This is a genomic window from Brevibacillus dissolubilis (assembly GCF_006170445.1).
In the GTDB taxonomy this organism is placed as follows: Bacteria; Bacillota; Bacilli; order Brevibacillales; family Brevibacillaceae; genus Brevibacillus_B; species Brevibacillus_B dissolubilis.
The window spans coordinates 57,672-115,342 of sequence record NZ_VCNA01000009.1 but is presented as its reverse complement, the minus strand read 5'-3'; the positions used below and the strand labels follow the sequence as shown (position 1 = coordinate 115,342).

The window sequence follows — 57,671 nt, the reverse complement described above, 5'->3', positions numbered from 1 at the left end:
GGTGAATTCGCTGAAATACTCGCTGTAGTACGCATTACCGAGCTTTATGCCATTCCGGTAGACTTCATAAGAAGTGGCTCCGGTGACTTGATCCCAGTCAAGGGCGATCGATGTTTCGTTCTCGGTTTTTCTGATGTTGGTCGGTGGAGCAAGGACAGGAGCCAGTGTTCTGGTGGTGATCATGGCTGGTTCACTTGCACCTGCGGTATTACTCGCTGTGACCTTGTAGGTGTAGCTGGTGGACGGTTGCAGCTTGGTATCGGTGAAGGTGGCTGCAGGGCCGTTGTAGACTGCCGCATCTCCACGGTAGACGGAGTAGGTGACCGTCGCATCTTGGCTTGCATCCCATGTGAGTGTGACTGTATCTTGCGAAGGTACAGCCTTCAGGTTCGTTGGTGCAGCTGGAATGACGACTGGTGCCGGCAGAGTTTTCACGATGACGGTTGCTGGTGCGCTGCTCAGTGTGTCTTTCTTCGCGTAGACGGAGTAGGTGTACTCGGTCTCAGCAGTCAGGCCAGAATCGGTGAAGCTGTTGGCATCGCCTGTATAGATCAGTGCATCGTTGCGGTATACCGCATAGGTGACGCTTGGATCTGTAGAGTCATCCCATGTGAGGCTGACGGTATCATGAGTCGGTACGCCTGCCAGAGAGGTTGGTACAGGCAGTGTTGCTTGATCTGTTTTCGCGGTCACGATGAATGGTGCGCTCTCGCCCAACAGATCCTTGGCGATGAGGGTGTAGGTGTATTCTTTGTTGGCTTCGAGATTGGTGTCCTGGAAGGTAGTTGCATCGCCTTCATAGACCAGTGCACCGTCGCGTTTCAATTGATACGAGATCGGTTGAGTCGTCGCAACCTTTTGCCATTGGAGTGTAATGTTCGCCGCGTCTTTAGAAGCTACGGTTGGATTGATGGCTGGTTGGGCAAAACCTTTGGCGATGCCATGGTTGCGGCCGCTTTGGTCATACACGAGACCTGTGGAAATCGGGTCTGGATTCCAGGAGCCGATCAGCCCGGTTGCAGACGTGATGATGTCATTATTCATGCTCATCTGAATCTCAGATTGGGTGCGGGCTTGGTTCCAGATGCGGAGGTTGGCGATTTTGCCGCCGAACTTGTAGCCTGTGGAGCGGCCCCAGCCGGAGAGATAAGCACCTGGTGTTGCGCTTTTGGTGTAGCGGGCAACAGGACCGATGGCTTGTTGCAGAACTTGTTTTTGACCGTTGATATAAAGCTCAAGGTTATCGAGGGTCGGTACGCCGTTGTAGAAGACAGCGGCTACGTGTACCCATCTGTTTTTCAGACTGGAAGAAGAGATCCCGATGACATTGTTTTCGGAGGAGTTGAACCCGAAGAAACCGTTGACGAACTCCAAGTCATAGCCGGAATCCCAGCCGAATGGCATCATCGCGGCGGTTGCACCATTCCAGTTCATCCAGAATTCTACGGTGTTTCTGCCGCCTGCTGCTGTATTGACCGCCAGATTGGTGAGACGGTATTCATCGTCCTTGGCATCCATCACGATGGAATTGGACGGTTCTGTCAGGGTCAGGCTGTTGGTGCGCACGGAGATGGTGGCTGGCTGGCTTTCTGCATCGGTCGCAGTTGCAAAGATGGTGTATTCATAGTCAGTAGCAGCCAGTAATTTGAGATCGGTGTAGCTGGATTGTGCGCCTGTGTAGATCACTTCGCCGTTGCGTTTGAGCACGTAGCCGGTGGCATTGGTGACAGGGTCCCACTTGAGATCCACTTGGTTCGTGCCTGGCGTACCGGTGAAATTAGTCGGAATGGTGAGAGAGGCTGCGCGGGTCGTCACGCTGTAAGGGACGGGCCTGCTTTCACCAAAGCTGTTCTTGGCGATGACGCCGTATTGGTAAGCGGTGGATGGGGTGAGCTGGCTGTCAGCAAAAACCGCATCGGTCCCCGAATAGATTTCCTTACCGTCCCGCATAAGTGTGTAGCTTGTCGCTTGAGAGAGGGGACTCCATTCAAGTGTCGCTGTGGTATCTGTCAGAGAGGTCGTGTTCGGGAACAGCTGTGGAGCAGGGAAGCCGCTGCTGACCCCCGGATTAGGATTGTTCGCGCTGGCAGAATAGACTTTGCCTGTCGCGATGGAATGTAATTTGTAGTAACCAATAAGTCCTTGTTCATCACCTGAGAGGACAGCATAAGGGTCTGCCTGAATCTCTTCAGGGGTGCGGGCATAATTCCAGATGCGGACATCTGCGAGGCTTCCGGAGAATTTGTAGCCAGTCGAGCGGCCCCAGCCGGATATGAAGGCTGTCGTGCTGGCCGAACGTGATGTAGCGTTGGTGCTCAAATAACGGACGAGTGTCTGTTTTACCCCGTTAATATAAAGTTCATTGGTGTCCGGCATGCCGTTCGTGAAGATGGCGGTGACGTGTACCCATTGGTTTTTCAGGCTGGCAGATGAAATTCCATAGACTTCACCAAAACCTGTATTAAAACCAAAGTAACCGCTGGCAAACTCCAGATCATAAGAGCCTGCCCAGCCAAAAGGCATGACAGGGTTCACACCATTCCAGTTCATCCAAAATTGAACAGTGTTTTTACCGCCAGCTGCCGTATTGACGGCGAGTCCAGACAGAGCGACCGTATCATCTGCCCCGTCAAAACTGAGGTAGTTGGCATACGGTGACGCAGCGGAGGCTGCGTTGACGAACGGTTGAGTTATCATGGTTAACAACATGGCAAACAGAGTAATGATCCGCAGTACCACTAATCCATGTTTTCTCATACCTAACCCTCCTTTTTGCTTCATTTATCTATATAATTTAAAAAATGATGCCGAGATAATAATATGTTAATGCTGTGTTAAAAGTCCTATGTACAAGGTGTTGATAATAAGCACTTAGTCCTATATCCTTTATTATAATATACTATGTCAGATAATTCTACCTATGTCTGGGAAAAACAAAAGGTAGAAACACTTTCGTTTCTACCTTATTTTTTCATTTCTATTAAATTGGTATAAAGAGTAAGCGTATCGTCTGCCATCTGCTGGATGGTAAAGCTGCGTGTGGTTTTGGTGAGAGCTTCCTGGACAAGCTTCTCTTGCAAGGAGAGGTCTATAGAGAGATGACGCATTGCATCAGCCAGCAGATCAGGCTTGGCAGGGGGTGTAAGCAGTCCATCCTGCTGATGTGTCACCATTTCCTTGACACCGCCGACATCGGATGCGATCACCGGAATGCCGGAAGCCATCGCCTCGATAATCGTATAGCCAAGCCCCTCATAGATCGAAGAATGGACGAACAGATCAAATGCTCGCATGCAATCCGGGATATCCTGACGAAAGCCCGGAAAATGAACTCGGTCAGACACTCCGAGGCTGGCAGAGAGCGCCTCTAGGGACGCCCGCTCCGGTCCGTCACCGACGAGCACCAGATGATTGGGACGGGTGCCCGTGGCAGGGTCGAGTTGGGCGAATGCTTCTATCATATAGGAAAGACCTTTTACCTGAACGAACCGTGCTACCGTGCCAAAGACGAAAGCCTCAACAGGTACCCCCCATTCTTGGTATAAGGCCGCCTTGCGCTCGTCTGCATCAGCGGGACGCTCAAGAAACGGTGCGAGATCCATGCCATTGTATATAACCGAGATCTTCTTGGATGAAACACCCTCTTTGACAAGGATGTCACGCAATGCTGCACTGACTGCTATGTAATGGTGATTCCACCCGCGGGTGACACGCTCCATCATGGAGGCCACCGTATAGGCGAGCGGGTTCACGTAGTCATAACGAAGATTGCTGTGCACGGTGGTGGCAAGCACTGTACCTGTTCCCCGTGCGGCGAGTCGGCCGACAAAATTGGCCTTCACCCCGTGTGTATGGATCAGATCTGGTGAAAAATCGCGGAATTCCTGCTTCAGCCCCTGATAAAGCCGCCAGTCAAAACGCCCGTATTGGTGCAGGGCCGACACCGCAATTCCTGCCTCGCGCAGCTTCTGGGCAAACAAGGAGTCATAGAAGCACACGACTTTGGCGTCTACCCGGTCCTTGGGCAGATTCGAAAGTAGATTTAAGATATGCTGTTCTGCTCCGCCAAATTCTCCGCCACCGATCACGTGGAGGACTCGTAATTTTCTATTCATTAGATTCCACCCGTACCTTTCCAAACAAGCCATTTCCAATATATCAGATGAGGGATGGATTCGCAATAAGACCACACTTATGGTATGGTTAACAAAGACATTTTTCATCGGATAAGGAAGAGGTATCATCGATTATGAAACAAAAACGTACTGTGCTGATCATCAGCTATATCTTTCCCCCAATCGGCGGTGGAGGAGTACCCCGCCCGCTGAAAATGGCGAAATACTTAGGGAACTTCGGCTGGGACGTCCATGTCCTCACCGCTGACCCGACCTATCACGCGACACTGGACCCGACGCTGCTGACCCAACTGCCTGACGATGTGCAGATCCATCGTGCGAAGGAACTGAGTGCGATGCTGCGTAAACCGCCTGTATCTGCGGCAAAACCGCAGGGTGGAATTGCTGTCACTCCGCCACCCGCCCCAGCACGCCCATCCATGCTCAGCCAGGTGAAGCAGAACGTCTTCTCTCTATTAAAAAAGGTAAAACCATATATGCTCATCCCAGACGATCAAATCCTCTGGTACCCTGATGCTGTCAAGGTAGGGCGAGAAGTACTGCGCCAGCACAAAATCGACGCCATCTTCTCCACCTCCGGCCCGGTGACCAACCACCTCATCGCCCAGAAGCTGGCTTCTGAATTCGGTTGCAAATGGATCGCTGACTTCCGCGACCCGTGGACACAGAATATGCACACCTCCGGCATCCCATGGCGTGAGCGCTTGGAAGAGAGGATGGAGGCACAGGTGATGCTGCAGGCTGACGCGATCACCACGGTGACAGCCACATTCGCCGAAAACTTCCGGAAAAAATACAGCTCCCAAATCAAACGCATCGAGCTGATCTACAACGGCTTTGACCGCGCTGACTTTCAAGGGCTGGAGCCAAGCCGCACCGCTTCAGACAAATTCCACGCCGTCTATGCTGGGATCCTGTATCAAAAACGCAATCCGCGCCTGCTCCTGCGTGCGATCAAGGAACTGATCGACGAGGGATTGGTGGACCGTCGCGATCTCCTGCTTTCATTTGCCGGGGTGTTCGACTATCCGGGTTATACGGAGAATCAGGATTGTGTCAATGAACTGGGCTTGGACGATATCGTCAATGTCATCGGCAATCTCCCGCACAAAGAAGCCCTCCGCCTGATGAAAAGCGGCGATGTCCTGCTGCTCATCGGGGACGTCTCCCCAGACGCGGGTGCCTACATCCCCGGCAAGCTGTACGAGTACATGGGGATGGGCAAGCTGACACTGGCGCTCAACATGCCAGGTGAGGCGACCGAGATCATCCAACGCTTCGGACTGGGTGAAGTGGCTGACCCGTCGGATAAGGATGCGATCAAGCAGGCGTATCTGCGGTTGTATCAGCAGTGGAAGGCGAAGCAGGGGGCGGCAGATGTTGCTTCAAAAGCTGGCGATCAGGGCATCAGCGAAGGACTGGAGCAACAGCAATTCGCATCTGAATCGGCCACTTCTTCTGCACAGAATGACCGTGCCCGTGAAGAAGCTGACTTTTTCGAGCGTGTCAAGCTGTACGAGCGCCGCGAGCAGGCTGGGCAGCTGGCACGGTTGATGGATGAACTGTTGGAAGGAAAGCAAGTGAAAGATGAATAAATGGAAGCATTCGTAGGGAATTTTTCTACGGATGCTTTTCTTTTTGTCATGAATGAATATTGCACTCAGGTATTGTCATTACCGCTCGTGACAGAGAGAGACAGAGTTCAGCGTACAGACGGGAGGTAAGGTTTGAGAAGTTTGCTGTGAGGGGGATCAAGCATGAGGGTAGAGGTTTTACGACGGATTATCGAGAGAATGCTCCAGATTCATAAGCATAGAAAGGGGCTTGGTGGCCCCTTCGGTGTATTACATCTCTATTCTAAACATGTGCCAGAGTCGTACGGTTAACTGCATGAGGCGGTTCTTCCATCCAACCGTTTTCGATCAAGATGTTGATCCCATCCTCACCATACTGTGCAAACTCTGCTGCAAGACGAGTGTAATGTGCTGAAATATCATGTCTCATGGCTGTAGCTATACCAGTTCCGTAGTTGCCTACTCCAGCCATGCTCAAGACCCTTGTATGGTACAACATGAGTTTATCTGAAAAGGGTGCAACCGTAGAATCCATGACTTCTGAATCCCAAGTTTGGGGTAAAGAAAGGTCATTTTCACGAAAAAGTGAAGTGAACACATCAATATGTTTGTCAGCTATGTTTTTACCTCTTACCATATACTCACGAACTGCTTGTGATTTAGCCACTTGACTATAACCCATTATCAAAACCTTACCAAACACATTTGTGAGTAGGCATAAGAAAAGTTGAGTGATTTCCATCGCTTCCAGTGGTCTACGATTTCCAAGCCAACCAGTCAGAAAACTTTGCTTTTTGACAAAATCCACCTTTTCAGGAATGGAAATGTACGGTGGTCTGGTGAATATTCCTTTAGATAGTAAAACCTTTGTTACTTTATTAGATAGTTCCGCTGATGAAGAAAGACATTCATTGTAAAAATCACGGACGTCTGAACGTACCATGACGGGTAAAGCTAAACTGTAAGCAATCAACCCAATTCTAGACATATTTTGGAGATAGATGAGGAAGTACGTATCCGAATACAACCGTGGGGCATCTAGGTTCACATCTTCATCCGTAAAGCCTTGAGGAATGGGATAGTTTTCATTGGTTAAGATTTCTTTAATCTTTTGAAGGTGCTTTTCTGATAAACTCAAAGCGTATTCGATGACGGGACGAACTTCTGTATCCTCAACTTTGTTCACAAAGTATGTAAGGACACAAACGGCCAAGCTGTCATTCATATACTGATTCCAAAGATTTCCGACTTCAGCCGTGGTTAATCTAATGTTATGAGCTGTTTCCAATGCCTTGGCCTCCTAAAGTAAATGTAATTGTTAGGTATCATCCCCAAGTATCTATGTCATTATGTCGATAAGCCACCCTATCTTGGTTCAGTGACCCATTCAGATGATGTGCTTTTACGTTAGATAAACTCAGGATAAGAAAACCTCTTCTTGGTTAACACTAACCAAAAAAGGAGGGCTGCCGCATGACACGCATCATGACCAGTTTGCTTGCTTGTATGCTGTTTTTCTCCACGACCACCTATGCTCACCCGCAACAACCTGAGACACCATCCTACGCGAAGTATGGGAAGCTCGCCATGGAGGAAACCAAAAAGCACTATCCAAACGCCGAAATCACCGATTACCGCCACGTTGGCCGCAACAAGGTGAATGCGACCACGGCGAAAGAAACCTTCAAGCTTAGGCTCAAGCAAAATCAAAAAGAGTGGGGCGTGCTGGTCAACATCATCTTTGAGACCCAGACAGGGAAGACTCTTTCTATTAAATTAAACCGAGTTAACAACTAGATGATTGTACTTGGAAAGTAACCAACCAACTACGGTTGTTACTCCAATCTATCTAACCAAAAAGCATCATCAAACAAGCCACACTACGCTTACACAGTAGTTGTGGCTTGTTTTTGTTTCTATGTCGACAGTAACCGAACGACTATTAAAACGAGCGTGTCACCCCACCCCACCCGTGCCGTGTCAGATCCGGTTGTTATCTCTGTAAAACTCTACTTCCTATACACCCCGCGCAAAAACTCCCCAATCTCCTCAACCACCCGCTCCGGCTTTTCCACCATGCCCATATGCCCCACGCCTTCCAGCTTGGCCTTGGTCACATTCGGACGCTCCACGGCAAACGCCTTTTCCAGCGGGATGATTTGATCTTCAGCCCCCGCGAGCAAGAACACAGGCAGATCCGTACTCGTCAACACATGATTGCGATCCACCCGATCCCGCATCCCGCGCAAGGTATGGATCGCCCCATCTGGCTTCGTGCCAAGACCGATGACCTCTACCTCGCCGACCTCCTCCGGCATCCCGCTCAGATTGCCTGGGGCAAACAGCTTCGGAATCAAGGCACGGATGAACGCCTCCATGCCGTACTTTTGGATGCTTTCGGCGCCTTTGTCCCGGTTCGCCTTGGCCTCGTCGGAATCGGGATACGCTGTAGAGTGGACAAGCCCGAAGCCGTGCAGCTTATCAGCGTGCTTTTCGGCAAAAGTGAGCGTGATATAGCCGCCGAGCGAGTGACCGAGCATCACGGTTTTTTCGATCCCGAGCGCATCGAGCAGAGCGGCGATCTCATCGGCGAAGACCTCCATCGTATAAGGCCCGTCTGGAGCAGAGCTTTCGCCATGTCCGCGCAGGTCAGGAGCTATGACACGATAGTAGGCGGAGAGGGACGGGATCACGTGACGCCAGTAGGCAGAGCTGCCGCAGAAGCCATGCAGGAGGACGAGCGTGTCACCTGTGCCCTGATCGATATAGGAGAGGGTCGTATTCCCCAGTTGAATTGGTTGTTTCATGAAATCTCCACTTCCTTCCAATATGTCTGTATCTCTATCTTACCCGAAAAAGGGAGCTTTGACGCCAGCAGGAGTGGAGCCCGTTCCAAACTTCCACTGATCCAAAACGTTTTAAGATATCATATAATCTTTCCACGGCTTAATAATTTTTTATATTCTGGGAGGAATTATTCACTACATAGCGAATATAGGTAGAAAAGTGAAAACGTTTGCACAATCATTCGAAAAAATGAGAGACAAACATCTATGAATGCAAGGGGCAACCAGAACGGATTTAGTGCAAACGCTTTCACCAAACAACCTTTACAATCAAAAGGGGAGGGAATTTTTTGAGCACCAAGATGATTCGTATGTTTCTCGTGATGGCTCTTATTCTCACTTCATTTCCTGCGGCGCTCTTTGCAGCCGACTTCCCGGCGGATCAGCCTCGGATTGCAGGCAATTTTCAAAAGGCGCTGGGTGAGGCGGACGACTGGAGTCCGTCGGGATCGCAGCTGTTCCTCACTGATGCAGATGGGGATGGCATCTATGACATCTCGTTTACGCTCGACAAAGGCTCTGACTACCAGTTCAAGGTGATCGAGGGCAACGACTGGTCCATGCCAAACCATGGGAACGCAGACGGCAGCAACAAGACATTTACCGTCGAGAAGAACCAGTCCGATGTCAAAATCAGCTTCAACAAAAGCACCAAAGCGATTGATGTCGTGGTAACAGGCGGCACGTCCGAAGACGACGGCCAACCCAAGCCTAATGACATCGCGTGGGACGAACTGCTCCACGACAGCCAGCAGAACCTGTTCCGCAAGCCTTTTGGCGCTATCAAAGCAGGCGAGCCTGTGACACTGCGCATCCAGACCAAAGCAGATGATGTGCAGACCGCAGTCCTTTCCTACTGGGATGAGAAGGCCAAGAACCGCCAAACCGCTGAGATGAAAAAAGCGGGCTTCGCGACACTCGGCGACAACATCAAGGTGGACTACTGGGAAGCGACGATCACCATCGACAAGCCGACCATCATCCGCTACCACTTTGAACTCAAAGACGGCACCAAAACCGTGACCTACTATGACACCCAAGACGGCAACGGCGGCCTGGGTGCTCCTTCCAACGGTGACGGCACCGAGTACCAGCTGACCATCCACGATCCGAGCTTCAAGACTCCGGACTGGATGAAAAACAGTGTCACCTATCAGATCTTCGCCGACCGTTTTTATAATGGAAAAAAAGCAAACGATACCGCAGTCGACAACCGTGGCAGCCGTGGTGCTATGCCAATCGAGCATAAAGCGTGGAATGATATTCCAATCGACAACCCACGCCCGCTGGAGACCAAATACGGCCGCGCTGTGATGGATGACCGTAACAACGACGGTTCTCCAGACTATGACGGCAACCGCGACGGCAAGCCTGACTTTACGTTCCAAGACCTCGATGGCGATGGAGTCGCGCAAGAGGTGGATATCAACGACAACGGCACCTTTGAAAAGTTCGTCGACTACAAAGGGGACGCACTCTGGCACAACGATTTCTACGGCGGGGACATCGCCGGTGTGACCCAGAAGCTCGATTACCTGCAGAAGCTCGGTATTACCACGATTTACCTCAACCCGATTTTTGAAGCTTCCAGCGCTCACAAGTACGACACCTCTGACTATGAGCAGCTGGACCGGATGTTTGGTACCAATGCGGAGTTCCAACAGTTTGCCAAGGAAGCGAAAAAGCGCGGCATCCACCTGATCCTCGACGGTGTATTCAACCACGTAGGGGATGATTCCCGCTATTTTGACCGCTATGGCAAATACTACAACGACCTCGGCTACTGGCAAGCCAACGGCAAGGACCGCAACCAAAACATCGGGGCGTACCAAGCTTGGCGTATGAAGCAAAAAGCGGCCGGCAAGCTGGATGACCCGAATGTACCGGCATGGGATGCAAGCGTACACTTCAGCCCATATGAAGAATGGTTTACCATCAATGAAGACGGCACATACGAATCCTGGTGGGGCTTCGACAGTCTCCCGGTGATTAAAGCACCAGAAGGCAGCGAGCTGAATCTTGATTCTTTTGCTGACTATATCATCCGCAATGACGACTCAATCGCACGCCGCTGGATCGAAGCAGGCTCAAGCGGCTGGCGCCTCGACGTGGCTCCAGAGGTGTCCCATGAGTTCTGGCAAGCCTTCCGCGACTACACCAAGGGCGCGCAAAAAGGCGATCTGAAGACACCGAACGGAGAGCCGATCATCCTGACGGAAAACTGGGGCGATGCCACGGTTGACCTGTTGGGGGATACCTTTGACACGACGATGAACTACCGTTTCCGCAATGCCTTGATCGACTTCATCCTCGACGAAGGCTTCAATGACACCGATATCATGCACAACCCAATCGATGCCAAAGGGCTTGATGCACGACTCAAAGAAATCCAGGAAGACTACCCAGACGAGGCCTTCTACGCCATGATGAACCTGCTCGGCTCCCATGACACGATGCGCATCCAACGCGTATTCGGCGAGATGGAACCACAGTTCATGTCAGACGAAGAGCGCTCCAAGGTAACCGATGAACAAGTGAAGCAAGCCGACGAACGCGCGAAAAAACGCCTCCAGCTCGCAGCTGTCCTGATGATGGGCTACCCAGGCTCTCCTACCATCTACTATGGTGACGAATCAGGGGTAACGGGCTGGGACGATCCAGACAACCGCCGTCCGTACGACTGGAACCAAGAAGACAAGAACCTGCAAGCGTATTTCACCCAGCTTGCTAACATCCGCAACCAGCACCAAGTACTCAAGACAGGTACAGTAGAAACCCTGTACGCAGAAGGCCACACCTATGCCTACGGACGCAAAATCGTCAATGGGGTAGACGCGCTCGGCAACCGTTCCTACAAAACAGAAAAAGGCAACGACCCGTTCAAAGACGAGCTGGCCATCGTAGTCGCATCCAAAGAGGGCGGCTCCATCCAAGTGCCTGTCACTGGTTTTGTCCGCAACGGTGCAGTCTTCTACGATGCGCAGAACCCTGTTAGGAAATACGCGGTCAAAAACGGCACCATCACTGTCGATGTAAAAGCACTGGAAGGGAAAATCCTCATCGCAGACAGCAAAATCACGCCACCTGTAACTGTCCAAGGTGTAACCGCCGCCTCTACCAAAGAGACTGGCGTATCCGGTGAAGTGAAGCTGACATGGAAACGTACAAAAGATGCCCGCTCCTACGTAATCTACCGCAGCACCATCGCAGACGGTCACTACACCAAGGTCGGCGAAGTGAGCACCACCAGCTACACCGACAAAGATGTAGCCAACGGAACGCGCTACTACTATGCCGTCACCGCTGTTGATAAATACGGCAACGAAAGCAGCAAAGGCGACGCCGCACAAGCTCTGCCATACCTGCCAATCGACCGCGTCGGCGAGCAGACCAGCAGTGCACAAGACGGCACACATGTGATCGGTACTGACAAATCTGTTACCGTATCCGCCGCTGTCCAAGTAGGCGAAGCAACCCAGAGTACGACTGCCCTGCCATATCTGCAAGGCAAGCTGACCGTCACCACAGCAGCAGGCGACAAGCTGGTCATTCCGGCTTCCTTCGCCCAGAGCAAAGACGGCGTACACATCTATCGTGCAAGCTTCACCCCGGACGCGCTCGGCGCATGGAGCTTCGCGATGTCCTTCTCCACCAACCAAGGTGAAGAATGGATCAGCGTCTCTGCCGACAAGGTCAATGTCATCGCAGATGCAAGCGACACGACAGCTCCACAAGCACCAGAGCTGGCACAGCCAGGTGTCGAATCCAACCGCGTCGAGCTTAACTGGACGACCGCAGTAGATGCAGATGTCGTCTACTACGAAATCTACCGCGACGACCAGCTGATCGCCCGCCAGACCAAAGCACAAGGTACCCGCTACGTAGATACCTCCGTAGCCAACAAGACCGAGTACAGCTACAAGGTAGCCGCTGTGGACAGTGCGTTCAACCGTGGCTATTCCAACGATGTTGTTATTACCCCAGACCTCGTGGTGGTCGAAGTGACGTTCAAGGTGACAGCGCCGGACTACACGCCAAAAACCAATATCAACATCGCAGGCTCCTTCCAAAGCTGGAACCCAAGCAGTGCAGATCACCTGCTTACTTGGAATGAAGCAGAGCAAGCTTTTATGGCGACGTTCGAATTCCAAGTCGGCACCAAGATCGAGTACAAGTATGCACGAGGCGATTGGTCCCGTGTGGAAAAAGGATCAACAGGCGAAGAAATCAACAACCGCGTCCTCACTGTCGTAAACCAAGGTGGCAATAAAATGCTCGTGGAGAACACAGTGGAGAAGTGGGCGGATATGTTGGACCGCTAAATCAATGCACTAAGATGTTGGCTCTGGTCTAGGCGTCCACTTAACCGAAACAATAGCATGACATGAAAAAAGGTGTGCCCGTAATCAATAGGGCGCACCTTTTCCATTTTGACCGGACATGTCACTGAATCGTCTTGCAGTTGATAGAGTAGAAACGGCGATACTACTGTAAACAAAAGACCAAAGAGTAACGTGATGACCGAATACGCCACGGCTTTTGCCATGGCACCATCACGATTGGTATGGATGAGGCGAACAAATCCATAGTTCACACTGCATAAGACAAGCAAGTAGAGCAGCAGTGTGAATCCACCTGTGTAGGGCTGGAGCCACTCAGGATACTCCGCTGTGTGAGCATCACCGAAACCGAGCAACCTCATCACACTGACGAGAACGATATAGGGAAAAATCAAAATCATGCAAAGCGAATAGACAATCAAGCCGACTCGGAACAGTATCGTCATAAGAGATCACCATACTCTGTGGAGGATGATGATTAACTTCGGTGATCAGCTATCCAAGTCCTTCCAGCCTTTTTTATGAGAGCGAAAGTGCCTGCTCCAAATCCGCTATGATATCCTCGACATCCTCAATCCCCACACTCAACCGGATCAATCCGTCACTGATGCCCATCTTCGCCCGCTCATCCGCAGGGACAACCGAATGCGTCATGGAGGCCGGATGCTGAATCAGCGTCTCAGCATCACCTAGACTAACCGCCCGCTGGCAGAGCTTCACCGCGTTCATCATGCGGATGCCCGCCTCCAGACCGCCTTTTACCTCGAAGCTGATGAGACCACCGAAGCCGTCCATCTGCCTTTTTGCAAGCTCATATTGTGGATAACTGGGCAGACCCGGATAGTAGACGCGATCCACCTGCGGATGTGCTTCTAAATATTCGGCCACTTTTTGTGCGTTTTCACAGTGACGATCCATGCGTACCACCAGCGTCTTTAGCCCGCGGATCAGGAGATAGGAGTCAAACGGTGAGAGCACGCCGCCGATGTCTTTTAGCGTGGTCATCCGGATTTCATCCATGATCGCTTTTGGCCCCACTGCGACACCCGCGATGACATCACCGTGGCCGCAGATGTATTTGGTGGCACTGTGGATGACGATGTCACAGCCGTGCTCGATCGGGCGTTGCAGATAAGGGGAGAGGAAGGTGTTGTCGACCACGACATAGGCACCTGTTTCCTTGGCGATGCGGGAGACCAGAGCGAGATCGACGAGCAGCATGGTTGGATTCATCGGGGTTTCGAGGTAGATGACCTTCGTCTCGGGTGTGATCGCTGAACGGATGCTCATCTCATCGGAAAGGTCAGCCAGCGTGTAGGTGATGCCGAAGCGCTCCTGCAACAGGTTGAGGAAGCCGTAGGAGCAGCCATACAGATTTTTGGCACAGAGGATGTTGTCACCTGTCTTGACCAGAGCCATCAGCACCGCCGAGATCGCCGCCATACCGGAGGCAAAAGCAAGCCCTGCTTCCGCGCCCTCCAGTTCGGCTATTTTGTCTTCAAAGACGGTGACAGTGGGGTTGCCCAGGCGGGAGTAGATATAGCCGGGAGCATGACCTGCGAAGCGTTGACCGCCCTCTTCGGTGGTGGGGAAGACGAAGGTGGCTGTTTGGTAAATGGGTGTAGTTAGAGAGCCGGTGTGGGGGTCGGGTTGGTGTCCGGCATGAATGGCTTTGGTCGAGAGACCTGGTCCCTTTTTTCCAGGCTGTGGGTTCGGGTTTGCTTGTCTATTTTGTGAATAGTCCATACATATCCCCTCGTTTCGTAGCATTCACTATCAATATATATGTAAGCGTATACAATTTAGTGATTTTTCGAAAGAGGGAAAAGTCGGGAGAAGAGAGTGAGGAGCGAGTAACTGTTTTCCAGTCGCCTTTCCCTCACTACGTTCAGCCGGTCTCCTTACAAACAGTTACTCGCCCCTCACTCTCTTCTCCGAAGGGAAGGGGAAGATGGAAGAAAGCTGGGGCAGGATGTAGGGATGGAAAGAAACAGGCTTATTGGAGCAATGAGGTGGGGTAGAGAGCGATAAAGGTAGTGATGGTTAGGCATATGTAGATGGGGAGCATGATTGGATAATCGGAGGCACTTTTATAAGTAGTGCAAGAATAAGTTATCCGATGCAGCTCGGATGGAGCGCAAAAAGTTTGAGCCCCACTTTTTTTCAAGAAGGCACCCGGCTATTGCATAGAGCATGAGGAGCATCTGTTTGTAAGGAGACCGGCTGAACGTAGTGAGGGAAAGGCGACTGGAAAACAGATGCTCCTCATGCTCCTGCCGGAGCCACAACCTATAACCAAAAAAGGCCACCGATTATTGATCGGCAGCCTAATGCTTAATCCAACAAATACTTCTCCACTTCTGCCACATCCGGCAGGGCAATCGACTCATCCGTGAACTTGAACATGCGGAAGTTCACTTCCTGATCCATATAACCAGCACCCGGAATCGGTACGATAATCCACGTCTGATACTGGTGGATCAGTCCGTCGGTGCCGATCCAGAAGGTCATTTTTACAGTGGTCTCTTTCAGGATGCTCTGTAGATCACTGCGTCCAGCGAGTTCTTGGCGGAGTGGCTCGAACAGCGGACTTGTGGAGTTGGCGAGCCAATCAGTACCGGAGATCTTGATCTGATACGGGGTACAGATGGTGCCGATCACCTTTTCCTCAGGCAGTACTGAGGCCTGATCGAGGAACGGCAGCCAGTCTTCGAAGCCGCGGGTGACGTCCAGCTCCAGCGGTTCTTCTTTGGCGGTGATCCAGTAGTCACCTTTGCGGACGTAACGCTTGTCCTTGTTGCGGTAGTATTGATAATCCTGGGTGGCGATGCGGCCGTTGACCAGATAGCCGTCCGGGTTGACCACGACGCCGTTGAACATGCTGGTCGTGGTGCGGGAGAGGATCGTGTTTTTCACATAGCCGTCATACCAGAACTTTTGGTGTTTCGGATTGGTTTTGTGATCCTTGATCGCTTTGATCAGGGCTTCTTTGGCCTCACCGGGAGCGGCTGGCTGGAGATTCTCTTCGGGGCTTGTGACCTCTTGAGCCTCTTTGGTATCACTGGCAAAAAGCTTTGGACCCGATTCGTAGGTGCAGCCGCCGAGCAGGGTGGCCAGGCTGATCACCAGACCGAGGACGAGTGGCTTTTTCAGGTTAGACATAGCGGAACCTCCTTACGACACCGTACACGAGCAACCCGACGGAGAGGACGACCGCGATCGGGAGCACCGGGATATTGTGACGCTTGAACACATAGATGCGGTGAGTGTTGTAGACTGAGGCGACGATTTCATTTTCCTTGTCGCCGTCCACATCGCCTACCTGGACGTTGATCAGTGGGAGATACATTTTCCATGTCTGTTCAAGACCATCCGGGGTGTACTGGAAGCCGGACAGATAGCGGCGGTCGTAGGTGCTTACCCAGCTGCGGGCTTTGGCGATGATCTCTGGGTCTTGGCTTGCGCCTACCCGGGCAAAGTTGGAGAAACGGAAGCTCTTGTCGTGTGGATCGCTTGTCCACAGAATCTCCCATTTACCGCCAGCTTGCGGCTTGAGGATGTAGGATGGGACATTGGCGACGAGCAACTCGTCTGTCTGGTCGTGGTCGATGTCTGCCACGATCAGCTCGGCGGTGGCGAGACCGTTGATTTGTTTGCGGTCGAGGCTGTAGGCTTCTTCCACGCGGCCACCTTGTCCGATGGTGAGGATGGAGATGTGCTCGCCCATCACGATCAGACCTTCACGACCGCCCGGCAGTTGCATGGTATCGAGGATCTTAGTCGCCTGGGTCGGCATAGAAAAGGATTGGCCTTCATAATGGCCGGACAGGACGCCGTTTTGGATTTTCAGGGAGGCGTATTTGCTATCCTTCGGGAAGACATGGCGCTGATCCATGACACCGCCGTTTTGCTTGAGGATTTCGTCGATGTTCTGTATGTCCAAGAGGAATGCACGGATCGGGGAAGTACCGATCTGCATGATTCCCTCGGTGTAGGATTGGCGCTGTACCTGTGGGATCAGCTCATCCCCTTTGGACACATAATACGGGAAGCCCGGGTAATCGACCGGCATCTGTTCTTTGATGCGCGCCAGATCTTCTTCCTTGATCATATTGGTGGGAACGCGGATCATCCGACCGTTCTCATAACGAAAGGCATACAATGCAAGCGGTTCTGGCTTGAGTGTAAGCAGCTCGTCTGCCAGTTCTTTTCGATCGTCGTCGGTCTGTGGGATGGAATCATCCTTCGGCTCGTCCGGCACTTCCTCGACGTTGCCATAGGTGATGATCTCCATTTGATTGTCGTGGTTGACGTCATACAGGCCAAGTGGCAGATAATCGATCCACTCGCCCTGATAGAGACGGTCTGACTGCCACTGAATCGTAAAGTGGTTCAATACCAGCAGATTTTCACGGTTAAAAGTAAAATTGGTCAGGCACGCAACCGCGACGAGTGCGAGAATCGCATTCCACTGGAGCTTGCCGTAGAAGCGGGCGAGGAGGGCGATCCCGATGATCGCAACCAGCGCAGTACCGATCAGCGTAAGTGTTGTATCATTGTCGAGCCGCGTCAGGGAGCGGTCGAGGATGAGGAAGCCGATGGTAAAGACCAGCACCTGCTTGCGCTCGGCAGGCTTTGGCAGGATCAGAGCAAGCCCCATCACCGGCAAGAAGAACACCAGTGCCAAGAGCGATCCGTCCAAAAAGGCAGGTTTGACGACCAATTGATACGATACAAATAAGACAAACGCGTACAACGCCCAATAAATGGTTGGTAACCTAAACAGCTGTCGCATACGATATCACCTTCTTCTCATGTCTTCAAAACGCAGATTGACCGTGACCAGCGCGGCGAGCATACCACCGATCAGCCAGAAGTAGGTGCTCATGAACGGTACTTCGAAGATATTCTCTACCATATTGTGGAGTCCAACGGCAAACAGGCCGCAGAACAGACCAAGCCCGAGGAAAAAGTGCGGGCCCTCCCGCCATTTGAGCACGGCTTTATACGCATAGCGCACCACCATGGTCATCAGGACCAAGAGGAAGGTGACACCTAATAGCCCGGTTTCGGCAATCGTTTTGAAAAAGTAGCTGTCAGCATAGATCGTACCGAAGTGACGCGAACCGACCGCACCGCCGTAGTGACCCAGACCAGCGCCAAAGAGAGGTTCATAGCGCATGTTGTGGTAGGAGTTCTCCCAGCGGGCCAGACGACCATTGGCCGAGCTTTTTTCGAAGTATTCTTCGGAGAACAGGCTCGTAATCCGGTTCTGCACTTTACCGAGCAGTGGGGTTTCTTTAGGAACGACGAGCACGACGAGAGCACCGATCAGAGCGGCGATCAAGGCGTAGCGCCCGATTTTTTTATTCCATGCAGAAGCGCCGACGATCAGCACGAACAGAAGCGCGAACCAAGCGCCACGAGAACCGGTGAAGACCAGGGCAGCCAGGGTGGTCAGGGTGACGATTCCCCAGATGATCTTTTGCTGACGAGTCCGAGCGGCCAGCACCAGACCAATCCCGATTGGTGACATGAACGCCATGAAGCTGCCAAGCACATTCGGACTGGTGACGATGGAGAAGGCACGCGTAGTGGTAGCCTCGCCTTCCTCGATCCATGCGCCAGAGGTCTGGACGCCGAGCACGACCTGCATCACACCGATGAAGGCGACGACGAAGCCGACTGCAGCCAGCACCTTGATGTACTTGTTCAGCTGTTCCGTTGATTCGATCAGGAAGAAGCCGATGAAGAAGGCCAGCACGTACTGATAGATCGCACGGAAGCCCTCGACACTCGCATCAAACTCAGCCATATCGGTAAACATCAGGCCAAGCCCCAACATGAAAAAAGCGATCAGCGGATGCTTGATCGCCGGGAGCTTCCGATGTCCTTTGTACGAGGCTAAAAAGGAGAAGGCAAGCAGGACAATCAAGACCCCTTCATCCCAAAACGATGAGACGACCGGAATGGGGAGGATGTTACGGAGTACATAGTCGATGATCGGAAAGCATAATAAAACATAGAGCCAGTTGGTAGAATCGAACGCCAACCGTTTTAACGGATTTGTATTCAAGTGAAGTCCCCCTACACATAAGTTCGACTTTAACATTATAATGAAAGAGTGAAAGGTGTAGCAACGCCTAGAGTATCAATTTCATATAATCATAAGAAATGGGAGAGCCAAACCGTGAGTCTAGTAAAAACAGCATCGATGATCGTCCTCTTAACCTTGGTGGGACGATTGCTTGGATTTATACGTAATATCTATGTATCAGATCTTTACGGCACAAATATGGAAGCGGACGTCTATATGCTGGCGCTGACGATTCCAGCGACGCTTTTTCTCGTCATACCGGGGGCCATCAATGCCGTACTGATCCCGACCATGCGCGGAATTCTGGAGAAAAAAGAGGAGGGACAGGCCCGTCTGCTCTATCATAAGATGCTGACCCTGATCTTAGTCTCCTTTACTGTATTAACCGCGTTGGGGATCTGGCTGTCACCGCAGATCGCCTCTTGGTACGGTCTCACAGGGATCAAAGCAGAGATGACCGCCCACCAGCTGCAATTGATGTGGCCGTCTGTCCTGTTCATCGGGATGATGGGTCTGTGGGCCAGTCTGGTGAATGCCCATGAGCATTATTTTACGCCGACACTGGGGACGGTGGCGAACGGAGCGGTCGTGATTCTAGCGATGTATGCGCTCGTGCCGCTCTGGGGCTTGGATGGAATCTCCATCGGTACCTCGCTTGGCTATCTGGCCGGGGCTTTGGTGATCCTGCCTACTCTGCGTAAACTGGGCTACCGGCACCGTCTGGCCCTCAACTGGCGTCAGGATGAGCATATGCGCAGCATGGGTGAGCGGGTGATCCCGATTCTGATTGGGGCGGTGATCTCGCAGTCGACCGTATTTCTGGAGCGGGGTTTCACCACAGCCCTCGGAGATGGAAAAGTGGCCGCGCTCGGATATGCCAACCAGATCGCCCAGCTCCCGATGGCGATTTTCGTCGGAGCCTTTACCCTGCCGCTGTTTCCGTTGCTGTCGAGCTACGTCAAGCGTGGCGAGATGGATCTGATGAAAGACACCCTGCAAAAAGGCTTGGCGTATCTCTTGGTGCTGCTCGTCCCGGTCACGGTCGGTCTGATCCTCTACGGTGAGCCGTTGATCCGTCTGCTGTTCGCCCGTGAAGGCGGGGCGTTCGACGAGACGAGTGTCGCCTGGACGCAGTGGGGCTTGGCTTTTTACAGCTTGGGCCTGTATTTTCTGGCGGCAAGAGACCTATTGACACGTGCGTTCTATGCGTTGGAAAACACGCGTACACCTGTCACCATCGGGGTGGTTGGCATCGCGATCTATATCGCCACCGCATATCTGACCGCCCCTGTGCTTGATCATGGCGGCGTAGCCCTCAGTATGTCCGTCTCGGCACTGGCGCAGTCCTTGTTGCTGTTCCTTTTGCTCTGGCGCAAGACAGGCAGGCTGGTCAAACCAAGCTTTGTCATGACACTGACCAAGGTGTTGATCGCAAGTGCTGTGATGGCAGGCGCGATCCTCGCCCTGAACCCATGGCTGTCAGGCTTGCAACCGATCTTCCACCTGCTCATCGGCGTAAGCGTAGCAGTTGCCCTCTATGGCGTCAGCCTGATCGTCCTGCGAGAAGAGCTGGCAAAAGAGATGATCGGCAAGTTCACCAAGCGTTTTGCGAGATCCAAACAATAACTCATAAGAATAAACGAAACCGACCACCATCTATACCAATCGTGTTAGAGGGTGCTCGGTTTTTCTTTTCTCTTTTTATCTTAGGCTATCCGATATGTGAGCAGGGAGCGCTTGGCACCCGGTCGAGAGTGAGGAGGTATTAACTGTTTGTAAGGAGACCGGCCGAACGAAGTGAGGGAAAGGCGACTGGAAAACAGTTAATACCTCCTCACTCTCCCACCCAAAGCCAAAGTCACCCCAACACATACTTTCGGATCGTCGTCGCACACCCGTCCTCATCATCAGGCGCCGTCACATGATCAGCCGCCTCCTGCACATCTTGCGGAGCCCAGCCCATCGCTACCCCGACACCCGCCCATCGCAGCATCGGGATATCATTCGCACTGTCTCCAAGCGCTAAGACTTCCTCGCTCTTAATCCCCAGCTTCTCACATACCCACGCGAGCCCGGTCGCTTTGCTCGCTTCGGGATGAACGATCATCATCTCAGGTATGCCGTCCCGATAAAGCAGGACTTGGTAGCGGTAATCCTTACAGTCAGCAGACACCGCCTGTAGCATCGTGTTCACTTCCCGCTCGCCTTTGAGGAAAAGCTGTGTCGGAGCCACGTCCAGTACCTCGTGAAGTCCTGGCACCACTTCATCGACAACCGGACGGATTTTGTACTCGCTTCCCGGATAGACGAGATTGAGCAGATTTTTGTAGGCGACGGCGGTGTAGACCATCACATTCTGTTCAGTAGCATAGGTGAGCAGTTCCTTGGCGCGTGCAAGCGGGATCGACCATGTCTTGATACAGGTACCGTCTGAATTGAAGATCTTGGTTCCAGAGCCGCAGACGGTGTATCCGTCCAATCCACATGCCTGATAAAAATCCTTGGCCGTATGCCAGCCGCGCGCCGTCGCGATGACGACATGCACACCGAGTTGTCTGGCGGCCTGTATCGCTTCCATATTAGCAGGCGAAATCGATAAGTCATGGCCTAGCAGGGTGTCATCCAGATCAATTGCAATCAGTCGAATCATAGGAGCCTCCATATATGTATAGACGTGTCAGCTACAGCAGTTTTTCCACCTGTTGTGGGTCAATCCCGAACAGATTCGGTTGGATTTCGTAGTTGTTGGCGATCTTCCACTCACCAGCGGTATAGATCAATTCATAATTCCAATAAAGGATTTGGGTACCATCGCCAGTGATTTCACCACTGGATGCATTTTTCCATTGATCGTCAAAGGTTTCCTTGACCATCAGTGTCACGGCGTCTTCGCCCTGCATTTCGAGCGAGCCGAAATCTGCTGCGAGTCCGGTCAGCTTGCCGACGAACACTTTTTTGTATTCCTCAGGGGTGTCTCTGAACGACTCTACTTCATAGACCAGATTCTCACGCACATTGCCGTCTTGGGTGAGGTAGGTCTCCAATTGTTCAAGCGACGTCTTGCTCTGGGCGTAGTTGACCCATGCCTGATTGTAGTCGAGCAGGAGCTTGCCGATCTGTTGTCTCAGCTCGTCCGAGGTGGCAAAAGAGATAGGCAGATCCAGATTTTTCTCCTGTGCCTCCAGATTGCCGACCGCTTGCATCTCGCCAAAAGGAGTCTTAGCCTTGACCATCAATTCGATGGGCTGCAGTGGTGCTGGCCCGATGGTGGCGACGTAATCGTTCCATGACTTTTCAAATATAGCGCTGAGCGGCTTGCCTTGATAGTACAGCTTGGCATTGGGATAGTTGGTGTATATTTTGATCTCTTTGGTATCCAAGTTGACGGGTACATTAGGATTGACACCGAAATCGACAGCAAATGTCAGCTCTTTTTTGATCTCACCAAACGGGCTTGGCAGGGTTGCGGTCACCTGATGATTGCCTGGGAAATAAGGACCTGCCACGTATTTGCGGCCTTCTGGGAGATTGGCTGAGCTTACAGGTTCGATCTCGACGCCTTTTTCATTTGTGACAAGTTTCGCCTGACCGGGGGCAGTAAGCGTGGCGTACATCGGCTTGACCTGTACCTGATAACGGTCAAAAAACAGCCAGTGCTTTCCCGTTTTCTTCAGGACAACGAGCGAGGGAGCAGCGTCCGCTTGGGTGAGGGAAGCAGGCAGATAGGCAGGATTGCTTTTATATTGATGCGCTTGCTCTTGCAGGTCGGTCAGATAGCGTTGGTAGGTCTGCTCGTGCTCGTGCAGGGTACGGGTGATCGCTTCGGCCTGTTCGAGCGTGAGTTCATGATGGGCATTCAGCTCATCGGGGAGAGTGAGGAGCGGAAGCAATGTGTCAGCGTCGCGCTGGGCGACAGCAATTTCGAAGGTTTTGACGACTTGTTCTGGATCACTTGCCCGCATTCCGACGAAGGCAAGGCTTGTCCCAGCGGCGATGACGGCGACCAGCGGGACGACAATTTTCCACTTCATGCAGCAATCCCTCCTGTTGTTTCTTCTCTTTTCCATTCTTAGGGATTGGGCGGCGTTCGTCAATCCCACGAACGGTCCAAAAGCCATCTTTACGAATAAGCCTGAATAAGGTAGTATAGGCTGATGATTACAACCATATCTGATAGCCTTTTTATAAGGAGTTTGTTATGCTGCGAAAAAGTCAATTCCTCAGCGGGGCTCTGATCCTCGCTGCTGCTGGTTTGTTGTCCAAAGTGATCGGGATGTTCTACCGCATCCCGCTGCAGGAGATTGTCGGCAACAGTGGACTTGGGCTGTACCAGGAAGTCTATCCTCTGTACCTGACCTTTTTGATCCTCGCGACAGCGGGTGTGCCTGTGGCGCTTTCTCGTATGATCGCGGAGGCGAAGGCAGAAGGGCGTGATGATGAGGTATCACAGATTTTGGGGCGCAGTCTGTTTCTGATGGGCTTGATTGGGGCTATCCTGTTCGCTCTGCTCTATCTGGGCTCACCGCTGATTGCCACGCTGATGGGCAATCAGCATCTGATCGGGCCGATCCGGGCCTTGTCGCTCTCGCTCTTGTTTGTTCCGTTGATCGCTGTCCTGCGCGGTTATTTCTATGGTCTGCAAAAGATGATGTTCGTCGGCGTGTCACAGGTGGTGGAACAGACCCTGCGTGTCGCATTCATCGTGATCGTCTCGATGTATCTGGTCTCGCTTGGAGAAGACACCGACAGCGTCATCACCGGTGTCAACTTCGGGACGATGGTCAGTACCGTCATCAGTATGTGTTTCTTGATCGTGCTCTATCTCTGGCATGAACGTAAAAACGACGGGGGCATCCGAAAGCTCTGGGCCGCAACACCCCTGCTCTCTGACCGTGCCTTCTATCTGAAAATGTGGCGAATCGCCTGGCCGATCTGTGTCAGTGCGCTGGTGATCCCGATTTTCAGTCTGGTCGATTCGTTCCTTGCCATCAATATTTTCCGTTATGTCTGGCATGTAGACGGGTTGACGGCGGACACATGGTTTGGGATCTACAGCAGAGGCGGCCCGCTTTTGCAGATGGCTACGCTGTTTGGTTCCTCCATCGCTTTGTCGGTGGTGCCTGCGATTGCCGAAGCGGTCAAACAAAAGGATGAGGAGAAGGTCAGTACGCTGACACGTCTCTCGTACCGGTTTGCCTGGCTGATCGGACTTCCGGCAGGTCTCGGTCTCTCCGCTGTATCCGAAGGGGCCAACCTCGCTCTGTATGGTGATGCCGATGGAACACGCGCGATGGCGATTCTGGGGATCAGTGCTGTGCCGCTTTCGCTTTTGCTTGCGACCAATGGGATCCTGCAGGGGATTGGAAAAGAAAAAATCCCAGCCAAGCATCTGGTCTGGGGCGTTCTCGTCAAGATCGTCACCACCCTGTTGTTTACCTCTTTGCTTGGCATCGATGGATTATCCATCTCATGGATTTGCGCTACGGCGTTCGTCTGTGTGCTCAATATGCGAACCATTGCCAAGCTGGTCAAGGTCGAGATGTTCTGGCGTTTTGACATGGCCTATCCACTGCTCGTCGCCAATGGTATGCTGCTCCTCGCATGGCTTGGGATGGAGGCCGTCTCCTATCTGTTGCATGCGTCCCACATGAGTCCCCGCCTGCTTGGGGCATTGGAGGCAGCTACCGGGGTCGGTATCGGTTTATTGATGTATCTGGGGATGCTGTTGATTATCCCACTGCTCACCCGTGCCGAGTTGGAGTGGATACCAGCTGGGAAGAAACTGGGACAGCTGATGGATGCACTCAAGCGCTTGAACCCACGCTCCACCCGCGAATAAACATTACCACTAACAAAGAGAAGCTCTCTGCTCACCGTAACAGGTGGGACAGAGGGCTTTTTTCGTGTGATCGTATACATACATGATCTGGGAAAAGGCGGTCATACTAAGAAATAACTGGCAGGATGTGGGGAGGTGCTGTGCGTGCATATCCTTTCGGCTGGACAATTGTGGAGTCTGATACTGTTGTTTCAGGTCGGCAGTAATATCGTCTTCGGATTCGGGGCAGGAGCCAAACAGGATGCGTGGATTGCGGCCGGGATCAGCACCATTCTAGGCGCTGCGCTCATCTATCTGTACAGCAAAATTTATGAATGGTATCCAAGACACACGTGGTCGACATTGCTTGTCCATCTGTTTGGAAGGGTTATTGGCAGGACGCTTGCCATCATCTATATTTTTTCATTCATCTATGTAGCAGGCCGGGTTATGCGTGACTTCGGCGAATTGCTCAAGACGTATATGCTGCCACAGACACCAACCGGTCTGACGATGTTTTTATTTTTATTGGTGATTTTGTATGCTTGCTATGCCGGTTTGGAGCGAATGGGACGACTGGCGGAGGTCAGTATCTTTTTCATCCTTGGATTGTTGACCTTGCAATTTTTGTTTTTGCTCAGCTCAGATGTGCTTGATTTCGTATGGATGTACCCGATGGGGGAGGACTGGAGGGCGATTATGGCGACGGTGTTCCCACTGGGGGTGTCGGTTCCATTCGGGGAAACGCTGGTTTTTGCGATGTTTTGGTCCGTTACGGTGAACCCAAAATCATTCAGGCGCTCAGCGTTGCTGTCCACGTGTATGGTTGGACTTTTGTTTATCGTGCTGGATGTGACAGCCATCTCGACGATTGGCCCGTACTTGTTCAGCAGGACCCTGTATCCGATGTTTACGATGTTTCAGATGACCAGTGTGGCCGATTTCTTGGACAACCTCGATCCGTTTGTGGTCATCAACTTGTTGATTGCCGGGATGTTTAAGATATTTATTTTCACCTATGGGGCGTGTGTCGGCATTGCCAATCTGTTCCGCCTGTCGGACTATCGTGTCACCATTGCGCCGATCGGTGTACTCATCTGGCTGCTTGCCGCCTATATGACCAAAAATATTTCCAGCCATGTCTTCGTCGGCCTCCAGTGGGTGCCATGGGTGATGTGGGTTCCTTTGTTTATGCTGATCCCATTGGTCGTCGGGGTGGTGGCCTGGTTCAAGAAAAAACATGCTGCAGGAGAGGAGGATGTCCCTCATGAACGATCGAAAACCATCCATCCATCTTGAAGATCTCAACGTGTTTCGGGAGGAGGTCAAGCAACGGTTGGGTAATACACCTGACCTGATTTTTCGGCATGTGAAAAATTATCTGGTCGTCTATATCTCTGGACTGGCCGATCAGGAGCGGATTGAGCGTGAAATCGTCACACCGATCTCTCATTCCAACCGATTGAGCAATGAGGTCGTCAAATCACCCAATCTGCGCGAAACCAATGAGATAGAGATCCTCGTGCAGGCCCTGCTCGCCGGAATTGTGGTGGTGGCCCGAAAAGGCGGGAGCCGTGTGATCCTGGCCAATCTGGCTGCTGCTCCTCACCGTGGCATATCCGAACCACAGACAGAGGCGGTCATCCGCGGTCCGCGGGAAGGCTTCACCGAGATGCTGGAGCTCAACATCGCACTGATCCGCCGACGCCTGCATACCGACAAGCTGCGGATGAAGTACTGGAAGGTGGGGCAGTTTAGCCACACAGAGGTTCGTCTGCTCTATCTCGAAGGTGTTGCCCAGGAGAGCGTAGTCGAGGAGATGTCCAGACGTATCGAGGAGATCCGGATCGATGCGGTGCTGGAGAGCAACTATATCGAAGAGCTGGTTCGTGACCATCCGCTCAATATTTTTCCGACGATGCAATTCACCGAGCGTCCCGATGTCGTGGTGGGCAATCTGCTGGAGGGAAAAATTGCGGTGCTGGTCGATAACTCACCGTTTGCTCTATTGGCGCCGTTTCAGTTCTGGGCAGCATTTCAGGCGAGTGAAGATTACTATATCAATTTCAACTCAGCTACCTTTATCCGGCTGATCCGCGCTATTTTTATTTTTATTGCCCTGTTATTTCCCTCGTTCTATGTAGCGATCACTACGTTTCATCAGGAGATGCTGCCGACGAACCTGTTGCTGTCGGTGGCGGCGGCGAGGGAGACGACACCCTTTCCGGCGATTATTGAGGCCTTGATGATGGAAGTTACCTTTGAAGCCTTGCGCGAAGCAGGGGTGCGTCTGCCGCGTCCGGTGGGTCAAGCGGTCAGTATCGTCGGGGCGCTGGTTATCGGTCAAGCAGCGGTGCAGGCGGGGATTGTATCCGCTCCGATGGTTATAGTCGTCTCGGTCACAGGGATTGCCTCTTTTACGATTCCACGGTATAACATGAGCTTTTCGTTCCGGATTCTGCGTTTTATCCTGATCATCTTGGCGGGGACGCTCGGGCTGTTTGGCATCGTGTTTGGCTTGATGATGATCGCGATCAATCTGACAGGCATGCGGACGCTGGGTGTGCCGTATCTGGCGCCAGTGGCTCCTATGACTCCATCTGGTTTAAAAGATTTGCTGATCCGTGCTCCATTCTGGCTGATGAACCGCCGTCCGCCACAATCCGTCAAAGAGAACGAAATCCGCGTTCCAATCAATCAAGGGGTCACCCAAAGTGTCTTCGACTTTCAAAATCTGCCACTAGCCAATCAAAGCCTCAAATCCGACTCTGGCACAGGCAAAAGCAGCTCTGGTGCGGGTTCTGATCTTTCTGGGCAAGGGCAAGGTGGAAGCGTATGAGAACGTCAGCTTATCTTTTTTCCGTACTTCTGTTACTCACAAGCACGCTGCTGGGCGGTTGCTGGGACCGGCGTGAGATCAATGACGTTGCTTTCGTCATGCTGACCGCGATGGATAAGGGCAAAAAGGAAGGTACCTACACGTCATATATCCAAGTGGCGGTGCCAGTCAAAATGGGTGGGGGACAGGCGGGCTCCTCTCCGGGTGGCAAAGGGGAGAAGCCCTACATGACCTTGCACACCACCGGAAGAAATCTGGACGAGATGCGGATCGAAGGGGAACGTCAACTCTCCCGTGACATGTCGGTTGCCCACAGGCGTGTGCTGATGATTGGAGAATCCTTGGCGAAGAAAGGAATCAAACCCATCCTCGACACGATCTCCCGCAATCCAAAAAACCGCCTCCGTACCATGCTCGTTTTCACCAAAGGCATGGATGCCAGGGAAATGATCTCGATGAAATACGATCTGGAGCCTTTCCCCTCAGAGGTGTTCCGCGAGATGATTACACGCAAGGGCGATACTCCGACGACCATGCGGGACTTTTTCATAATGGCGACGACACCAGGGGTACAACCGGTGGCGTCAGCGTTCTCCAGGAGGGGAGTGGAGCACTCACACACCACCTTGGAAAGCATTGCGATCTTCAGAGATTTTAAGCTGGTGGGCTATGTGGATGAGGGGCAGGCGATGCTTCTTAACAGCCTGCTGGGTCGCACGACGCTGGGGATTATCAAGGTTCATCTGGATGATGTGCCTGGGCACATCTCGATACAACTGGGTAAGCTCCAGACCAAAGGGGATGTCAAAATCCAAGGGGACGAGCCCCAGTTCCAATACAAGGTACAAGCAACCGGCCACATCACCGAGAACACTACCAATCTGGATCTCTCCAATCCGAAATACGTCTCACAGATCAATAAAGAGTTTCGGCAACAGCTCAAGGATGGCTACGACAAGCTGCTCAAATCGCTGCAAAAGCAATACAAAGCAGACAGCATCGGGCTTGGCACCTTAATCTACCGCAGTAATCCCACCTACTGGAAAAAGATCGAGAAGCAATGGCCCAAGCTGTTCACCAAGCAAAAAGTCCAATGGAGCATTAACGCCAATGTCCGGGAGATCGGTGTGACAGGCCCACCGCTTGCCTTGCCGGATGATGAGGTGAAAAAATAATGTGGATGCAGATGTTTTTTTTCACGATTCTCATAGTGGTGCTCACCCTGCAGCAGATTACGTACTGGTGGGCAAAGGGGCTGAAGCGGGAGAGTAAGGTTGTCTTGGGCTGGATGGTTCTGGCCTGGATGGTCGGCTTGCTGTTTATTGGAGGGATCGAACTACCAAGCCCTGTCTACGTGATCTTCCCCGAATGGAAATAGCGGAAATAAGAAACAGGCAAAGCCTCATGTCAACGTGGCTTTGCCTGTTCCTATATAGCTGATGGCTCCAATCAGCACGATATACACATACAAATGATGATAGAAAAACATAAACTCCGAGACATTGTCACTGAACATAATCGATAACGGGCTCATCATCAATACAAGCGGAACCACCAGCCCCTTGCTGTCTTTCAAGCCGAAAATAACTCCCAGATGCTTATGGCACAGCCACAGCAATGCCCCTGTTTTGATGGTGATCATCACCGTCCAGACCGCTACGAGAGCGACGTCGACCCGTTCCCAGAACTCATACAGGGTAATATACTTGACCAATTCTACCGCTGGAATCAACAGACTGCCTGCCAGATGCGGCCCGAACACAAAAAAAATCTGGATAACCATACTCAGCAACAGCAAGAACCCCATCAGCATGCTGGCTACATAGACAGCGATACGCCGCTTCGTAGGAAATTTGATATAAGGAACAAAGAAGAACAGGAACAGATACTCCGAGCACATTCCAAAGGACTGCCAAGCTGCATAGGCAATCGATAGGGGCGGCTGAGCAAGAATGGGCATGAATTGCCTGATTTCCACTTCCTCGAGTACAGTCAGCGGCATCAACATGATAATCGTCGCCGCAAACAGGAACACAAGGCTTCCGAGACGCATGATCGAAGACAGACCGGTCCATGCCGCATAGCCAGCTGTCAAAAGTAGGATAAAAGAGAGGACAATCATCGGAGTCTCCACCAAAAAGTACCCGTGCACCACCTCGATGAAATTACGTACCGTCACGATGGTTACTACAAGCAGAAACAGAAAATGAACAGCCAAAAAGAAGCGGTGAATGACCGAAAGGCGTGCGGGCGGCTCCTTATCTACCTTTTGACGCAGGGTAAGCCAAAACAAGCCCAGCAGTAAAAGAAAACTCATCGAAAAACCAATCAAAAGTCCGATCCAAGCATCCTGTTTTGCTGTATGAAAAATACCGTTGGGCATCAGCGACAAGGGAACGGTCACAAAAGACACCGCAAACAGTCCGAAAAACTGCCAAGCAGAAATAGCCGGATGGCGCATCATGCGACACCTCCCTATTCTACTATAGACAGAAAAGCCGCGGAGCTATACCTCCACGGCTGAGTCAGATGAACTATTCTTTTCGATAGACACAGACGACCATCTTGACAAAATACTCACGGAATCCAGGGAGCTTCGCAAGACCTGCCAGCTGATTACGCAACGGAATCTCGCGCTCATATACGGACGGATGCTTCACGCCCTGCTGAATGCGGCGGAATCGGGAGATGGTCATGCGGTTGATATAGCTGATGGTCTCCTGCCCCATTTCATTGGTGCTGAAGCGAAAGCCGATCCGCTCCTCACCGTCTGGCAATGGCTTGACCAATTGCTTGTACGCTTGGATCAACGCATGCTCCGGGAAGATGGAATGCACCCATGGAATTCCGATGGCATCGGAGAGGTGGGCACCGAACGGATGGTAGTACGGCGGGAAGTTGATATAGATATGACCGCCTTTTTTGAGAACACGGAAGCACTCTTCCAGTGTCTTCTCCGGCTCACCGACATGCTCCATCGCATCGTTCATGATGATCGTGTCAAAGGATTCATCCTCAAACGGCATGGCCGCTGAATCTCCGGTGACGAAGTGGGCGATATCGTCTAAGCCTTTTTCCTTGGCAAATGCGTTGGCTTCGTCCGCATAGTGCGGCACGATGTCGATCCCGACGATTTTGCTTGGCTTGTAGGTGGCATAGTAGCAGGTCTTCCCACCGCCGCCACAGCCGATATCAAGCACCGCTTTGCCCGTAAACATCTCCTGCTGAGAGTGAAACGGGAGGAAAAACTCGATGGTGGCGCTCCCTTTTTGGAACTGCCATTCGGTGTAGGTCATCTTGCCGTCATTGGCGAGGTTGAATGGATGAACCGGGAGCGGAAACATTTTATTGAGAGCAAGCAAGGTTTGTGTGGCAATAGACAAAGCGCATATCCTCCTATTTGGCCCGCGCCAATGCTTTTAGTACCAGTTCACTGCTTTTCATCGCTTCGGTATGCAGCAGGTGTGAAGTCTCTTGGATGGTTTTGCGCTCCCGCTCCAGATTGGTGGTACGCTCCTGCAGCAGAGGAATCAGGCACTCACTCGTCAGATCCTTGATATGTCCGGCACACGGCATGCCCGCGCGCTCGACGAACCGATCGATCTTGGGGTCGTACGAGATTCCGGTGAACGGAATGCCCAGCATACAAGCGAGAATCAGTGAGTGCAGACGCATTCCTACGACATACTGGGATTGCTTCAAGAGACTCATGATCTCGTGGAAGGAGACTGGCTCCTCCAAGATCTGTGCGCCGTCCTGCTTCATCAGGGAGAGAATCTCCTTGGAGGGAGCGATGTCGCTTGGGACGTGCATCGGCAAAAACAGCACGTTCCAGCCCTGCTCCTGATAAAAATCAGCGGCTTCGGCAATCACCTGCTTAAACCGCTCCTCCGACTTCCAGCTTCGAACGGAGAAGATTACCAGCGGACGGGAGAGATCAGAGAACAGCTGGGAGACGAGTTCGCGTCCGCGCTCGTCCGAAATATCTTGAGGGAGAATCGTCAAGGCCGGGTCAGCGGTCACATGCAGTGGAGCCCGCACCCCGCAAGCCTTGAAATCTTCACCCGATTCATAGTCACGTACGGTGATGATATCAACTTGGTTGACCACATTTTTGATCAGAAACCGGCTGATCGGCTTTAGGATCGGACCAAACCCTTGTGCGTAGAAGACGACAGGCAGACCAAGGAGCTTGGCAATCGTCACGATCCCCAGATAGTACAGCACGCTTCGCGGACTGGTTACGTCCTGCATCAAGGTTCCGCCACCCATCACGAGCAGGTCGCTTTGCTTCAGCTGACGCACAATCGTCGGCAGCTTCCAACGATCAAAAGCAGGAATCCCAAATAACGATGTTGTCTTCTCAGGCGTATTGGACAACACTGACAGTTCTATATGAGGTTGTTCGCGTCTGAGCGAGGTAATGATTCCATAGAGTACAACATCGTCTCCGGCATTATTAAAGCCATAATAGCCAGAGATCAGAATTCGAGCCATGCGAGAACCTTCTTTCTTTTGCATACGTACAAAAATAGTCACATCCCCAAGTATAATAGAGAATTCATGAGGAAGTAAAGCAACACAGCGGCCTCGGGGCAACTGACAACATCTTGTCCAAAACGCCTTCCCAAATGCCTTATTTACATCATAAAATAAACGCCGGCAGCCATCATCGCGATGCCCAGCACGATAAAACCGATCATCATATAGAAGATACCGTTGTTTTTACGGCGACGGAAGAAAAATTCATCAAACATAGATGGTGGACCTCCTGTCTAACTCTTATCCGATTTATCTTATCACGAGAAGGGGGGAGGGGGGAATATGAAAAAAGACCGCGGAGTGAGCGGTCGCTTCGACTTTAGAAAAAGAAATCACTCTTTCGGACTTCAGCTTTCAGCGTTTTACTTTTAGAATAGATGGTTTTAATGGCATTTGTAACCTTTTCGCTGCTAAGCACCAAGTGCAGATGGTTTAGAAACTCCCTTTCATTATCGCAGGGTGTATGAGGAGCAACTTCTTCAATACTAGTATCAAGTTCTACAGGAAATTCGGTTTCGGGATTATGATAAACAGTAAATAATGTATACGTATAGTTATCCAAGCCTGGTGATACAATGTTGAAATTGGTAGCGATAGGGTATCTCGGTTTTTTTTGTTTTTCCAAGGAGGGATAAGTTGAATCCGAAATCATTTTTGGAAGTAAATTAACAGTCTCAAGTCTGACTTTCAGTACAGATTCTGTTTTGTTCTCAAGCAACTTTGCTTGCTCTTGCAGAATGCTGATTACGACATGGTGATTGTCGTCTTTAAGATTTAAATTTCCCCATAAGTCCATGTCTTTTCCTCCTAAATAGTAAGTTTAAATGTGATTGGAAGATGATCAGAGTACCTGGAAGCATCGGGTCTTCCTTTTTTATTTACTAGTTTTATTCCAGTACGATTGATATGTGTTATGATTTTTAGATCATTCAGTGGGAAATATTCAATTAGTTTTGGACGAATGATTACTTGATCAAACATGTTCCAAAAGTGAACGATCGATTGGTTATTTCTATAATAGTAAGACCCCAGGGTTTCGTGAGTTGCCTTTCCATGAATATGCCAAGATGGATTATAAAAGAAATACTTTTTGTAACCATCAATTTTTCTACTCTGAGCTAATGCTGTCTCCTTACACATGATAGCATGGAACCCATCACAAGAGACCATTCCATCTTCAAAGGGATTCATGTTAAAATCACCTACAATAACGGTTTCCAAAGTATTGAATTGTTTTTCAAGATCCTCAATTTCTCTAATGACTTTGGTGGCATACGATAACTGGTCTTTCTCGTTCTTTTCTCGTTTACTAGGTAAATGAACACCAACCAGTAAAAATAGAACATTGTCATTTTGGTATCTATATACGGAGAAGTGCTTACTATCTTTAATGGGCGTAACAAGACCTGGAAAAGCATGTATGATAAGAATCCTTTCCGTGGAGATCAGTGATCCTATCTGAAAGTCCTCATTTACTGATTTGAGTTCATTGATTAGAGAATTAACATCTAATCCTTCCGTCTCACTTAGAATTAGAACATCAACATTGTATTCTCTACATAAATCTACAAGTTCTGTAACTGTGTTTTTTTTTCTTATATTCCAAAACAAGAATTGAATAAGATTCCCTCCCACTACCAATTTTTTGATTTTACAATATCAAATCACAGAGTTTGTTTCCAGAAAACTTACGGAGGAACCAACCCATGTCTGACACCACTACCTACTGGCTCAAATACACTCTGCATCTCCCACAGACTCTCGAAGAAATCTTCTCGCTCGACATCCTTGCCACCGACTACACCCTTGGCTGGATTGAACCGCAAGTCGAGGTGATCACCACGGACAACGGCTATGACTACGCCGAACGCACGGATGCACCGCTGACCGCTTACGTCTTCGAGCCAATCACCGACACCGAAGAAGCACACACAGCCCGCCTGCTGACCTATCTCGGCCAATATGACGGACAAGTCCAACTGATCACCACCGAAAAAGTAGAAGAAGAAAATGAATCCTGGAAGGACCAGTTCCAGCCCGTCCAAGTAGGGAAGTGGCTGATCGCCCCATCATGGACACCTGCAGAAGAGACAGAAGCCCATGACAACATCCTGTGGATTGATCCGGGAGCGGCTTTTGGAACAGGCTATCACGGTACGACACAGGATATCCTTTTATTCTTACAAGAAATGGACGACCTCGCAGGGCAGACCATCATCGATATTGGTGCAGGATCAGGGATTCTCTCGATCTACTGTGCACTTCAGGGCGCAGAGCAGCCTGTCTATGCCATCGACATCAATCCAGAATCTGATTATGAGATCCGTCATAATCTCGGGCTGAACAACCTGCCAGATACAGCGATTGAGGTGATCATCGGAGACGCCAGCCAGCCGGATGCGCAGACGGCGATGGGACTGCCTGAGCAGGCCGACATGATTTTCATCAATATCGGCGGTGACGAGGATATCTCGATGCTGCCACTCGTGCAAAACATCATGAAACCAGGTGGCACGCTGATCCTCTCCGGCATGGTCGAGTGGAATGAGGCAGATGTCGAAAAAGCATTCGGTCAGATCGGTTACCGTGTATTGGCACGCCGTCAAAGTGAAGAGTGGGTTACACTTTTGTGTAAATTGTGAGAAAATAGAGACGAGAAAACAACAAACCACACTTCAATTTATGGGGAGGATGTACATATGGACCCTATCGTTATCGTCGCGGCCGGTCGTACGCCGATCGGCTCGTTTGGCGGCCAATTCAAGGACGTGTCCGCACGCAAGCTCGCAGAAATCACGATTCGAGGGATCATCGAGCGGGCAGGAATTGATCCGTCACTGATCAACGAAGTGGTGCTTGGCAACTGTATCCAACGCACCGATGAGCCTAACATCGCCCGTACCGCAGCGATTGACGCAGGACTTGGCAAAGAAGTAACAGGCCTCACCGTCCAGCGTCAATGCTCGTCTGGTATGCAGGCGATTGTAAGCGCTCACAACCAAATTGCTTTGGGAGACAACGAAATCATCATCGCAGGCGGCGTTGAGAGTATGAGCAACGCACCCTATGTCCTCAAGGGCGCACGCTGGGGCAAACGCCTGATGCACGGCGAGATGACCGATGCCCTCTGGGAGCTTTTGACCGACCCGCATCACGATATCCTCATGGGGGAGACAGCTGAGCGATTGGTTGATCTGTACAAGATCACCCGTGAAGAGCAAGACGAGATCGCCCTCCGCAGCCATCGTAACGCGCTTGATGCCATCGACAACGGCTTTTTTGAAGAAGAGATCATCCCGGTACCGGTGAAAAAGCGAAAAGAAACCATCCAGGTCACCACGGATGAGCACCCACGCCGCGATGTAACCGCAGAATCACTCGCCGGGCTCCGTCCATCCTTCCGCGACGATGGAACGGTCACCGCAGGCAACGCATCTGGACTCAACGACGGGGCATCTGCCGTTATTTTGATGAAAGAATCCCGCGCCAAGGAACTGGGACTCACCCCATTGGCCCGCATCGTCTCTTATGCATGGGCAGGCGTAGAGGCTGATCTGATGGGCTACGGGCCTGTACCATCCACGCAAAAAGCACTCGCCAAAGCAGGGCTTACACTCGCTGACATCGATCTGATCGAAGTGAACGAAGCCTTCGCTGCCCAGTACCTCGCCGTAGAGAAGCTGCTCAACCTGCCACGCGAAATCACCAATGTCAACGGCAGCGGCATCGCGCTCGGTCATCCAGTAGGCTCGACTGGCAGCCGCATCGTCGTATCCCTTTTGCACGAGATGAAACGCCGTGATGTCAGACGCGGTCTCGCCACCTTATGCGTGGGCGGTGGCATGGGCATGAGCATCGTTCTCGAACGCTAAGCCCATCAGCCGATTCTTTTGGTATAAAGCAAGTTTTCCCAGCCCATACTAGTACGGAACCCCATGTTAGCACCCACTAAGATGGGGTTTTTTGCATAGTTGCGAGGAGGGGGAAAACCGCATGCTACGAACCTTATGGGACACCACAGCCAAACGAATTCTATGGAGCATCCTTGCCATTGCCGCACTTGGCGCCTTTGCCTACGCTGGCTACACCATGTACAACTACAAAAAGATGACAAGAGAATGGTACCAGCCACTTACGGAAGGTGCGCAGCCCGAACCGCTGATCCAATCATCAGAACTGCCACCCGGGCAAGGTGCGCCAGACCCAGCACAAGGTCAGATGGAACCGTCTTTATCTTCTATTTTATCTACCAAACCACCACAGGAAATCTACACCAAGCCAACGCCCATGTCGCCCTTCACCATGCTGCTCATCGGAGTAGACAGTCGGGAAGGCGAACGTGCCCGCTCTGACACGATGATTCTGGCAACGGTCAATCCGGCTGAACAGCGCGCTTATCTCTTATCGATCCCGCGCGACAGCTACATGGAGATCCCCGGACATGGCCGTGACAAAGTGAACCATGCCATGGCATTCGGCGGCCCGGCGTTACTTAAGAGCACTCTTGAGAACTTTTTCTCGATCAAAATCAACCGCTACATGCGCATCGATTTCGATGGATTCCGCAAAGTCGTCGACGAGCTGGGCGGTGTCGAGGTGAACGTGAAAAAACGGATGAAATATACCGACCCATCCGATCACACCTACATCGACCTCAAACCAGGCGTTCAGACGCTCAACGGCGACCAGGCGCTCGACTATGCCCGCTACCGCAAAAGCGACTTCGGCCACGAAGACAGCGACTACGAACGCATCCGCCGCCAGCAGGAGATCATCAAAGCGCTGGCCAACAAAGGGGACACCATGCAAGCGTTTCTCAAGGCCTTCAAGCTCATGGAGATCATGGGGAAACATATCAAAACCGATTTAAAAGAAGAAGAGCTTTCCTCTCTGCTCGTCACCTATTACGACCCCGAACACAATCACATCGAGACGGAAACACTTCAAGGCGCCGACGAACGAATCTGGCATCATGGCATCAAGGGATGGTATTTCCTCGTGCCAAAAGCCGAGCGTACACGGATTCAAGAAAAGATCAAGGCGGTTAAAACAACTCCGGCAGCGAATACATCATCCACGGAGAAAACCTCATCCACAGAAAAAACAGCCCAAGACAGTCCTGCCACCAAAAATACATCCCCGAACCAACCCACATCACCCTCTCCCGCCACCCCCTAAGGCTGGCTGGGGGAAGGTCTCTGGTTCCGTGCAAAGCCTCCTTTGAAGACCTTGCCCAGCGCAGGGAAAAACAAGGGCGGCTTTTTACTTCTTCGAAGATACCCAGGGGCAACCCCTTCGCACGATTAGGCTTCTTCGAACCCTTTTGCCCCGCCCATAGCCCTTGTTTTTCCCGGAGCGGACAGTCAATACAGCCCCTTGCGGGTCTTCAACAGAGGCTATGCACGGAACCAGAGACCGCCCCCCACCAACCTTAACACCGCTCATCCACGAACTTCTATTGCTCCCCACACCCTTTTGATCTAATATAGAGAATAGGAAGATGTTATGAATGTGAATCAATGTGAGAGGCGCCTATTCGAAGGAATGGAGGTATCCCGTCACATGACCGTAACCAAACCTTGGTTTGCTTTTTATCCGGAAGAAATTCCGACGAGCCTGGAATACCCCCGTGTTCCTTTGACTCATTTTCTGGTAGAGTCTGCGAACAAGTATCCATCGAACAACGTCTTGTACTTTATGGGTAAACGCATTACGTATTCAGAACTTTTGGGATTGTCTTATCAATTTGCGAATGCTTTGATCAAGCGCGGTGTGAAAAAAGGTGACCGCGTAGCGATCATGCTGCCTAACTCCCCCCAGGCGGTGATTGCTTACTATGGCACGCTTTTTGCCGGAGCCGTAGCGGTGATGACCAATCCGCTCTATACCGAGCGCGAGCTGTCCCACCAGCTGGGTGACTCTGGCACAGAAACCATTGTCACGCTTGACATACTCTACAACCGTGTCATGGCCGTGAAGTCGAACACGTCATTGAAAAATGTGTTTGTCACGAGTGTCCGTGATTATCTGCCTTTTATCAAAAAACTGCTGTTTCCACTGGCTCAACGCAACCAGCCAAAACCGCCGGAGATTACATACGGCAATGGAGTGGAGCGCTTCGTCGATGTTGTCAACCAAAGCCCGTCCACGCCGGTAAGCGTGGAGATTGACCCAGAAACCGATCTGGCCCTCTTGCAGTATACAGGCGGTACCACCGGCTTAGCCAAAGGTGTCATGCTTACACACATGAACCTTGTCGCCAATGCGATCCAATGCCGCACCACGATGTATAAGCTCAAGGACGGTCAGGAACGCATCCTGGGAGCCCTGCCATTTTTCCATGTGTATGGGATGACCACTGTGATGAACTGCGGGATTGTGATGGCGGGCGAGATTATCCTGATCCCACGTCCAGAGCCCAAAGCTCTCCTCGAAACGATCCATAAGATGCGGATCACGATGTTCCCAGGTGCCCCAACCATGTACATCATGCTGATCAACCACCCTGATCTGCAAAAATACGACTTGTCTTCCATCGAGGCTTGTGTCAGCGGTTCGGCCCCATTGCCGCTTGAGGTACAAGAGCGCTTCGAGGCACTGACAGGCGGGAAGCTGGTAGAAGGCTACGGCCTGACAGAATCCTCACCAGTGACGCACTCCAACCCATTCTGGGGCAAACGTGTCAGCGGCAGTATCGGTCTGCCATGGCCAGACACAGACAGCAAAATAGTCGACCCGGCGACCGGCGATGAAATGCCGCCAGGTCAAGTAGGGGAGCTGGCAGTACGCGGCCCGCAGGTGATGAGCGGCTACTGGAACCGTCCTGAGGATACCGCAGCGGTACTACAGAACGGCTGGCTGTTGACCGGAGATATCGCCACCATGGATGAGAACGGCTATTTCTACATCGTCGACCGCAAAAAAGACATGATCATCGCAGGTGGCTACAACATCTACCCGCGTGAAGTGGAAGAGGTGCTGTTTGAGCATCCGGGAATCGTGGAAGCCGCTGTCGTCGGTGTACCGGACCCATACCGTGGTGAAACCGTCAAAGCGTATATCGTCGCCAAAAAAGGTCAAACCCTGACCCAAGACGAGCTCAACACCTTCTGCCGTCAACGCCTGGCCTCTTACAAAGTACCACGCAAGTACGAGTTCCGCGACGAACTGCCGAAGACCACTGTAGGCAAAGTACTTCGCCGCCAGCTGCAGGACGAAGCGAAAAAACAGATCGAACAAGAAGAGAATACAGAAAAATTAGGATAAAAAGATTTGTAAGCGCTAACTGGTATAAAACAGAAAAAGACATGTTTCTCAGGAAAACCTGTAGGAACATGTCTTTTTTAGGCTAAAAACGGCTTTCTGCATCTTGCGACAGCATGACCTCTTCTTCATGAATTTCAATCGCACCATGTTCGTCAAGCAGGTTCGTGATCGATTGACGCAGTGACTCGTTTGGTATCGCCACCGTCAGCACGACCAAGCCTTTTTTGACATGCTCGGTCATAGCTTCGGCGGTATAGCGGTTGATTCCCATATCGATCAGCCCGCCCGTGATGCCACCGACAACCAAACCAGACAGCGTCGTCATGATCGGGCCAAGTGCGATCAACGGCCCGATACCGGGGATCAGAATCGTGCTCATCCCAATCGCCAGACCCAGACCACTGCCGCCAAGAGCGCCCCAGCCGATTCCGTCAGCCACGGTATCAGTGCTCAGGTCACGTGTGCTATACTCATCTGGTGCCTGATGCACGATCGAGATATCTTCCCGCTTGACAAAGGATTGCAAGGCATTAAAGACTTGCTCCGCCTGTTGCGGGGAATCATAGACGGCCATCAGATGCGGATAGGGTTTCTTCATCAGTTGCACCTCCTTTTTCATACACCTTACAGCGTTTTCAGATACTTCATCACTTCCCGGATCTGCTCGGTGTCCAGACCGAGATTGGGGAGAGCCGGCATCTGACCGCGTCCGTTCATCAATACATCATGCAGCTGCTCGTCCGTAAGACGCTTCGATACACCAGCCAATCCAGGGCCGACCAATGTTTCCTGTGTGACATTATGACAAGACGTACAGTTTTGTTGAACGATTGTTTCGCCGTCATAGGGTGCATTTGCTTTGCCTGTGGGGCCGGACGCTTCCAGACGGTCATTGATCGGGGTGGCGAAGAAGGCATAACCGACTGCCCATATACCAAGGAACAGGTACAGCCCGATCAAAAACTTCGGTACTTTCGCATTACCCATCCGAATACCGGAGACTTCATGGTACTTCTCTTCCTGTTTGTAGCCTTGCCCGTTTTTGTTTGGATCGTTCTTTTTCATCGGTTGGTGTCACCCTCCCTTTCCCGCGTAGGAATCGGTGCAGATGGAGCCCCTGTTCCCGCGGTGGATGGAGCAGGCTTCAGAGACATCAGGTAGGCGATCAGATCGTCGGTTTCCTGTTCGGTCAGATAGTTATAAGATGGCATGATACTGCCAGGCAGCACATCGCGTGGATTCTTCAGATGTGCCTTATGCCAGGCGGGACTGGTGCGGCGTCCCACCCACATCAAGTCAGCACCGGTACGGACCGTTCCCTGCATCACAGGGGAGTCGTAATAATAGTCCTGCGGTACAGAGACAGGCCCCAGATTCATGTCCCCCTTGGTAGGCCGGACGAATTGCGTGTGGCAGGTATGGCAGCCTTCCCGTATGTAAATTTGCCGTCCCCGGTACTCCGGTGAGTCCGCTGCGTAGTTACGGATTTCGGCATTGGCGTTGGGCCTCTTCATCGTATCCTCGAAAAAAGGCAACAGCACCGTGGCGATTGCTCCGGTCGTAAACAGGACAATGGCTCCAATAATAAAAGGGGTGGTAATTGATTCTCTTGGTTGTGACATGGATGTCCCTCCAATACAGCGCCCTCACTAGGCAGTTTGCTGGTCTTTTTTCTCGACAGGAATGCCATCCTTGGCCGAACGGTAGATGTTATAGGCGAACACGACTTGTCCTGCGAACATCAGGAAACCTCCGGCAGAGCGGAAGATGGAGAACGGACGCAGAGCCTGCATGACCTCAACGAACTGAATCCCGTACTGCTTCCCTTCTGCCCAGGCGAAGCCTTGCAGCACCCCTTGTGTCCACGTACTGAAGGCAAACACCAAAAATCCGATCACTGAGAACCAATAATGCATGTCCATCAGTTTTTTGCTGTAAATCTCACGTCCGGCAAAATCCTTGAATCCGTGATAGATCAGCGCAAAGACCACAGAGGAGAACGCCCCGAATAACGGCATATGCGCATGTCCAACCACCCAGTTGGTAAACTTCAGAACGGAACTTGGGCCCATCAGGCTTTGGAATGGCCCTTGCACACACGTAATCAGATAAAAAATCATCCCGGTGATCAAAAACTTCAGTGACACATCATGGGAGACGAGCTGCCATTTTCCTTTCATCGTGCCAAATACATTGGCAAGCACCGACCAGACTGGGATAATTAATAATACAGACGGGATGACACCAGCTTTCATTAGCCAGCTTGGCACCGGACCGTTCTGCAGATGGTGTGGTCCGTTCCATACATAAAAAGTAGCGATCGTCCAGAATCCGATCAGGGACAGCTTATGGCTGTACAGCGGATTTTTCGACAGCTTCGGCAAGAGATAATAGGTAAAGCCGACACCCACGGTCGTAATCCACAGACCGATGACATTATGACCATAGAACCATGCAGCCAGTGCCTGTGGAATCCCACCGATCATACCGTTCGGGATATTCCCGATGATAAATAAGAGCGGAAACCAAATCAGCGAACCCATAAAATACCATAAGCTTACATACAGCTGCTTCTCCCGACGATTAGAGATTGTACGGAAACAAATGAACATCACGCAGGCAAACAATCCAAAAAAGACAAGATCAATCGGCCACAAATATTCCGCGTACTCGATTGCAGTGGTATACCCGCCGATCAAGGTAAGTCCACCCAGACCGTTGAAGATATTCCACAGATAACCCACGATCAGGGCCAGACGCGGATGCGCGAGTGGAGCGCGGGTCAGCTTCGGAATCACATAAAACAACCCTGCCACATAAGCCATGGTCAGCCAGCCCAAAATCACGCTGTTGGTATGTACGGGTCGGATGCGCCCATATTGCAGGTATTTCTGCAGGGGACCAATCACTAAAAAATCAGGCCAGACATATTTAATGGACAGAATCAGCCCGACCGTCATACCGACCAGCAGCCAGACGATTGCGGAATAGTAGATATACCGTATGGCCCGGTAAGACAACTGTTCGTTAGTAACCATTGTCAAATTCTCCTTTCACTGCCGCTCTCGATGTAAGTATTACCAAAGGCACATATACTATGCGTAAACAACGGGATTGACATGCAATGGCCCCGTGTATTAAACTGAAATCATGAATGAATGGTCATTCATTAATCCGAAATCATCAGACATCCTGTAGGAGAAGTGAGGAGCTTATGGCGAAGAAAACGGGGGAAAAGTATCAAGCCATTATTAATGCGGCTGTTCGAGTTATTGCCCAGCACGGTTATCACAATGCACAGGTATCACGCATTGCGCGTGAGGCGAAGGTGGCGGACGGCACCATTTATCTTTACTTCGAAAACAAGGATGACATCTTGATTTCGCTGTTTAATGAAAAAATGGGTCAGTTCATTGCGACCTGCCGTGACTTGTGCAACAAAGCCGACACCGTGGAGCAAAAAATCTATGTGCTCGTTCATTCCCATTTGAGCCAGCTGGCCAATGACAAGGAATTTTCGGTGGTCACTCAGATCGAATTGCGCCAATCCAACCCAGTCGTCTCCAAAGGCATCGGCGAAGTGCTCAAACAGTACTTCAGCCTGATCGACGATGTGATCCGCGAAGGCGTAGAAGCCGGAGTGTTCCGCGACGATGTGGATGTGCGTCTGGCACGCACGATGGTGTTTGGTACATTGGATCAAACCGTCACAGCATGGGTGATGAGACAATGCAAACATGACCTTGTCTCTCAAGTAGATCCCATTCATAACCTCTTCCTAAATGGTCTAATACGCAAGTAAGCTGGGACAAATGCCATAAAAAGCGTTTTCAGCTTGCTTGCGATTTGGTAGAATGTAGCTTGTACATGAACTTACAAACGAACTGGCCCCTTCGCTGAGCGAACGCTCGGTTGACAGGGGCGGGGTAGTGGAGGAGAGGCTATGTCATTTCCAAATCTAAAAGTGGCAATTGAAGGCCATGTAGCGGTTGTATCAATTGATCACCCGCCAGCCAACGCACTCAATGCGCAAACATTCGAAGGTCTCAAGCAAATGCTAGATGCCTACGAGCATGATCCGCAGGTCAAAGTGATTGTGCTGACAGGGGAAGGGCGTTTCTTTATTGCCGGCGCCGATATCAAGGAATTCGCCAATTTCAGCGGAGAGCAGGCAGAAAGTTTGTCTCTTGCAGGCCAGCAACTGTTTAATAGAATGGAAGCCTTTTCAAAGCCAATTATCGCAGCCATTAACGGTGCATGCTTAGGCGGCGGATTAGAACTGGCGATGGCTTGCCACATCCGATTCGCTGCAGAAGAAGCTAAGCTTGGTTTACCAGAGCTTAATCTGGGCTTAATCCCAGGCTACGGCGGAACCCAGCGCCTGCCTCGTCTGATCGGCCGTGGCAAAGCGACACAGCTGATGCTCACATCCGAGATGATCAGCGGTGCAGAAGCGCACCGTCTGGGCTTGGCAGAAGCGGTATATCCGGCAGAACAGCTGCTCGATGAAGCGAAAAAGCTGGCAGCCGTCATCGCTGAGAAAAGCGCAGTAGCGATCCGTTTCGCGCTCGATGCCATTCACACCGGGGAGAATACGGGACTTGAGCAAGGTCTTCAATATGAGGCGAAGCTGTTTGGAGAAGCGTTTACCACCGAGGATATGAAAGAGGGCGTAAGCGCGTTTTTAGAAAAGCGGAAACCACAATTTAAGGATAGATAAAGGAGGTACTTCCATGAACATCTTGGTAGTTTTGAAGCAAACCTTTGACACGGAAGAAAAAATCGTTATCAACAACGGTCAAATCAGCGAAGACAGCGCTGAATTCATCATCAACCCATACGATGAGTATGCAGTGGAAGAAGCAATCAAATTGAGAGACGACCTCGGCGGCGAAGTAACCGTAGCAACCATCGGTCCAGACCGTGCAGAAAGCGCACTCCGCACTGCACTTGCTATGGGCGCTGACAAAGCGGTTCTCGTAGACGACGAGTCCCTGTTCGGTGATGAGTTCACCACTGCAAAGGTTCTTGCAGCAGTGGCAAAACAAGGCAACTATGACATCATCCTCGCAGGCCAAATGGCAGTTGACTCTGGTTCTGGCCAAGGCGGTCCTCGTCTTGCTGAAGAACTCGGCATCAACCACGTATCCACTGCGGTTAAGCTCGAAGTAAACGGCACATCCGTCCGCGTTGAGCGCGACGTAGAGGGTGACCTCGAAGTAGTTGAAACTTCCCTTCCTGTGCTCGTAACGGCTCAGCAAGGTCTCAACGAGCCTCGTTACCCATCTCTGCCAGGTATCATGAAAGCGAAAAAGAAACCGCTTGAGCGCCTTGGTGCAGATGACCTCGGTCTTTCTGCAGCGGATGTAGCAGCAAAAACAGAAATCGTGGATCAGTTCCTTCCTGCGAAGAAACAAGCTGGCCGCATTCTGTCCGGCGATGCAGCTTCCATGGCAGCAGAACTCGTATCTTTACTTCGCAATGAAGCGAAAGTGATTTAAGGAGGGGATTCGAATGACAAAAGTACTCGTACTCACAGAAGCTCGTGACAATCAACTGCGTAACGTATCCTTCGAAGCTCTTGCAGCAGCTGGCACCATCGCTGCCGGCGGTGAAGTGGTAGCTGTCGCTTTCGGCGCTAACGCAGAATCCTATGCAAACCAACTCGCGCAATACGGCGCATCCAAAGTATATGTAGTAAAAAACAGCGAACTGGATCAATACACTCCAGACGCATACACCCAAGCGATCGCTCAACTCGTTAATGAAGTCGCTCCAGACGCAATCGTAGCAGGTCACACAGCAATCGGCCGTGACGTGGCTCCACGCGTAGCTTCCCGCCTCGGTCTCGGTCTCGTAACAGACGTAACCGCTGTTGAAGCAGGCCCTGTTTTCACCCGTCCAATCTATGCGGGTAAAGCATTCCAAAAACGCAAATTCAACGACGGCAAAGTGTTCATCACCATCCGTCCAAACAACATCCCTGTAGGCGAAGCAGACGCTTCCAAAACAGCGGAAGTAGTAACTGCTAACGTAGAAATCAAAGACCTGCGCACCATCATCAAAGAAGTGGTTCGCAAAACTTCCGGTAAAGTGGACCTCTCCGAAGCGAAAATCATCGTTTCCGGCGGCCGCGGCGTGAAATCTGCTGACGGTTTCAAACCACTCGAAGACTTGGCTGACGTACTGGGTGCCGCAGTCGGCGCATCCCGTGGTGCTTGCGACGCTGGTTATGTAGATTATGCTCTGCAAATCGGTCAAACCGGTAAAGTCGTTACTCCAGACCTCTACATCGCATGCGGCATCTCCGGCGCGATCCAACACTTGGCTGGTATGTCCAACTCCAAAGTAATCGTAGCAATCAACAAAGACCCAGAAGCACCGATCTTCCAAGTGGCTGACTACGGCATCGTAGGCGACCTGTTCGAAGTTCTGCCTGTGCTGACTGAAGAATTTAAAAAGGTATTGGCGTAAACCCTATAGAAGTAGGAAAAGCGAAGGGATGGATGTCCCTTCGCTTTTTTGCATTTGGATTTAGTAATTATTATGATACCAAGACCAACTAAATCCCTTGTTCGGACTTTCATCGTACAATAATGAATAGCCTATCCCAATGTCAGGAACAGCCCCACCACTAAATGAAAGAGTTCCGTTTGTATCAAACTGTTGGTGAAAATATGATGCCGTTGCTGAACTAGTATCTGCTCTCCCGCTGCCATCATGTGGTGTTTGAATATAGACTCCACCCCAGCCTTTATGACGATATACCTCGTAATACATATTATTTTGAGTAAAATGATGGAGTAGGTCGAATTTCCACCCTATACCGGCGCCCGGGGTATATTTATCATAGGAAGATGAGGACATTTTTTTTGTTGTATATTGCCTGTTACCGTTTATTCCATAAGCGACATAGCTATATCTAACCGATTCCATGAGAGCATCATAATCATCGCTCCAAGCGATCCCGAACTTATCCCAGAGATTATTTATGGCACGACTATTCCAATCCCAATTGTAATCAACTTTAAATCTTGCTATACCGGAAATGCTTGAGGGAATTCGGCTAACCAGCAGGGTATGAGTAAAATTAGAAAGTGTTAGAATTCTCATAGTACCCGCACTGTTGTCTGTTTTAGAATCGCTGAGATTGTCTCTTTTTTTCTGAAAACTTACATAGAGAGCTCGATTCATATAGAGGTCATGCTTTTGTTCTGGTTCAAGAGTTTCTATGACTTCAGAAGGATATCCAGCTTTTTGTAAATATAGGTTTAGCTTCTTTTCATCAAGGTTTTCAAACGCATGAGCGTTGTATGCGAGAAAACCAATTAGGAATATACATGTTGTTATACTGATAAGCCATTTTCTCATCAGTTTTGGTCTCTTTTGCAAATGAATAACATCATTTGAAAAGATAACAGTATTCTTTACATAATAGCTATCGTTTCTTGCTGGAAATATATTTGGCATGTTTTAACAGACTAATGGTAAGAATAAAAGTCAACCATAGAGTTGAGACAAATCTTCCCAGGGTTTAGGAGGCGGAAGAATGCTTGGAGCAATCATTCTTATATTAGTTTTGGGATATGTTGGTTTGTTTTTTACAGTATACACTGGTGCACACTTAGGAGCTATTTTTGGTATCTTGATTGTCATTTCCATGCAGCTTAATACCATCATCCAACTGCTTCGAAATCGAAATAACGGGTAGAAAATAGGGCAAACTACTCCTGTCCGCCACCGAAAGTGTCGACCTCCCATGGTCATTTTCCGACTCAGGTGGTATACTTACAATTGTTTAGTACATAAATCGGAATGTTGAAGGAGGCTATCCTTATGGCAATTGAAAATGTATCTGATAAAGATTTCGCAAGTGAAGTAGAACAAGCACAAGGTGCGGTTCTCGTTGATTTCTGGGCGCCATGGTGCGGTCCTTGCAAAATGATCGCTCCTGTTCTGGAGGATATGGATAAAGAAGTGGGCAGCAAGCTCAAAATCGTGAAAATCAACGTGGATGAGAACCCAGAAACCGCTGGCCGTTTCGGCGTAATGTCCATCCCTACCCTGATCGTGTTCAAAGACGGTCAACCAGTAGATAAAGTGGTTGGTTTCAAACCGAAAGAAGCCCTCATGGCATCTGTAGGCCAATACCTGTAAGATTCTCAATTGAAACATTAGCGTGGTATGTTGGGACGGCCTCGAGCTCTGTCCTACCCAATTAAGCTTGTCTAAAACAACTCCGTGGCTCATCTGCGGGGTTTTTTTTTTATGGAACATTTTCTATGGGTTGAGAGATGAAAGTGGGGAACATTCGTGCTACTATAGGGAGTAGAGCATTTTTTTATGAGGGATCTATAGAAAGGGGAGTAGGTACGGATATGACCAAGAAAAACATCAAAGACAAACTGGCTGTCCTGCCCGAAAAACCCGGTTGTTATCTGATGAAAAACGCCAATGGCGATATCATTTACGTCGGTAAGGCTAAAGTGCTGAGAAACCGTGTGCGTTCTTATTTTACAGGGAGCCATGACGGGAAGACGCAACTGCTCGTGTCAGAGATCGCCGACTTCGAATACATCGTCGTCTCATCCGCGATGGAAGCACTGATTCTGGAGTGCAACCTGATCAAGCAGCATAATCCGCGTTATAATATTTTGCTGAAGGATGACAAGACGTACCCATACATCAAAGTAACCAATGAAGAGCACCCGCGTCTGGAGATTACGCGCAAGGTGTTAAAAGATAAAGCCAAATACTTCGGACCGTATCCGAATGCAACAGCAGCGCAAGAGGTGAAGAAGCTGCTCGACCGCCTCTACCCGTTGCGCAAGTGTCAGCATCTGCCGAAGCAGGTGTGCCTGTACTATCACTTGGGGCAATGCCTGGCGCCTTGTGTCTATGAGGTGGATCAGGCGGAAAATAACCGCATCGTCGATGAAATCTGCAAGTTTCTCGACGGCGGACATGAAGCAATGAAGCAAGAGCTGACCGAAAAAATGTACAAAGCGTCCGAAGAGATGGAATTCGAGCGGGCCAAGGAATACCGCGATCTGATTCTATCCATTGAGGCCTTGATGGAAAAGCAGAAGGTGACGCTGACCGATACGCTCGACCGCGATATCATCGGATATGCCGTGGACAAAGGCTGGATGTGTGTGCAGATTTTTTACATGCGCCAAGGCAAGATGATCGAGCGCGAGACCACATCGTTCCCGTATTACGGTGATATGGTGGAGGATTTCATGTCGTACGTTACCCAGTTTTACTACGACAAGCAGAATGCCCTGCCAAAAGAAATCCTGTTGCCAGAGCAAAGTGAACCAGAGCTGCTCAGTGAATGGCTGGGTGTCAAGGTGCTTACCCCGAAGCGCGGGAAAAAGCATGAGCTGATCAAAATGGCGGAGGAGAACGCCCGGATTGCGATTGCCGAGAAGTTCGCCCTGATGTCCAAGGATGAGGCGCGCACCGTGCAGGCGATCCACAATCTGGGTCATGCACTGGGCACAGGAGTTCCGCGCCGGATTGAGGCGTTTGACAACTCCAACATTCAAGGTGTGGAGCCGGTATCTGCGATGGTTGTCTTTACCGAGGGGCGTCCGGATAAGAAAGAATACCGCAAGTTTAAGATCAAAACGGTGGAAGGCCCGGACGACTACGGTTCCATGCGAGAAGTCATCCGCCGGCGCTACACACGTGTGTTGAGAGAAAATCTGCCGTTGCCAGACCTGATCATCGTCGACGGGGGCAAGGGGCAGATCAGCTCCGCGATTGATGTACTGCAAAATGAGCTGGGTCTCTACATTCCCGTATGTGGTCTGGCGAAAGATGACCGTCACCGTACGGCCGAGCTTTTGTACGGGGAGGATGCTGTGCCGGTACCGCTTGACCGCAATTCGTGGGAGTTTTACCTGCTGCAGCGCATACAGGACGAGGTCCACCGTTTTGCGATTACGTTCCACCGTCAGTCCCGCACGAAAAATATGCTGGCTTCCCAGCTGGATGAGATTCCGGGGATCGGGGAGAAGAGGCGCAAAGCGATGTTTCAGCATTTTGGGTCGCTTGCGAAGATGCGGGAGGCATCGGTGGAGGATTTCAGACAGCTGGGGATTGGGGATAAGCTGGCGAGGGATATTATACGTAGTCTGCGTAAACTGGATCAATCATAACGTACAGGAGAATCACATAAACAAGCTGTCGAGTATACCCGACAGCTTGTTGGCCGCCAACATAGGCGGCTTTTTTTATGGAGTGAATGGTATGGTTATCTGCAACATGGATCGCAGTGAATTTACTCTTGAAGTTTTCCATAATCTTTGATTTTGATATGGGGATGAACACTTATTCTTACATCGGCAAAGGCTTTGTTCCAATCAAGGTTTTTCCATTCTTCGTAGCTTAGTTTATTTCGCACATATTGACCGAGACCAATGGAGTCAACCCGGTGTTTTTGCATGCTCTTCAATACTCGTTCGGTTTCTTGCTTGATATATTTGTTCATAATCGTTTCCAGCTTGATTTGATCGGATGAGCGCTGCAGTTTGAGTTGCCCGGTGTATTCCAATAAAGAACCGCTAATCTCCATCTCGATATCGACCTGAATATCATGGCCATCACGGACTGGATGATTGCGGGTCACATGAATGGTTCGTTTGTTGACCATCGAGCTGAGCATTACATTTTCATGATGTTGTTTGGTTTCGGGAATACGCATAGTAATATCGCCTGAGCGAAAGTCCCCACGCAAAAAAGCGATAAACATGAATTGATCCGTTGGAATCCTGGTGACGTACCGGTCGTCTCTAAATAAGCCGATTCCAACCACCTTGATTTTCGCCCCCGTACTTTTCAAAATGGGTGCTACAGGATCAGCGCCATCATCGTAATAATCTCTGGAAAAATCGTACAGCCTGGAGTCAGGAATAGCCGTCGCTCTTGCTTCCGTCTTAATTAGCTCATCAATATACTCACCTACTTGCGGATAGGGCTTATATTCTTTTTTTAATAGGTCCCCTCCGCTGCCTTCTACCAAGATGACATGTACGTTTGCAGAAACTTGCGGGTCACGGATGAGTGTGTCGATATGATCCCATAGACCCTTCTTTGCCAAGTCAATGCCAAAAAGAACGGAGCGCATTTGGCCGCTTACAATTCTTCTGTTGTTTTCCTTTGAAAACTTGATGCGGGCTTCCTTGCTGGTTCGGGCGATCGTAGTAAAGAATATTTTTTCTTGTTGATTGGCTTTAGGAATGGTGGCTGATATTTGGATTCGGCCATCACTCTCTTGATCGGGGATGGTGTCATAGGCCACACTTCTGGCGAACCCTAACTCCTCCAAGATTCTTTGATCCCCGCAACCTGTCAGAAGCAAAAGAACAAGCACCAAGGCAATCCGCGCGATCATGCACGTTCACTTCCTTTTTGTAAACGTAAACGTTGGATCAACAGCAACACAATTAACAGCAGAGGAATGCTGAAAGCTAAGATGGTCTCAACGAACATCGCATCACTTACATGTTTATCCGTTTCGCGTAAGATTTGGGCCGTAAAGCCAAACCCAAAGGTGATCCCTGCGATCACGAATTCTAATACGTTCTTTCTCATGCGTGGAAAAATCCTTTTCATTGCGGAGAGGGAAGCAAATCCATATATAACCGAGGACGTTACATTAGAGAACATGAAGAAGGCAAAAACCAGATTCTCCACACGATTGATAAATGGCAGCTCAATGAAAGCAAGTGAATCAATAATCGGATAAGACATCGCCTTCAACTGATGAAAGCTGAAAAATCCTGAAGAGACAATAATGACATAGACATAGACCAGGGTAATGAAAATATGACCGATATATACTCCTTTGAACCATTTCCCATCCCGGCTGGCATAAGGAAAGAGATAGAGGCATAATTCACAACCGACGAAAATGGTATAGATATCCGTCCAGCTATTCAAGCTGATTTCCTCGGTAGCACCTTTGAACAGAAACGGGGTAAGTCGAACGATCTCCCATTCTGAAAAATAATAGAAAGTCAGACCACCGAGCCAAAATGTGACGAAAAAGAATACGGTAACTGCTTTGCTGATGCTGTATATGTCTTTTATTAACATGCAATACATCATATAACAATAGAGCAGAAACAAGAACATCGAGTTGGTTGTCGGGAAGGCCATGATTTGAAAGATGATGATAAAGCTTTTTCCGAGAATAGAACCTACATAAATATAGAAGAGAGCTAAAGCAAGATACAGAGGGTAGATCATGAATTTGGGAAGCGATGCTTCTACGATATCAAAAAAAGATGCTCCCTTCCCCATGCGATGGACAAGAGAGTAGAGAAAAATGTTGAGAATCCCCACCAACGACAGCAACAGCACACCGATCCAACCATTGGTGCCAAGTTTTTCAGCGATGATGCGGGGAAGACTGAAGAGCGTAACATCTAACTGAATCATATAGGTCAGAATGGCAACATGAAACCAATTCAGTTTTTCCCGCATGACATCACCACCATTTCTGCTTATTTCCGCGGTCTGCTTTTCACTTCGTTATTCGTTCTGGCTTGAGAAGGCCGCTTCCGCAGGCTCCAGAACGGGCCGCGGGCAAATGTATCCAGCCAGTCATACGTGCTAATAGGTGCAATCGGGGTCAGATAGGAAGTCCCCATATTCGTTATGCCGGATAAATGAATGACTACGAGCCCGACTCCTACGATGATCCCAAAGTTGCCTAAGATGCCAGCTAAAAAGATGATGCCAAACCGGATCAGACGGATAGAGGCACTCATGAGGTAGCTGGGAATGACGAAAGAAGCGATCGCAGACAAAGCAACGGCGATAATGAGGATATTGCTGGTAAAGCCTGCCTGCACAGCGGCTTGGCCAATAACGATCCCGCCGACGATCCCGATCGTTTGTCCAATTTTGCTGGGAAGTCTGGCTCCGGCTTCCCGAAGCAATTCGATGGTCGTCTCCATCATGATCGCTTCCACCAAGGGAGGAAAAGGAACCTTGCTCCTGGATTCAGTCAGATTGAGCAGCATGGTATGAGGAATCATTTCATAATGAAAGGTGGTTACAGATACATACAAGGCTGTGAAGATCATCGTGATCAAGAATCCAATGATCCGCAAAATCCGCAGTGCAGTGCCTAATTGCCAACGCTGATAGTAATCATCCGGGGAAGAGAAAAACTCAAAGAAGGAGGTGGGGCAGCTAAATGCCGACGGACTCCCTTCTACGAAGCAAGCAACTCGACCTGCCACGATTTTTGAGCAGATGGCATCAGGCCGTTCGGTTGTCATGAATTGTGGAAATAACGAGTTAGGATTATCGTCGATGAGTTGTACTAATTGATTGGTTTCAAATACGGAATCCACTTCAATTTGTTGGATACGATCCCTAAGCATCTGGACAAAACTCATATCAACGATATCTTCCATATACACCAAGACAACAATCGTCTTAGAGACTTCTCCTACCTCGAGCGTAACGGTTTTTACATGAGAGCTTTTGATTCTCCTGCGCACGACACTTAGGTTATGCACGAGATTTTCCACGAATCCATCATGCGGACCTGTGATCACGGTTTCTGTTTCAGACTGGGCAATTGATCGGCCGATTGGATGGGAAATATCAACGAGAAAGGCGACATCTTGAAAAAAAATAGCCGCTTTTCCGTTCAGTATTCCTTTGATGCAATCCTTGGAGTTATTCACTGGCATGTATTGTGATTGAGTGAGGCGAAGGGCAGCTTCACTTTCGGTTACATCAGAAAAGGGCATCGCAATGTCCCGAAGAAACTCATCGTTGCCCACTAAAAACGCGAAGTAAACGACATCCAGGTTAGCCTTAGGGAAACTTCGATGAACCAAGTCAGCGCAATCCGTAAACTGATCTAAGGTATGATCGAGGGAGGGGGGAATGACTTCTTCCGTCTGTTCAACTGGGGGGGCAACTGCGACTGGCTGTTCTTGAAGCAGCTGCATGATTCTCTTCACCAATCTCATATTCCTCACCCCAAAACCTTCCTTTGATTATTTTTGGTTATTTTTTCACTGGATTAGATTTTTATCCCATTTGAAGCTATATGGAGTTTGTCTCTACCTGCCTATTTGTCTGGTAACGATTTGCTCGATCCATTTCCAAGGTAAGATTCTTTTGAAAAACAGCATGGTCTTTGTCCCTTTGCCTACGATATAACGTAATCTTGGATTGGGCGTGCGAACAATTCTGATGATTTGACCAATGACTTCTTGCGGGTCCGATGCTGTGGCTGCCGTCTGTTTCACGGACTGTATGATCCGCTCCATCTGAGAGGTGTAGGGGGAGTCGATTGGTTTTTCTACTTGTTCTAAGCTCTTATTCCATATATCTGTCTGATACGATCCTGGCTCGATCAGAACGACTTTGACACCGTATGGATTCATCTCCAGCCGGAGAGACTCACAGAAGCCTTCGATGGCGTGTTTGGAAGAAACATAGGGACCCAGGCTGGGAAATCCGAAAAGTCCGCTGATGCTGCCAAGCGTGAGGATCAGCCCAGATTGGGCCTCGCGCATATGGGGGAGCACGGCTTGGGTAACTGCCACCACACCGAAAAAGTTGGTCTCAAACTGCTCGCGCCACATCTCCATCGGAATCTCCTCGATGAAGCCGCCTGCCGCAAAGCCTGCGTTGTTGAGCAGCAGGTCGATTCTGCCGTAGTGTTGGACGACATGGTTGACGACCTGTTTGACCTGTGCGTGGTGGGTTACGTCCAGTTCGATGATGTCGATGGATGCTTCTACACCTGCTTCCCGCGCTTTTGAGACGAGCGCCGTTTTCCTGGCAGGATTGCGCATCGTGGCGATGACCTGATAGCCTTCCTGGGCCAATGCAATGCTTGCGAGCAGGCCGAAGCCGCTGGAGCTGCCTGTCACGAGTGCGACAGGACGATTAATGGATAGAGTGGACATAGACATTCTCCCTTTTTCACCTTGATCATACGAATACAACAGCTTTTTCCACCATTGTACCAGTTACAGTGGTTTTCTTTTTGCATAAATTAGTCTTGAACATGCACAACCATGCATGCTATAATCGCTAACGAACTGAATATGACACCTCACTTCCCGTGAAAAAGGAGTGAGGTAGAGGCGCGAAAACCAAGAGTACCTTCCGTAGACACGGGTGTCGATGACGGAGTGGGGAAAGGGGAATTCGCCGAAGTGCCTGAAGCAACCCGATGCTTCACGTGCTGGGTCTGCGTTGAACAAGCGCAGGACTGTCATCCAGAGATTACCCAATCACTGGATGGAGTGCTATCTCACCGCATTGGACGGTTTCGTCTTTTGCGAGAGCTTTTAGGGGAGGAGGAGACCACGTATGTCTATAACAGGCATCGGCAGGGGACTACCTTGTCGGTGCCTTTTTTGATGCAAAAAAATAGAAAAACCGAGTAGCTGTCAGGACTTGGTGCCAAAATAGAAAAGAAGGATAGCAGAGGAGAGAAAACAACAATGGGCGTGATTGTACAAAAATTTGGTGGTACTTCGGTTGGCACGACGGAACGGATTATGCGTGTGGCTGACCGGATCATTTCTTATAGACAGCAGGGACATGACATGGTAATCGTCGTCTCTGCGATGGGCAAGTCCACAGACGTGCTGATCAATATGGCAAAAGAAATCTCCGCACAACCGTCTGCACGCGAACTCGATATGCTGGTGACAACAGGGGAGCAGGTCTCCATCGCGATGCTTGCGATGGCGCTGCAGCAAAAAGGCTGTGACGCGGTCTCTCTCACCGGCTGGCAGGCGGGCATCACGACAGAGTCTGTCCACGGCAAAGCTAGAATCGAAAAGATCGGGAACGACCGTATCCGCAACCATCTGGCACAGGGACGCGTGGTGATCGTCGCAGGCTTTCAGGGCATCTCTGCCGAGGGTGAGATCACGACACTGGGCCGCGGTGGCTCCGATACGACAGCGGTAGCGCTGGCAGCCAGCCTCGGTGCGGATAAATGCGAGATTTTCACAGACGTGTCCGGCGTATTCACGGCAGATCCGCGCGTGGTAAAATCAGCACAAAAGCTCAACTCGATTTCCTATGACGAAATGCTGGAGCTGGCGAATCTCGGTGCAGGTGTATTGCATCCGCGTTCCGTAGAAGTGGCGAAAAAATTCGGCGTGCGTCTGGTCGTGCGTTCCAGCTTTACAGATGAAGAAGGTACTTATGTGGAGGAGGCAGCAAACATGGAAACAGGAAGAGTGGTAAGCGGTGTCGCTCATGACGAAGATGTAGCAAAAATTACGGTAGCAGGTATGGCTGCCAAAGTGGGTACGTTGTCCCGTCTGTTCAATACACTGGCGGATGCCAAAGTCAACGTAGATATTATTATTCAGAGTTCGTATGAGTCTGATGAAACCAACATATCATTCAGTGTATCCTCTGATGAACTGCCAAAAGCACTGGAGACACTGGCAGCCAACAAGGAGCAGCTCGGCTACCGAGAGATTTTGCATGTAAAAGACTTGGCGAAGGTATCCATCGTCGGTGCTGGCATGATCTCTAATCCGGGTGTAGCGGCACAGATGTTCCGTCAATTGGCGGATGTCGGCATTCCAATCAAAATGGTATCCACGTCTGACATCAAGGTATCCTGCGTGGTGCCGGAAGAGTATACCGAGCTTGCTGTACGCACACTGCACACGGCTTTTGGTCTGGATGTAGAGGAGACAGCTGTGGTGCATGGTCTGTAATTGATAGCCAGTCCTTGACAGGTCTGTCTCTGCAAGCTATGATGTACTCAATGTAAAAATTGGTTCTCTTATCGAGAGTGGTGGAGGGACTGGCCCGATGAAACCCGGCAACCCCGCATAGGCGGAGAGGTGCTAAATCCAGCAGACGTATTTTTTCGTCTGGCAGATAAGAGCGGGACCCCTGTGATTATCGACCAGCTCCCCTCTTCTGTCTTGACGGAAGAGGGGTTTTTTACATTGGGATGTGGAGGGAGACAAGTGGAAAAGGTAATCATTGGTGATCTCGAACTGGAATCAGGAGAAGTGTTGAGAGAAATCGAAATCGCCTATGCTACATACGGCACCTATGATGAGGAAAAAAATAACGCCATCTTTGTCTGTCACGCGCTGACTGGTGATGCTTATGCGGTCGGAGACGAACAAAAAGCAGGCTGGTGGGAGGGTTTGATTGGCCCCGGCATGCCGATTGATACAAGTGAATATTTTATCATTTGCAGCAACGTGCTGGGAGGCTGTTATGGCTCTACAGGGCCTGCGAGCATCAATCCGGCGACAGGGGAGCCGTATGGCGCTTCTTTTCCGGTCGTGACAGTACGTGACATGGTGCGTGCCCAGCGCAGGCTGGTGGAAGCACTGGGCGTTAAGCGGCTGTATGCGGTGATTGGCGGCTCCATGGGGGGCATGCAGGTGTACGAATGGGCTGTTGAGTATCCTGACATAATGCAACTGGCTATGCCGCTTGCTACCTGTTCCCGCCTGTCGGCGATCTCGATTGCCTACAACGATATCGGCAGACAGGCGATTACGAGCGACCCAGACTGGCAGGGAGGGCATTACTATCCGGGACCAGGGCCGAAGAAGGGCTTGTCTGTTGCACGGATGCTTGGGATGGTCACCTACCGGACGGCAGAGCTGTTTGAGGAGCGCTTCGGGCGCAGTCTGTATGCAGAGAACAACAGCGGACATCTGTTTGAGACGACCTTTCAGATTGAGAGCTATCTGCGCTATCAAGGGGAGAAGCTGGTGGAGCGCTTCGACGCCAACAGCTATCTCTATCTGCTCAAAGCGATGGATACGCATGACATCGGCCGTGGACGCGGTGGGATCGAGCAGGCTTTGTCACGCGTACGCGCCAAGGTAGTCTGTATTGGGATCACCAATGACCTGCTGTACCCGCTGGAGCATCAAGAGGAGATGGCCCAGCTGATGAGATCACACGGGGTAGAGGTAGACTACTACCAGATCGATTCCAAATACGGTCATGACGGCTTTCTGGTAGAGTTTCAGAAAATGGGGAAGATTATCGCACCCTATTTTAAATAACAGCTACAGCGGCCAAGTGAGCAGCAAAAAAGCCGACACAGGGATGTCGGCTTATTCGCATGCAGGCAAAGACACCTAGGCAGGCTCAGATTATAAGACTACCCGGATATGCGCCTGTAACGTTTTGAGGGTCTGATTCTGATGGATTTCCAGC

48 protein-coding genes and 2 riboswitches (2 of these 50 cut by a window edge) are annotated in these 57,671 nt (G+C 50.7%); of the genes, 22 read left to right on the top strand and 26 right to left on the bottom strand.

Annotation, left to right across the window (positions count from 1 at the left end; all coding sequences use genetic code 11):
• Positions 1 to 2,757: the 5' portion of a fibronectin type III domain-containing protein gene (locus FGI41_RS17285; protein WP_176560328.1), read on the bottom strand. The gene continues 3,531 nt to the left of window position 1, outside the view; 2,757 of the gene's 6,288 nt are visible here — the first part of the coding sequence; its start codon is at positions 2,755 to 2,757; its stop codon lies off the left edge, out of view.
• Between the two features lie 206 nt (positions 2,758 to 2,963).
• On the bottom strand, positions 2,964 to 4,115 hold the full coding sequence (locus FGI41_RS17280) for a glycosyltransferase (RefSeq protein ID WP_139491593.1): 1,152 nt from the start codon (positions 4,113 to 4,115) through the stop codon (positions 2,964 to 2,966).
• 134 nt (positions 4,116 to 4,249) lie between these two features.
• On the opposite strand from FGI41_RS17280, the gene FGI41_RS17275 reads away from it, so the two are divergent.
• The gene (locus FGI41_RS17275; protein ID WP_139491592.1) at positions 4,250 to 5,731 is read left to right on the top strand and encodes a glycosyltransferase family 4 protein; all 1,482 of its coding nucleotides are present in this window, start codon (positions 4,250 to 4,252) and stop codon (positions 5,729 to 5,731) included.
• Positions 5,732 to 5,993: 262 nt separating this feature from the next.
• On the opposite strand, the gene FGI41_RS17270 is transcribed toward FGI41_RS17275, so the two are convergent.
• Positions 5,994 to 6,998, bottom strand: a complete 1,005-nt coding sequence (locus FGI41_RS17270; RefSeq protein WP_139491591.1) for a DUF3231 family protein — start codon at positions 6,996 to 6,998, stop codon at positions 5,994 to 5,996.
• Positions 6,999 to 7,183: 185 nt separating this feature from the next.
• Here FGI41_RS17270 and FGI41_RS17265 point away from each other — a divergent pair, with 185 nt between their 5' ends.
• Complete coding sequence (locus FGI41_RS17265) at positions 7,184 to 7,507, top strand: DUF3889 domain-containing protein (RefSeq protein WP_255298519.1); 324 nt, start codon at positions 7,184 to 7,186, stop codon at positions 7,505 to 7,507.
• 212 nt (positions 7,508 to 7,719) lie between these two features.
• On the opposite strand, the gene FGI41_RS17260 is transcribed toward FGI41_RS17265, so the two are convergent.
• Positions 7,720 to 8,517, bottom strand: coding sequence for an alpha/beta fold hydrolase (locus FGI41_RS17260; protein ID WP_139491590.1), 798 nt, complete (start codon positions 8,515 to 8,517; stop codon positions 7,720 to 7,722).
• A 329-nt stretch (positions 8,518 to 8,846) separates the two neighbouring features.
• Between FGI41_RS17260 and FGI41_RS17255 the strand changes: the two genes are divergently transcribed.
• The gene (locus FGI41_RS17255) at positions 8,847 to 12,878 is read left to right on the top strand and encodes an alpha amylase N-terminal ig-like domain-containing protein (protein ID WP_139491589.1); all 4,032 of its coding nucleotides are present in this window, start codon (positions 8,847 to 8,849) and stop codon (positions 12,876 to 12,878) included.
• On the opposite strand, the gene FGI41_RS17250 is transcribed toward FGI41_RS17255, so the two are convergent.
• The 5 genes from FGI41_RS17250 to FGI41_RS17230 all read right to left on the bottom strand — a co-directional run bounded on the left by FGI41_RS17250 (position 12,875) and on the right by FGI41_RS17230 (position 18,972).
• Positions 12,875 to 13,342, bottom strand: coding sequence for a hypothetical protein (locus tag FGI41_RS17250; RefSeq protein WP_139491588.1), 468 nt, complete (start codon positions 13,340 to 13,342; stop codon positions 12,875 to 12,877). The two genes, FGI41_RS17255 and FGI41_RS17250, sit on opposite strands and share 4 nt — an antisense overlap.
• A gap of 73 nt (positions 13,343 to 13,415) precedes the next feature.
• Positions 13,416 to 14,642: a methionine gamma-lyase gene (gene megL / locus FGI41_RS17245; protein WP_139491587.1), complete on the bottom strand. Its 1,227-nt coding sequence runs from the start codon at positions 14,640 to 14,642 to the stop codon at positions 13,416 to 13,418.
• 588 nt (positions 14,643 to 15,230) lie between these two features.
• The gene (locus tag FGI41_RS17240) at positions 15,231 to 16,058 is read right to left on the bottom strand and encodes a hypothetical protein (protein WP_139491586.1); all 828 of its coding nucleotides are present in this window, start codon (positions 16,056 to 16,058) and stop codon (positions 15,231 to 15,233) included.
• A complete protein-coding gene (locus tag FGI41_RS17235; RefSeq protein WP_139491585.1) occupies positions 16,051 to 17,691 on the bottom strand; it encodes a hypothetical protein in 1,641 nt (546 codons plus the stop codon). The genes FGI41_RS17240 and FGI41_RS17235 overlap by 8 nt, the downstream gene beginning before the upstream one ends.
• A gap of 6 nt (positions 17,692 to 17,697) precedes the next feature.
• Positions 17,698 to 18,972 carry an O-antigen ligase family protein gene (locus tag FGI41_RS17230; protein WP_255298518.1) on the bottom strand — a complete coding sequence of 425 codons (1,275 nt, stop codon included), beginning with the start codon at positions 18,970 to 18,972 and terminating at the stop codon, positions 17,698 to 17,700.
• 114 nt (positions 18,973 to 19,086) lie between these two features.
• Between FGI41_RS17230 and murJ the strand changes: the two genes are divergently transcribed.
• Entirely contained in the window at positions 19,087 to 20,619 is a 1,533-nt protein-coding gene (gene murJ, locus FGI41_RS17225; protein WP_139491583.1) for a murein biosynthesis integral membrane protein MurJ, read from the top strand.
• A gap of 232 nt (positions 20,620 to 20,851) precedes the next feature.
• Here the strand turns inward: murJ and FGI41_RS17220 are convergent, their stop codons facing one another.
• Together FGI41_RS17220 and FGI41_RS17215 are read right to left on the bottom strand one after the other, a co-directional pair.
• Complete coding sequence (locus tag FGI41_RS17220; RefSeq protein ID WP_176560327.1) at positions 20,852 to 21,643, bottom strand: HAD family hydrolase; 792 nt, start codon at positions 21,641 to 21,643, stop codon at positions 20,852 to 20,854.
• Positions 21,644 to 21,674: 31 nt separating this feature from the next.
• Positions 21,675 to 23,024, bottom strand: coding sequence for a TcaA second domain-containing protein (locus FGI41_RS17215; protein ID WP_139491581.1), 1,350 nt, complete (start codon positions 23,022 to 23,024; stop codon positions 21,675 to 21,677).
• A 167-nt stretch (positions 23,025 to 23,191) separates the two neighbouring features.
• On the opposite strand from FGI41_RS17215, the gene FGI41_RS17210 reads away from it, so the two are divergent.
• The 5 genes from FGI41_RS17210 to FGI41_RS17190 all read left to right on the top strand — a co-directional run bounded on the left by FGI41_RS17210 (position 23,192) and on the right by FGI41_RS17190 (position 29,028).
• A complete protein-coding gene (locus tag FGI41_RS17210) occupies positions 23,192 to 24,832 on the top strand; it encodes a putative polysaccharide biosynthesis protein (protein WP_139491580.1) in 1,641 nt (546 codons plus the stop codon).
• Positions 24,833 to 24,976: 144 nt separating this feature from the next.
• Entirely contained in the window at positions 24,977 to 26,110 is a 1,134-nt protein-coding gene (locus tag FGI41_RS17205) for a GerAB/ArcD/ProY family transporter (protein ID WP_176560326.1), read from the top strand.
• Complete coding sequence (locus FGI41_RS17200) at positions 26,079 to 27,650, top strand: spore germination protein (protein ID WP_139491578.1); 1,572 nt, start codon at positions 26,079 to 26,081, stop codon at positions 27,648 to 27,650. The genes FGI41_RS17205 and FGI41_RS17200 overlap by 32 nt, the downstream gene beginning before the upstream one ends.
• Entirely contained in the window at positions 27,647 to 28,825 is a 1,179-nt protein-coding gene (locus tag FGI41_RS17195; RefSeq protein ID WP_139491577.1) for a Ger(x)C family spore germination protein, read from the top strand. Before FGI41_RS17200 ends, FGI41_RS17195 begins: the two co-directional genes overlap by 4 nt.
• Complete coding sequence (locus FGI41_RS17190) at positions 28,825 to 29,028, top strand: hypothetical protein (protein ID WP_139491576.1); 204 nt, start codon at positions 28,825 to 28,827, stop codon at positions 29,026 to 29,028. The genes FGI41_RS17195 and FGI41_RS17190 overlap by 1 nt, the downstream gene beginning before the upstream one ends.
• A 24-nt stretch (positions 29,029 to 29,052) precedes the next feature.
• Here FGI41_RS17190 and FGI41_RS17185 read toward each other — a convergent pair whose 3' ends face one another.
• The 5 genes from FGI41_RS17185 to FGI41_RS17165 form a co-directional block, all read right to left on the bottom strand.
• Positions 29,053 to 30,114, bottom strand: coding sequence for a GerAB/ArcD/ProY family transporter (locus FGI41_RS17185; protein WP_139491575.1), 1,062 nt, complete (start codon positions 30,112 to 30,114; stop codon positions 29,053 to 29,055).
• A gap of 70 nt (positions 30,115 to 30,184) precedes the next feature.
• Positions 30,185 to 30,994 (bottom strand): class I SAM-dependent methyltransferase, encoded by an 810-nt coding sequence (locus FGI41_RS17180; RefSeq protein ID WP_438358033.1) that lies wholly within the window; start codon positions 30,992 to 30,994, stop codon positions 30,185 to 30,187.
• Positions 30,995 to 31,046: 52 nt separating this feature from the next.
• The gene (csaB, locus tag FGI41_RS17175) at positions 31,047 to 32,147 is read right to left on the bottom strand and encodes a polysaccharide pyruvyl transferase CsaB (RefSeq protein ID WP_139491573.1); all 1,101 of its coding nucleotides are present in this window, start codon (positions 32,145 to 32,147) and stop codon (positions 31,047 to 31,049) included.
• 364 nt (positions 32,148 to 32,511) lie between these two features.
• The gene (locus FGI41_RS17170; RefSeq protein WP_139491572.1) at positions 32,512 to 32,988 is read right to left on the bottom strand and encodes a hypothetical protein; all 477 of its coding nucleotides are present in this window, start codon (positions 32,986 to 32,988) and stop codon (positions 32,512 to 32,514) included.
• 11 nt (positions 32,989 to 32,999) lie between these two features.
• Complete coding sequence (locus tag FGI41_RS17165) at positions 33,000 to 33,803, bottom strand: endonuclease/exonuclease/phosphatase family protein (protein ID WP_139491571.1); 804 nt, start codon at positions 33,801 to 33,803, stop codon at positions 33,000 to 33,002.
• A gap of 95 nt (positions 33,804 to 33,898) precedes the next feature.
• On the opposite strand from FGI41_RS17165, the gene FGI41_RS17160 reads away from it, so the two are divergent.
• From FGI41_RS17160 to FGI41_RS17145, 4 genes are all read left to right on the top strand, one after another.
• The gene (locus FGI41_RS17160; protein ID WP_139491570.1) at positions 33,899 to 34,834 is read left to right on the top strand and encodes a 50S ribosomal protein L11 methyltransferase; all 936 of its coding nucleotides are present in this window, start codon (positions 33,899 to 33,901) and stop codon (positions 34,832 to 34,834) included.
• 57 nt (positions 34,835 to 34,891) lie between these two features.
• Entirely contained in the window at positions 34,892 to 36,064 is a 1,173-nt protein-coding gene (locus FGI41_RS17155) for a thiolase family protein (protein ID WP_139491569.1), read from the top strand.
• A 121-nt stretch (positions 36,065 to 36,185) separates the two neighbouring features.
• Complete coding sequence (locus tag FGI41_RS17150) at positions 36,186 to 37,370, top strand: LCP family protein (RefSeq protein WP_176560325.1); 1,185 nt, start codon at positions 36,186 to 36,188, stop codon at positions 37,368 to 37,370.
• A gap of 384 nt (positions 37,371 to 37,754) precedes the next feature.
• The gene (locus FGI41_RS17145) at positions 37,755 to 39,458 is read left to right on the top strand and encodes a long-chain-fatty-acid--CoA ligase (protein WP_139491568.1); all 1,704 of its coding nucleotides are present in this window, start codon (positions 37,755 to 37,757) and stop codon (positions 39,456 to 39,458) included.
• Positions 39,459 to 39,540: 82 nt separating this feature from the next.
• Here FGI41_RS17145 and FGI41_RS17140 read toward each other — a convergent pair whose 3' ends face one another.
• The 4 genes from FGI41_RS17140 to FGI41_RS17125 are packed head-to-tail and all read right to left on the bottom strand — an operon-like array spanning position 39,541 to position 42,496.
• Complete coding sequence (locus FGI41_RS17140) at positions 39,541 to 40,056, bottom strand: hypothetical protein (protein ID WP_139491567.1); 516 nt, start codon at positions 40,054 to 40,056, stop codon at positions 39,541 to 39,543.
• A gap of 26 nt (positions 40,057 to 40,082) precedes the next feature.
• Positions 40,083 to 40,523 (bottom strand): c-type cytochrome, encoded by a 441-nt coding sequence (locus FGI41_RS17135; protein ID WP_139491566.1) that lies wholly within the window; start codon positions 40,521 to 40,523, stop codon positions 40,083 to 40,085.
• Complete coding sequence (locus tag FGI41_RS17130) at positions 40,520 to 41,080, bottom strand: cbb3-type cytochrome c oxidase subunit II (RefSeq protein ID WP_139491565.1); 561 nt, start codon at positions 41,078 to 41,080, stop codon at positions 40,520 to 40,522. The genes FGI41_RS17135 and FGI41_RS17130 overlap by 4 nt, the downstream gene beginning before the upstream one ends.
• Positions 41,081 to 41,107: 27 nt before the next feature.
• On the bottom strand, positions 41,108 to 42,496 hold the full coding sequence (locus FGI41_RS17125; RefSeq protein WP_139491564.1) for a cbb3-type cytochrome c oxidase subunit I: 1,389 nt from the start codon (positions 42,494 to 42,496) through the stop codon (positions 41,108 to 41,110).
• A 176-nt stretch (positions 42,497 to 42,672) separates the two neighbouring features.
• Here FGI41_RS17125 and fadR point away from each other — a divergent pair, with 176 nt between their 5' ends.
• The 4 genes from fadR to FGI41_RS17105 all read left to right on the top strand — a co-directional run bounded on the left by fadR (position 42,673) and on the right by FGI41_RS17105 (position 45,932).
• Positions 42,673 to 43,260, top strand: coding sequence for a fatty acid metabolism transcriptional regulator FadR (fadR, locus tag FGI41_RS17120; protein WP_139491563.1), 588 nt, complete (start codon positions 42,673 to 42,675; stop codon positions 43,258 to 43,260).
• A 141-nt stretch (positions 43,261 to 43,401) separates the two neighbouring features.
• On the top strand, positions 43,402 to 44,178 hold the full coding sequence (locus tag FGI41_RS17115) for an enoyl-CoA hydratase (protein ID WP_139491562.1): 777 nt from the start codon (positions 43,402 to 43,404) through the stop codon (positions 44,176 to 44,178).
• Positions 44,179 to 44,191: 13 nt separating this feature from the next.
• A complete protein-coding gene (locus FGI41_RS17110) occupies positions 44,192 to 44,959 on the top strand; it encodes an electron transfer flavoprotein subunit beta/FixA family protein (RefSeq protein WP_139491561.1) in 768 nt (255 codons plus the stop codon).
• 13 nt (positions 44,960 to 44,972) lie between these two features.
• Complete coding sequence (locus tag FGI41_RS17105; RefSeq protein ID WP_139491560.1) at positions 44,973 to 45,932, top strand: electron transfer flavoprotein subunit alpha/FixB family protein; 960 nt, start codon at positions 44,973 to 44,975, stop codon at positions 45,930 to 45,932.
• 60 nt (positions 45,933 to 45,992) lie between these two features.
• On the opposite strand, the gene FGI41_RS17100 is transcribed toward FGI41_RS17105, so the two are convergent.
• Positions 45,993 to 46,829, bottom strand: coding sequence for a hypothetical protein (locus FGI41_RS17100; RefSeq protein ID WP_139491559.1), 837 nt, complete (start codon positions 46,827 to 46,829; stop codon positions 45,993 to 45,995).
• A gap of 178 nt (positions 46,830 to 47,007) precedes the next feature.
• Between FGI41_RS17100 and FGI41_RS25090 the strand changes: the two genes are divergently transcribed.
• From FGI41_RS25090 to uvrC, 3 genes are all read left to right on the top strand, one after another.
• On the top strand, positions 47,008 to 47,169 hold the full coding sequence (locus FGI41_RS25090; protein WP_176560324.1) for a hypothetical protein: 162 nt from the start codon (positions 47,008 to 47,010) through the stop codon (positions 47,167 to 47,169).
• Between the two features lie 125 nt (positions 47,170 to 47,294).
• Positions 47,295 to 47,615, top strand: coding sequence for a thioredoxin (trxA, locus tag FGI41_RS17095; RefSeq protein ID WP_139491558.1), 321 nt, complete (start codon positions 47,295 to 47,297; stop codon positions 47,613 to 47,615).
• Positions 47,616 to 47,836: 221 nt separating this feature from the next.
• Positions 47,837 to 49,624 (top strand): excinuclease ABC subunit UvrC, encoded by a 1,788-nt coding sequence (gene uvrC, locus FGI41_RS17090; RefSeq protein ID WP_139491557.1) that lies wholly within the window; start codon positions 47,837 to 47,839, stop codon positions 49,622 to 49,624.
• A gap of 122 nt (positions 49,625 to 49,746) precedes the next feature.
• Here the strand turns inward: uvrC and FGI41_RS17085 are convergent, their stop codons facing one another.
• The 4 genes from FGI41_RS17085 to FGI41_RS17070 form a co-directional block, all read right to left on the bottom strand.
• The gene (locus tag FGI41_RS17085) at positions 49,747 to 50,859 is read right to left on the bottom strand and encodes a Ger(x)C family spore germination protein (RefSeq protein WP_139491556.1); all 1,113 of its coding nucleotides are present in this window, start codon (positions 50,857 to 50,859) and stop codon (positions 49,747 to 49,749) included.
• The gene (locus FGI41_RS17080) at positions 50,856 to 51,953 is read right to left on the bottom strand and encodes a GerAB/ArcD/ProY family transporter (protein ID WP_139491555.1); all 1,098 of its coding nucleotides are present in this window, start codon (positions 51,951 to 51,953) and stop codon (positions 50,856 to 50,858) included. The genes FGI41_RS17085 and FGI41_RS17080 overlap by 4 nt, the downstream gene beginning before the upstream one ends.
• 20 nt (positions 51,954 to 51,973) lie before the next feature.
• Positions 51,974 to 53,440: a spore germination protein gene (locus tag FGI41_RS17075; protein WP_176560323.1), complete on the bottom strand. Its 1,467-nt coding sequence runs from the start codon at positions 53,438 to 53,440 to the stop codon at positions 51,974 to 51,976.
• Positions 53,441 to 53,554: 114 nt separating this feature from the next.
• Entirely contained in the window at positions 53,555 to 54,409 is an 855-nt protein-coding gene (locus tag FGI41_RS17070) for an SDR family oxidoreductase (protein ID WP_139491554.1), read from the bottom strand.
• A 167-nt stretch (positions 54,410 to 54,576) separates the two neighbouring features.
• A riboswitch (Lysine riboswitch) is annotated at positions 54,577 to 54,765 on the top strand.
• 187 nt (positions 54,766 to 54,952) lie between these two features.
• On the opposite strand from FGI41_RS17070, the gene FGI41_RS17065 reads away from it, so the two are divergent.
• Positions 54,953 to 56,194 (top strand): aspartate kinase, encoded by a 1,242-nt coding sequence (locus FGI41_RS17065; RefSeq protein WP_139491553.1) that lies wholly within the window; start codon positions 54,953 to 54,955, stop codon positions 56,192 to 56,194.
• Between the two features lie 65 nt (positions 56,195 to 56,259).
• Positions 56,260 to 56,367, top strand: a riboswitch (SAM riboswitch).
• Between the two features lie 85 nt (positions 56,368 to 56,452).
• Positions 56,453 to 57,517 (top strand): homoserine O-acetyltransferase MetX, encoded by a 1,065-nt coding sequence (metX, locus tag FGI41_RS17060; RefSeq protein WP_139491552.1) that lies wholly within the window; start codon positions 56,453 to 56,455, stop codon positions 57,515 to 57,517.
• A gap of 90 nt (positions 57,518 to 57,607) precedes the next feature.
• On the opposite strand, the gene FGI41_RS17055 is transcribed toward metX, so the two are convergent.
• Positions 57,608 to 57,671, bottom strand: partial view of a DUF2507 domain-containing protein gene (locus FGI41_RS17055; RefSeq protein WP_255298517.1) — the final stretch only. 407 nt of this gene lie beyond the right edge of the window; the window shows 64 of its 471 coding nt (coding positions 408-471); its start codon lies beyond the right edge, outside the window — the gene reads right to left on this strand; it ends in the stop codon at positions 57,608 to 57,610.

Excerpts from the sequence above, each read along its gene's own strand:
- FGI41_RS17140 (WP_139491567.1), bottom strand. The coding sequence starts at position 40,056 with ATGAAGAAACCCTATCCGCATCTGATGGCCGTCTATGATTCCCCGCAA.
- FGI41_RS17115 (WP_139491562.1), top strand. The coding sequence starts at position 43,402 with ATGTCATTTCCAAATCTAAAAGTGGCAATTGAAGGCCATGTAGCGGTT.
- FGI41_RS17065 (WP_139491553.1), top strand. The coding sequence starts at position 54,953 with ATGGGCGTGATTGTACAAAAATTTGGTGGTACTTCGGTTGGCACGACG.
- FGI41_RS17145 (WP_139491568.1), top strand. The coding sequence starts at position 37,755 with ATGACCGTAACCAAACCTTGGTTTGCTTTTTATCCGGAAGAAATTCCG.
- FGI41_RS17265 (WP_255298519.1), top strand. The coding sequence starts at position 7,184 with ATGACACGCATCATGACCAGTTTGCTTGCTTGTATGCTGTTTTTCTCC.
- FGI41_RS17130 (WP_139491565.1), bottom strand. The coding sequence starts at position 41,080 with ATGTCACAACCAAGAGAATCAATTACCACCCCTTTTATTATTGGAGCC.
- FGI41_RS17105 (WP_139491560.1), top strand. The coding sequence starts at position 44,973 with ATGACAAAAGTACTCGTACTCACAGAAGCTCGTGACAATCAACTGCGT.
- FGI41_RS17125 (WP_139491564.1), bottom strand. The coding sequence starts at position 42,496 with ATGGTTACTAACGAACAGTTGTCTTACCGGGCCATACGGTATATCTAC.
- FGI41_RS17240 (WP_139491586.1), bottom strand. The coding sequence starts at position 16,058 with ATGTCTAACCTGAAAAAGCCACTCGTCCTCGGTCTGGTGATCAGCCTG.
- FGI41_RS17185 (WP_139491575.1), bottom strand. The coding sequence starts at position 30,114 with ATGATGCGCCATCCGGCTATTTCTGCTTGGCAGTTTTTCGGACTGTTT.
- FGI41_RS17150 (WP_176560325.1), top strand. The coding sequence starts at position 36,186 with ATGCTACGAACCTTATGGGACACCACAGCCAAACGAATTCTATGGAGC.
- FGI41_RS17135 (WP_139491566.1), bottom strand. The coding sequence starts at position 40,523 with ATGAAAAAGAACGATCCAAACAAAAACGGGCAAGGCTACAAACAGGAA.
- FGI41_RS17110 (WP_139491561.1), top strand. The coding sequence starts at position 44,192 with ATGAACATCTTGGTAGTTTTGAAGCAAACCTTTGACACGGAAGAAAAA.
- FGI41_RS17235 (WP_139491585.1), bottom strand. The coding sequence starts at position 17,691 with ATGCGACAGCTGTTTAGGTTACCAACCATTTATTGGGCGTTGTACGCG.
- FGI41_RS17210 (WP_139491580.1), top strand. The coding sequence starts at position 23,192 with ATGCTGCGAAAAAGTCAATTCCTCAGCGGGGCTCTGATCCTCGCTGCT.
- fadR (WP_139491563.1), top strand. The coding sequence starts at position 42,673 with ATGGCGAAGAAAACGGGGGAAAAGTATCAAGCCATTATTAATGCGGCT.
- trxA (WP_139491558.1), top strand. The coding sequence starts at position 47,295 with ATGGCAATTGAAAATGTATCTGATAAAGATTTCGCAAGTGAAGTAGAA.
- FGI41_RS17155 (WP_139491569.1), top strand. The coding sequence starts at position 34,892 with ATGGACCCTATCGTTATCGTCGCGGCCGGTCGTACGCCGATCGGCTCG.
- FGI41_RS17215 (WP_139491581.1), bottom strand. The coding sequence starts at position 23,024 with ATGAAGTGGAAAATTGTCGTCCCGCTGGTCGCCGTCATCGCCGCTGGG.
- FGI41_RS17220 (WP_176560327.1), bottom strand. The coding sequence starts at position 21,643 with ATGATTCGACTGATTGCAATTGATCTGGATGACACCCTGCTAGGCCAT.
- FGI41_RS17180 (WP_438358033.1), bottom strand. The coding sequence starts at position 30,994 with ATGTTTCCGCTCCCGGTTCATCCATTCAACCTCGCCAATGACGGCAAG.
- csaB (WP_139491573.1), bottom strand. The coding sequence starts at position 32,147 with ATGGCTCGAATTCTGATCTCTGGCTATTATGGCTTTAATAATGCCGGA.
- FGI41_RS17190 (WP_139491576.1), top strand. The coding sequence starts at position 28,825 with ATGTGGATGCAGATGTTTTTTTTCACGATTCTCATAGTGGTGCTCACC.
- FGI41_RS17200 (WP_139491578.1), top strand. The coding sequence starts at position 26,079 with ATGAACGATCGAAAACCATCCATCCATCTTGAAGATCTCAACGTGTTT.
- FGI41_RS17075 (WP_176560323.1), bottom strand. The coding sequence starts at position 53,440 with ATGCAGCTGCTTCAAGAACAGCCAGTCGCAGTTGCCCCCCCAGTTGAA.
- FGI41_RS17085 (WP_139491556.1), bottom strand. The coding sequence starts at position 50,859 with ATGATCGCGCGGATTGCCTTGGTGCTTGTTCTTTTGCTTCTGACAGGT.
- FGI41_RS17160 (WP_139491570.1), top strand. The coding sequence starts at position 33,899 with ATGTCTGACACCACTACCTACTGGCTCAAATACACTCTGCATCTCCCA.
- FGI41_RS17250 (WP_139491588.1), bottom strand. The coding sequence starts at position 13,342 with ATGACGATACTGTTCCGAGTCGGCTTGATTGTCTATTCGCTTTGCATG.
- FGI41_RS17170 (WP_139491572.1), bottom strand. The coding sequence starts at position 32,988 with ATGGACTTATGGGGAAATTTAAATCTTAAAGACGACAATCACCATGTC.
- FGI41_RS17100 (WP_139491559.1), bottom strand. The coding sequence starts at position 46,829 with ATGAGAAAATGGCTTATCAGTATAACAACATGTATATTCCTAATTGGT.
- megL (WP_139491587.1), bottom strand. The coding sequence starts at position 14,642 with ATGGACTATTCACAAAATAGACAAGCAAACCCGAACCCACAGCCTGGA.
- FGI41_RS17080 (WP_139491555.1), bottom strand. The coding sequence starts at position 51,953 with ATGCGGGAAAAACTGAATTGGTTTCATGTTGCCATTCTGACCTATATG.
- FGI41_RS25090 (WP_176560324.1), top strand. The coding sequence starts at position 47,008 with ATGCTTGGAGCAATCATTCTTATATTAGTTTTGGGATATGTTGGTTTG.
- FGI41_RS17070 (WP_139491554.1), bottom strand. The coding sequence starts at position 54,409 with ATGTCCACTCTATCCATTAATCGTCCTGTCGCACTCGTGACAGGCAGC.
- FGI41_RS17280 (WP_139491593.1), bottom strand. The coding sequence starts at position 4,115 with ATGAATAGAAAATTACGAGTCCTCCACGTGATCGGTGGCGGAGAATTT.
- uvrC (WP_139491557.1), top strand. The coding sequence starts at position 47,837 with ATGACCAAGAAAAACATCAAAGACAAACTGGCTGTCCTGCCCGAAAAA.
- FGI41_RS17275 (WP_139491592.1), top strand. The coding sequence starts at position 4,250 with ATGAAACAAAAACGTACTGTGCTGATCATCAGCTATATCTTTCCCCCA.
- FGI41_RS17260 (WP_139491590.1), bottom strand. The coding sequence starts at position 8,517 with ATGAAACAACCAATTCAACTGGGGAATACGACCCTCTCCTATATCGAT.
- FGI41_RS17195 (WP_139491577.1), top strand. The coding sequence starts at position 27,647 with ATGAGAACGTCAGCTTATCTTTTTTCCGTACTTCTGTTACTCACAAGC.